This is a genomic window from Actinomadura sp. NBRC 104425, from assembly GCF_030269545.1.
In the GTDB taxonomy this organism is placed as follows: domain Bacteria; phylum Actinomycetota; class Actinomycetes; order Streptosporangiales; family Streptosporangiaceae; genus Spirillospora; species Spirillospora keratinilytica.
In genome coordinates this window covers 1-56,206 of sequence record NZ_BSTN01000003.1, presented here as the reverse complement: position 1 = coordinate 56,206, position 56,206 = coordinate 1, and the positions used below count along the sequence as shown (strand labels likewise).

The window sequence follows — 56,206 nt, the reverse complement described above, 5'->3', positions numbered from 1 at the left end:
GGCACGACGACCGCGACGTGCTGGCGGTCGCGCTCGGCGCCACCCTGTACTGCCCGGGCACCCGCCCGTCCCTGGAGCACGACATCGTCAAGGCGGCCCGGCGCGGCGTGGCGAGCATGGTGGTCTGTCTGGAGGACGCCGTCGCCGACGCCGACGTGCCCATGGCGGAGGCCAACACCGTCCGGGCGTTCCGCGAACTGCACGACCGCGGCGCCGGCGCGGCCGGCGACGAGCCCGGAGACGCCGCACACGGCCGCGGCAACGGGGGCCCGCGCCGCGGCCCCGACATTCCGCTGCTGTTCATCCGGGTGCGGGCCGCCGAGCAGATCGGCGACCTGGTGGACCGGCTGGGCCCCGCCGCGGACCTGGTGAGCGGGTTCGTCCTGCCGAAGTTCACCGCGGCCGCCGGCGGCGCGTTCCTGGACGCGCTGGAGGACACCGCGGCCCGCACCGGGCGGCGGCTGCTGGCCATGCCGGTGATCGAGAGCCGCGAGGCGATCCACCGCGAGACGCGCGCCGACCTGCTGCAGGACGTGGCGCGGCTGCTGGCCAAGCATCGCGACCGGGTGCTGGCGGTGCGGCTGGGCGCCACCGACCTGTCCGCCGCCTACGGGCTGCGCCGCCCTCCGGACCTGACCATCTACGACATCCGCCCGGTCGCCGACGCCATCTCCGACGTCGTCAACATCCTGGGCCGCGCCGACGGCACCGGCTACGTGGTGACCGGCCCGGTGTGGGAGTACTTCTCGGCGGGCGAGCGCATGTTCAAGCCGCAGCTGCGGCAGTCGCCGTTCGAGCGGCAGCGCGCGACCCCGCTGCGCGAGCGGCTCATCACCTCCGACCTGGACGGGCTCATCCGCGAGGTGCACCTGGACAAGGCCAACGGGCTCATCGGCAAGACCGTCATCCACCCCAGCCACGTCGCGGCGGTGCACGCGCTGTCGGTCGTCACCCACGAGGAGTATTGCGACGCCGCCGACATCCTCCAGGTGACCGGGGGCGGCGCCATGGCCAGTGCCTACGCCAACAAGATGAACGAGGCCAAACCGCACCGGGCGTGGGCCGAACGGCTCATGATGCGGGCCCGCGTGTTCGGCGTGGCGGCCGAGGGTGTCACGTTCGTGGAACTGCTGGAAGCGGCGAGCCGCCGGTGACCGCCGGGGGAGAAAGCCCCGGGCGCGTGTGGCCGGGGGAGTGGGTCGCTGCGCGTCTGGGCGTGCGGCTCGTCGACCGGGAGCGGCCGGCCGGGGTGGGGCTGGCCGACCTGGTGGGGCTGGCGGTACGCCGCAACCCGCGCCGCGCGCACCTGCTGGTGTCGTCCGTCCTGGGCAAGCACGTGCCCACCGACCCGCGCCTGGTGTACGGGGCAGGGCTGCTGCTGGGACGCCTCGTCCGTGCCCGCCTGCGGCCCGAGCCGCTGGGCGCCGCACTGCTCGCGGAGGCGCTGGCCCACCAGGACGGGGCCGCCGTCGCGCTGCGGGACGCGCACAAGAAGGGGCCGCATGCGCCCCTGCAGGCCGTGGTGTTCGGATACGCCGAAACGGCCACCGCCCTGGGGCACGCGGTCGCCGACGCCCTGGGCGACGCCTACTACCTGCACTCGACGCGGCGCCCCGTCCCCGGCTTCACCCCCTACGGCGCGTTCGAGGAGGAGCACAGCCACGCCACCAGCCACCTGATCCTGCCGGCGGACCCCCTCGCATTCGGCCGCGACGCCCCCGTCGTGCTGGTCGACGACGAGCTGTCCACCGGCACCACGGCGCTCAACACCATCCGCGCGCTGCACGCCGTGCGGCCCCGGAGGCACTACATCGTCGCCGCGCTGGTCGATCTGCGGGACGACGCCGCGCAGGCGGCAACGCGGGCCCTCGCCGCCGAACTGGGCGCCCGCATCGACACCGTCTCACTGGCCGCAGGCCGCGTCGAACTGCCCGCCGGCATCCTCCCGGAGGGGCAGCGCCTCGTCGCCTCGCTGTCGCACGATGAGCGCCGTACGGGAGGCGCCGCGCACGCCGTGCGCCGCGTCGACATCGGCTGGCCGGACGACCTGCCCGACGGAGGGCGGCACGGCTTCCGGCCCGGCGACGGCAGGCGGCTCGGCAAGGAACTGCCCGCCATGGCCGGCCGCCTGGCGGCCGCCCTGCCCGCCGGGCGGCGCCGCGTGCTGGTGCTCGGCTTCGAGGAGCTGATGTACGCGCCGCTGCGGCTGGCCGAGGCCCTCGCCGACGCCCGGCCCGATCTGCGCGTCCGCTACTCGACCACCACCCGCTCGCCCGTGCTGGCCATCGACGACCCCGGCTACGCCATCCGCACCCGGCTGGTGTTCCCCGCCCACGACGACCCCGCCGACGGCCCCGGCGAACGCTACGCCTACAACGTCGCACGCGGCTTCGACGCGATCGTCCTGGTCGTCGACGACGTCGGCGACACCCCCGCCCTGGCCGCCGGGCTGCTGCCCCGACTGGCCGAGATCGCCGACGTGCTGCTGGTGACCGTCCCCGCCCATCGGAGGCAGAGCAGATGACCCCCGCGCCGCTGCACGGCCCGGACTTCGGCAGCTACCCGGCCGAGGACGTGGCCTGGCTGCTGAAGGACCTGTCCGGCGTCCGCCTGGAGGCCCCCACCGAGGAGCGCGAGGCGGCGATCCAGGCGGGCCGCGCCCACTACGCCGAGTCGCTGCCGGTGGAGTACCAGCCCGGCCCCGAGTACCGGCGGCTGTTCCACCGGGCCCTGGAGGACTCGGCCGAGCGCGTCGCCCACGCCGTCGGGCTGGTCACCGAGCTGGTCCTGGCCGCGCGCGGCCCCGGCGCGGTGCTGGTGTCGCTGGCCCGCGCGGGCACCCCGGTCGGGATCCTGGCGCGGCGCTGGGCGCACTTCGCGCACGGCCTGGACCTGCCGCACTACTCGATCAGCATCGTCCGCGGCCGCGGCATCGACACCGTCGCCCTGCGCCACCTGGCCGAGCACCACGACCCGGCGCGCATCATGTTCGTGGACGGGTGGACGGGCAAGGGCGCCATCCGCCGGGAGCTGACCGCCGCGCTCGACGCGCACGCCGCAGCCACCGGCGTCCGCTTCCCCGCCGACCTGGCCGTGCTCGCCGACCCCGGCCGCTGCACGCCGCTGCACGGCACCCGCGACGACTTCCTCATCCCGTCGGCCTGCCTGAACTCCACCGTCTCCGGCCTGGTCAGCCGGACCGTCCTCAACGACCGGCTGATCGGCCCCGGCGACTACCACGGCGCCAAGTTCTACGCCGAGCTCGCCGCCGACGACGTGTCGGCGGTGTTCCTCGACGCGGTGTGCGCCCGCTTCCCCGACGTCGCCGAACAGGTGGCCGAGGACGCCGCCGAAGAGCTCGCCGCCGACCGCGCGGCCGCCCGCGCCGCCGACTGGTCGGGCTGGAAGGCGGTCCGCCGCATCGGCGCCGACCACGGCGTCGGCGACCTCAACCTCGTCAAGCCGGGCGTGGGGGAGACCACGCGGGTGCTGCTGCGCCGCGTCCCGTGGAAGGTCCTGGCGCGCGCCGGCGCCGGGGCCGAGCTGGAGCACATCCGGCTCCTGGCCGCCGAACGCGGCGTCCCCGTGGTCGAGGTGGACCCGGCGTCCCTCCCGTACGCCTGCGTCGGCCTCATCCACCCCCGCTTCGCGAAGGGACGCGCCCGGTGAGCGGCGTCCTGGTGTGCTCCGACCTGGACCGCACCCTGATCTACTCGGCGGCGGCGCTCGGCCTGCGGGGCCGCGACGCGGACATGCCGCGGCTGCTGTGCGTGGAGCTGTACCGGGCGGCCCCGCTGTCCTACGTCACCGAGACCGCCGCCCGCGACCTGCAGGCGCTGGCGGGCGCGGCCGCCCTCGTCCCCGTGACGACCCGCACGCCGGAGCAGTACGCCCGCGTCCACCTGCTGGACAAGCCGCCCGCGTACGCGATCTGCGCCAACGGCGGCCACATCCTCGTGGACGGCGCGGACGACCCCGACTGGGCCGCCGCCGTGCGGGCCCGCGTCGCCGACGGACGCGCCCCGCTCGCGGAGATCCGCGCCCACCTCGCCGCCGCCGGCGGCGAGTTCGTCCTGAAACGGCGCGTCGCGTCCGACCTGTTCGCCTACCTGGTGGTGGACCGGGCCGCGCTGCCGCCCGGCTGGTTCGACGACCTCACCGGCTGGTGCGCCGCCCGCGGCTGGCGCACCTCCCTGCAGGGCCGCAAGATCTACTGCCTGCCCGAGCCGCTCACCAAGTCCGCCGCGGCCGCCGAGGTCGCCCGCCGCGTCGGCGCAGGCGCGATGCTGGCCGCCGGCGACTCCCTCCTGGACGCCGAACTGCTGGACGCCGCAGACGCCGCGATCCGCCCCGCCCACGGCGAACTCCACGACACCGGCTGGACGGCCCCCCACGCCACCGTGACCGCCGCCCACGGCATCGCCGCAGGCGAGGAGATCGCCGCCTGGCTCCTGGCCCGCGCCACCGGCGACGCCCCTCCGATCCGGCCCTCCGCCCCCTGGCGCGCACTGTGACCGACCACCGTGCACCCCGCCGGGACGAGGGAGGACATCACCCGTCCGGGGGTCGCCGCGGCCGCGGCGAAGGTCCACAATCGCGGTATCCCTCGATGCGTTGAGGCGCGGCGGCCCTTTCAGAGGGCGGCCAGGACGTGATCGGGAGGTCACGCTTAGCTCATGGGCACCCGGCTGGACGGCGACGAGACGACGCTGTGGAAGGCGGCGGCCCGGGTGCTGGACGCCAACTGGACGGGCACGGGCACCGTCCCGTCGCCCGCCCTGTACCCGCACCAGTGGGCCTGGGACTCGGCCTTCATCAGCATGGGCCTGGCCAGGCACCGCCGCGACCGCGCCGAACGCGAACTGCTGTCGCTGTTCCGCGGCCAGTGGGCCACGGGCCTGCTGCCGCACATCGTCTTCAACACCCGGACGCCTCGGCACGCCTACTTCCCCGGGCCCGACCTGTGGCGCAGCGACCTGCAGGACGCCGCGCCCCGGGGCGTCCCCACGTCCGGCCTCACCCACCCCCCGCTGCACGCCCTGGCCGCCCTGCGCCTGCACGAAAGCGCGGGCCCCGCCGACGCCGAACGCAGCCGCGCCTTCCTCGCCCGCCTCTACCCGATGCTCGTCGCCCAGCACCGCCACCTGGCACACTGCCGCGACCTGGGGGCCGAAGGGCTCGTCGCCATCTGCCACCCCTGGGAATCGGGCCTGGACAACAGCCCCGCCTGGGACGGGCCCCTCGGCGCCCTGCAACTGCCGCCCGTCGCCTACGCGCCCGACCACGTCCCCCGCGGCCTGCCCACCGGCGAGGACTACGACCGCTACGTACGGCTCGTCACTCTGCTGCGCGGCGCCGGCTACTGCGACGAATACCTCCGCGACGCCCACCCCTTCGCCGTCGAGGACCCCCTCGTCAACGCCACCTACCTGGCCTCCACCCACGCCCTCGCCGAAATGGCCGAGATCATCGGCGGGGACCCGGTGCCGCACCGCGAGACCGCCCAGCGCGTCCACCGCGCCCTCCTCGACCGGCTCTGGGACGGCGACACCGGCTGCTTCCGCGCCCGCGACCTGCGCGGCGGCCGGCTGCTGCCCGCCGTCACCATCGCCTCGTTCGGCCCGCTGCTCGACCCCGACCTGCCGGCCCCCGTCGTCCGCGCCCTGGTCGACCTGCTGCTGTCGGCCCGCTTCGCCGGCGCCGCCGGATACCCCGTGCCGACCTGCGACATCCAGGCGCCCTCGTTCGACCGCGGCGGCTACTGGCGCGGCCCCACCTGGGTCAACACCAACTGGCTGCTGTGGTACGGCGCCCTCGGCCACGGCCTCACCGTCGTCGCCGACCTGCTCTACGGCGCCACCATGCGGCTGGTGCGCCAGTCCGGCTTCCGCGAATACTTCGACCCGTTCGACGGCACCGGCCGCGGCAGCCACGACTGCAGCTGGTCGGCCGCCCTCATCCTGGACCTGCTGGGCGCCCGCCGCGCACCCCGCGCCGCCTGAGCCGCTGATCGCCTACCGTGGGACCATGCGCCTACGACGCGCGGCCGCGGCCCTGCGCCCGGGCCGCCTGCCCGCCGAGATCCGCGACGCCCTCGCCCTGGAACGCGGCGAACGCCCCCTCGCCTCGGCGGCCACCCGGGGCGGCTCGTACGTCGTCGCCACGTCCGCGGCCCTTCACCTGCCCACCGCCTCCGGCGGCTTCCACCGGCTGCCATGGGAGCGCATCGACCAGGCGTCCTGGCAGGACGGCCACCTTCACGTCCACACCACCGGCGGCGGCCCCGAATACCGCGTCCGGCTGCCCGACCCCGGATCGGTGCCCGAAACCGTCCGCGAACGCGTCACCGCCACCGTCGTGGTCAGCCGACACGCCCGGCTGCCCGGCGGCGGATCCGTCCGCATCGCCGGACGCCGCCCGCCCGGCGGCGGCGACGTGCGCTGGACCCTGGTCTTCGAGGCCGGGCTCGACCCTTCCGACCCGGGCCTGCGCGCCCAGGCCGAGCAGATCCTGGAGGACCTGCGCCGCCAGACGGGCCTGTGACGCCGTCACCGCCGCGTCACTGCCGGCGTCGCTGCGGTGTCATTGCGGGGCGGACGTCTCCTGCCTCGGATCGCGGTAGTCCACCGGCGTCTCCTCGCCGTGGTGCTGCCCCGGCATCCGCTTCTGCGCCGCCCCGGCCAGCTCCCCGGCCTTGCCCTTGGCCGCCCCGGCCAGCTCCTCGCCGCGCGCCCGCAGCAGCCCCGCCGTCTCCTGCACGGTCGGATTCTCCATCAGCCGCCGCGTCATCCGCTTGATCTGCTCGTACCGCTCGCGCCCCGCCCTGGTGCCCAGGACGTAGCCGACCGCGGCACCCGCGATGAACGTCGCTCGGTACTTCATGCCCACCCCCGGTGTACAGGATCGTGTCGCACGGCATACCCGCCCACGGCCGCCCCAGTCTCCCCACCGGATATGCCTGCGCGAACAGGTCCCCGAATGCGCTAACCTAGACGCCGTCGGCCAGGGGAGCCCCTGGAAGGCACTGCGATCCCGCGTAGCTCAATCGGCAGAGCGTCCGGCTGTTAACCGGCAGGTTACTGGTTCGAGTCCAGTCGCGGGAGCTGGGGCACCCTACTCAGTGCGGCTCTTGCCGCACTTTCGCGTTGGGCGCTCCCTTGGTGTTCGCCCGGGGGGCGACCCCCCGGAACCCCCCGGCTGCGGCTCGCGTAGAACGCTCGCCGCGCGGGAGCCGGGGTCACTGCTACTCAGTGCGGCTCTTGCCGCACTTTCGCGTTGGGCGCTCCCTTGGTGTTCGCCCGGGGGGCGACCCCCCGGAACCCCCCGGCTGCGGCTCACGTTGAACGCTCGCCGCCCTCGGCTGATCTCTTCCTGCGGCTTCGCCTCCTTTCGATCGTCGCGGCTTCGCCGCGACTTCGCTCGGGGCGAGCGTCTCTTCATCCCCCTTCGGGGGTTTCTCCGTGGTGGTGGTTGTGTGGGGGTGACTGCTGCTCTCCGGTTTTCTTTCCTCTTTGCGTCCGAAAGCAGCTCACCCTTTCCTGGGGGTGGCGCGTTTCCCGGCGGCGGCTGGTGCCGCCGCTTCGACTTCGCTCGGGTGGTTGTCTCTCCTTCTCCTCTGGTGCCTGCGTGGTCATGGTCGGATGGGGGCTGGTTGCCATCGGATGATCTTTTTGAGGGGTTCGCCCCGTTGCTCGTCGCGGCTTCGCCGCAGCCTGGCTCGGTTACCAGCATGTGGCCATGAATCTCAGTATCTGGGACGGATGGTCGCCCGTGAGCGTCGTGATCGAGGGGACCGCCTTTCGACGAAGCAGCCGGTCTCGAAGGCGACCACGTCGCCGTCCCATCGCCACCCGGGTTGCACACCGTGTTGACCGCTGATCCGGACCTCCGTCCAGCGGCATAGGACAGGGTCCGTGACGAGGCCATGGCGGCACCGCCTGGACGGGACGATCTCGGGGCGATCCGGCGGGGTTCAGGAGTGGATTGCTTTGGGGGTGGTTGGGTGGGTATGCGAATTATGTGGCGTTTTGCGGCGGGGTGGTCTGTGTGCGGGGGGTTGGTGATGAAGGCCAAGCACTGGAACGTCGACATCTTCATCGGGGAGAGCGACGACGACACCGAGACGCGGGCTCGGGCCGTGTTGAACGCGGGGGGCAGCGTCACCGTGACGGGGTACGGGCAGGCGCGGCGCAACCCGATCGACCGGCCGGTGCCCGAGATCGGGGACGAGCTGGCCGCCAGCCGGGCGCTGACCGATCTGGCGGACCGGCTGCGGGGGGTGGCCGGCGAGGACATCGCCAGGATGGCCGGCCCCGCGTACCCCATCACCTAGGCGGCGGGTTCGGGGAGGATCTGCCGGGCGCCGGGGGTGCCCGTGCCGCGCGGGCGCCATTCCCGCGGGTAGCCGACCGATACCTCCTCGAACCGCACGCCGTCGTGCCACATCGTCCGGGGGATGTGCAGGTGGCCGTACACGACGGCGGCCGCGCGGAACCGGACGTGCCAGTCCGCCGTGAGCTCGGTGCCGCACCACAGGGCGAACTCCGGGTACCACAGCACGCGGGTGGGGTCGCGGGTCAACGGCCAGTGGTTGATCAGTACGGTGGGGTGCTCCAGGCCGGTCAGCCGCTTCTCGGTCGCGGCCAGGCGGGCGCGGCACCAGGCGTCCAGGGTGGGGTACGGGTCCGGGTGCAGCAGCTTCTCGTCGGTGCAGACGACCCCCGCCTCGTAGGCCGCCTTGAGGGCCTGCTCCTTGGTGGAGGTGCCCTTCGGGCGGAACGTGTAGTCGTACAGCAGGAACAGCGGCGTGACGAACACCGGGCCGCCCTCGCCCCGCCACAGGGGGTAGGGGTCCTCGGGGGTGGTGACGTCCAGCCCCCGGCACATCTCGACGAGGGCGTGGTAGCGCTCCTCGCCGCGCAGCGTGACGGGGTCGCCCGGCGGCGTCCACAGCTCGTGGTTGCCGGGGGACCAGATGACCTTGGCGAAGCGGTCGCGCAGGGTGGCCAGGGCCCAGCGCACGTCGGCGAAGCGGTCGGCGACGTCGCCCGCGACGATCAGCCAGTCGTCGGGGGACCCGGGACGCAGTCCGTCGACCAGTTCGCGGTTCTCCGGATGCCCCACGTGCACGTCGCTGATCGCGAGCAGTCTGCCGGTCATGGGTTCCATCTCACGGGGTCGCGGCGCGCCGATCAAGCCCCGCCGCTGGCCGTGCGGATCGGGCCGCTGGGCGGACGGGCCGCGGCCACTGGCCGACCGGGCCGGTCCGCTGGCCGAATGCGCCCGCCGAACCGGATGACGCGGCGCGGCGGGTCCGCCTAGATGGCATGCGGGACGGGCGATCCGGGGGCACCTCGCCCAGGCCCCACCCCGAGAGAGGATCCCGAGATGCTCACCACGTTCCTGCTACCGGCGTCGGTCGGCGGCGAGCCGTCCGACGTGCGCCTCGGCCGCGAGATGATCCGCGCATGGCGGCGCGACGGGGTCGTCCAGGTCGCCGTCGACCCCGTCCAGGCCCAGCGCACCGTCACCGCGATCACGGCGGCGCGGCGGTTCTTCTCCATGCCGCTGGAGTACAAGGCGCGGCACGTCAGCCCGCTCAGCTACAGCGGCTACGTCGCCTGCGAGGACGGCGGCGCCGAGGTGTTCACCGTCTGCAAGGACGTGCCGGAGGGGGACATCCGGGTCCGCGAGCGCTGGCCCTGCCACGGCCCGGTGCCGTGGCCCGACCTGGAGTACCGGCTGGCCATGCGGGCGTTCATGGACGAGCTCGGCGGCATCGGCGACCGGCTGCTGCGGCTGGTGGCGCTCGGCCTCGGCCTGCCGTGCGCCGACGGGCTGACCCGGCTGACCGCCGACGGCTGGCACCACATGCGGGCGCTGCGGCTGCCCGCCCGCGCCGGAGGCGGGCCGGTCGCCCACCCGGTGCACGGCCTGCTGGTGATGGCGGCGCTGGACGAGACCGGCGGGCTGTACGTGCGGCGGCCCATGGACGGGCGCGGCGAGGCGTTGTCGTTCGTGCGGCCCGAACCGCACACGCTGGCCGTGTTCCCCGGCGAGGTGATGGGGTTCCTCACCGGGAGCGCGCTGCCGTCCACCTGGCACCGGGTCGCGTCGGCGGAACGGGACCGGTACGCGCTGACCTACTTCCACGAGCCCAGCTTCGAGGCCGAGCTGCGCCCCCTCAAGGGCGGCGGCCGGCTGCACTACGGCACGCACCTGACCAAGACGTTCATGCGCTCCTACCCCGAGCGGGAGGCGACCCGGCGGATCCGCGAGGACGGCCGCCTGGAAGTGCTCGGCCGGCTGCGCGACGCCGCGTCGGTGCCGTGAGGCGGGTTAGCGTGGCGGCATGGACGTCGTCATCGCGGTGGTCGCGGCGCTCACGCTCACGTGGGCGCCGGTGCTGCTGTGGTGGCGGGCCCGGGGACGCCCTGGAGACCTGGGCGGCCCGGCGCAGCGCGCCACCTTCGAGACCCTGCACACCGCCTCGCGCGCGGCGCCCGAGCTGCGCGCGGGGCTGACCGGGCCGGGCGCGCAGAAGGCGGCGCCGCATCTGCGCGCCCTGCTCGGCTCGGCCGCGCTGGCGATCACCGACGGGGAGCGGGTGCTGGCCTGGGACGGGGCGGGCGAGCACCACGCCGAGCAGGCGCTCGACCACGCCTGCGGCACCCTGGACGGCGGGCGGGTGCGGGTGCTCGGCCCGGACGGCGTGGACTGCGGCCGCCTGGACTGCCCGGTGCGGCGCGCCGCGGTGGTGCCGCTGACCACCGACGACCGGGTGGTGGGCACGCTGGCCGTCTACGGGGAGGAGGTGCCCGCCGGGCTGATCCGCGCCGCCGAGGAGGTGGCCCGGTGGGTGGACGCCCAGCTGGAGCTGGCCGAGCTGGACCGGTCGCGGACGCTGCTGATGGAGGCGCAGATGCGGGCGCTGCGGGCGCAGATCTCCCCGCACTTCATCTACAACTCGCTGACCACCATCGCCGCGTTCGTGCGCAGCGACCCCGAGCGGGCCCGCGAGCTGCTGCTGGAGTTCGCCGACTTCACCCGCTACTCCTTCCGGCGGCACGGCGACTTCACCACGCTGGCCGAGGAGCTGCGCTCGATCGACCGGTACCTGCTGCTGCAGCGCGCCCGGTTCGGCGACGACCTGCGGGTGACGCTGCGGATCGCGCAGGAGGTGCTGCCGGTGGCGGTGCCGTTCCTGTGCCTGCAGCCGCTGGTGGAGAACGCCGTCCGGCACGGCCTGCAGGACCGGTCCGGCCCGGGGCGGATCACGATCGTGGCCGAGGACGCCGGGTCGGACTGCGTGATCAGCGTGGAGGACGACGGCGTCGGCATGGACCCCGACTGGCTGCGCCGCGTCCTGGCCGGGGAGCGCGGGACGGGCGGCGACGGGGAGGCGCCGGACTCGGCGGGCATCGGCCTGGCCAACGTCGACGCGCGGCTCCGCCAGGTGTACGGGGACGGCTACGGCCTGGTGGTCGACACCGGCATCGGCGCCGGGACGAAGGTCACGGTGCGGGTGCCCAAGTACGCGCCGGGCGTCACGGCCAGCTGGCAGGGGCAGACCCGGCCGAACCCCGCCGAGGCGGGTTGACAGGGCGTTCTACGATAGCGCCGAGATGTGACGTGCGACACCGGGAGGCTGAGTGCCGGGCGGTCTGCGCGTCCTGGCGGTGGACGACGAGGCGCCCGCCCTGGACGACCTGGTTCATCTGCTCCGGGCCGACCCGCGCATCGGCACCGTGCACACCGCCCGGGACGGTGCGGGCGCGTTGCGCTGCCTCGACCGGGCGCTGGCCGAGGGCCGTGCGGTCGACGCGGTTTTCCTCGACATCCGCATGCCCGGGCTGGACGGCACGGTGCTGGGGCGGGTGCTGGCGCAGTTCGCCCGCGCCCCGCACATCGTGTTCGTCACCGCGTTCGAGGAGCACGCGGTCGACGCGTTCGAGATCAAGGCGACCGACTACATCCTCAAGCCGGTGCGGCCGGAGCGGCTGGCCGAGGCGATCCGCCGCGTCGCGCAGAACGCAGGCCCGGGCGCGCCCGCGGCCGGCGGTGCGCGCGCGCCGCGTCCCGAACCGGAGCCGATGCCGGTCGAGCTGGCGGGGGTGACCAGGTTCGTCGCGCCCGCCGAGGTGCTGTACGTGGAGGCGCAGGGAGACTACGCCCGCCTGCACACCCCGACCGGCAGCCACCTGGTGCGCATCCCCCTGGCGGCGCTGGAGGAGCGGTGGCGGGACGCGGGGTTCGTGCGCGTGCACCGCAGCCACCTGGTGGCGCTGGCGCGTATCGAGGAGCTGCGGCTGGACTCGGGCCGCTGCACGATCCTGGTCGGCGGCACCGAGCTGCCGGTGAGCCGCCGGCACGTGCGCGAGCTGCGCGATCTGCTGGTCCGCAACGCCCGGCGGCCCACATGAGCGGGCCGGACGGGCGCGCCGGCGAGCGCGAGGCGACGACGCCGTCCCGGCCCGCGGCCCGGGCGAATAGCAGCGACGCGCCCGCGCCGGGGCGGACGCGGGTGACCGGGCCGCGCACCCGGGCCTCCCGGCGGCTGCGGCACCCGGTGACGCGGGAGATCGACGAGCAGACCGGGCTCGGCGAGGCGTACATGCGCTCGCTGGTGCAGGCGCAACTGCGGCTCGCGGTGCGGCTGTGCGCGGTGCTGGCCGCCGTGGTCGGCGGGCTCCCCGTGCTGTTCGCGCTGGTGCCGGAGCTGCGCGAGCAGCGGGTGGCGGGCCTGCCGCTGGCGTGGGTGCTGCTGGGCGGGCTGGTCTACCCGTGGTTCGTGGCGTGCGGCTGGTGGTACGTCCGGCAGGCCGAACGCAACGAACGCGACTTCGCCGACCTGGTCGACAACCGCTGGGCCGACCGGAACCGGGGATGAGCACCGCCTACGGCCTGGCCGGGATCGCGGCGGTGGTCGCCGCCACCGTGCTCATCGGCACGCTCGGGCTGCGCATCTCCCGCACCACTTCCGACTTCTACGTGGCGTCCCGCACGGTGACGCCGCTGCGCAACGCCTCGGCGATCGGCGGGGAGTACCTGTCGGCGGCCTCGTTCCTGGGCGCGGCCGGGCTGATCCTGGCGTTCGGCGCCGACATGCTGTGGCTGCCGGTCGGCTGGACCGGCGGCTACCTGGTGCTGCTGATGCTGGTGTCGGCGCCGCTGCGCCGCTCCGGCGCCTACACCCTGCCCGACTTCGCCGAGGCGCGGCTGGAGTCGATGGCGGTGCGCCGCGTCACCAGCGTGCTGGTGGTGCTGATCGGCTGGCTGTACATGATGCCGCAGTTCCAGAGCGCCGGGCTGGTGCTGCGGACGGTGACGGGCGCGCCGCTGTGGGCGGGCCCGGTGCTGATCACCGTCGTCGTCGCGGTGAACGTGCTGGCGGGCGGCATGCGCAGCATCACGCTCGTCCAGGCGTTCCAGTACTGGCTGAAGCTGACCGGGATGGCCGTGCCGCTGGTGTTCCTGCTGCTGGCGTGGCGGTTCGACGGCGCGCCCGGCCTGGACCGCGACACCGCGCCGCGTTTCCCCGAGCGCACCACCGTGACCGTCGGCGCCGCCGTCACCGTCAAGGTGGCCGAGCCGGTCACGGTGACGGCCACCGGGCGGGTGGACGGCCGCACCCACGACGGCGCCGCGGTGACGCTGGCGCCGGGCCCGCACGAGGTCGGCCGGGACACCGCGCTGACGTTCCCGCGCGGCGCCGCCGTGCCGCACGTGGAGGACATCCCCGCGCGCACCGACCGGCAGTGGGCGATGCCGCTGGACGGCCGCGAGCACTCGCTGTACGCGACGTACTCGCTGATCCTCGCCACGTTCCTCGGCACGATGGGCCTGCCGCACGTGCTGGTGCGGTTCTACACCAACCCCGACGGGCGGGCGGCGCGCCGCACCACCGTCATGGTGCTGTCGCTGCTCGGCGCGTTCTACCTGCTGCCCGGCGTGTACGGGGCGCTGGGCCGCCTCTACACGCCCGAGCTGCTCATGACCGGCCGCACCGACGCGGTGGTGCTGACGCTGCCCGGCCGGGTGCTCGGCGGCGCGGCGGGCGACCTGCTGGGCGCGCTGGTGACCGGCGGGGCGGTGGCGGCGTTCCTGTCCACCTCGTCCGGGCTGACGGTGTCGGTGGCGGGGGTGCTCGGGCAGGACATCCTGCGCGGCGGGGTGCGCTCGTTCCGGGCGGCGACGCTGCTGGCGCTGGCCGTGCCGCTGGCGCTGTCGGTCGCGGCGCGGTCCCTGGCGGTGGCGGACGTGGTGGGGCTGGCGTTCGCGGTCGCCGCGTCCACGTTCTGCCCGCTGCTGGTGCTGGGCATCTGGTGGCGGCGGCTGACCGTGGCGGGCGCGCTGGCCGGGCTGGTCACCGGGGGAGCGCTGGCGGGCACCGCGGTGGTCGTCACGGTCGCCGGGGGCGCGCCGGAGGGGCTGGCGGGCGCGCTGCTGGAGCAGCCCGCCGCCTGGACGGTGCCGGTCGCGTTCGCCGTCATGATCGGGGTGTCGCTGGCCACGCCGCGGGGCGTCCCGCCGGACGTGGCGCGCATGATGGTGCGGCTGCACACCCCCGAGTCGCTGAACGTCGACCGCGGCACCTGGCGGCCCAAGCGCGTCTGAGAGCCCGCGCCGCCGACCGGCCGGGAGTGCCGTTCGTCGCGCCAAATCGACCGTTCGCCGACGAGGGCGGACGGGTCGTCGCTCATGAGCGGCAGCTGACCGCACGGCGGCGCGCACCGTCTCGTGCGATCGCCGGACGGCCTCTACCGTGACGTGACCGACGTCACAGCCGAGGAGGAGCAGTGGCCGTAGAGCACCATCCCACGTCCACGGTCTATGAACGCGTCCAACAGGGTCCGGACTTCCAAGAGCTGCGGCGCCGGTTCCGCGCGTTCGCCTTCCCGGCGACCGCCGCGTTCCTGGCCTGGTACCTGCTGTACGTGGTGCTGTCGGGCTGGGCGCGCGACTTCATGGGCACCAAGGTCGTCGGGTTCATCAACATCGCGCTGATCTTCGGTCTGCTGCAGTTCGTGTCGACCTTCCTGATCGCCTGGCAGTACTCCCGGCACGCCGAGCGCACACTCGACCCGCTGGCCGACCGGCTGCGCGGCGAGGTCGAGGCGAGCGCCGGCGCCGCCGCGGCCGCCGGCGGCGGCGCGGGGGAGGAGAACCGATGAGCCACGAGACCCTCGCCGTCATCCTGTTTTTGACGTTCGTCGCCGGAACGCTGGCGATCACCGTCTGGGCCAGCCGCAACACCAAGGACGCCACCGACTTCTACGCGGGCGGACGCTCGTTCTCCGGTGTCCAGAACGGCCTTGCCATCGGCGGCGACTACATGTCGGCCGCCTCGTTCCTCGGCATCGCCGGGCTGATCGCGCTGTACGGCTACGACGGGTTCCTGTACTCGATCGGGTTCCTGGTGGCCTGGCTGGTGGCGCTGCTGCTGGTGGCCGAGCTGCTGCGCAACTCGGGCCGGTTCACCATGGCCGACGTGCTGGCGTTCCGGATGAGCCCGCGGCCGGTGCGCACCGCGGCGGGCGTGTCCACGATCGCGGTGTCGATCTTCTACCTGCTGGCGCAGATGGTGGGCGCGGGCGCGCTGGTGGCGCTGCTGTTCGGTTTCACCAGCGACTTCGCCAAGAACGCCACGATCGTGCTGGTCGGCGCGCTGATGATCATCTATGTCACGGTCGGCGGCATGAAGGGCACCACCTGGGTGCAGATCGTCAAGGCCGTGCTGCTGATGGGCGGCGCCGCCCTGGTCACCCTGCTGGTGCTGGGCAAGTTCGGGTTCAACCTGTCCACGCTGCTGCGCGACGCCGCCGACCAGAGCGGCAAGGGCGAGGCGTTCCTGGAGCCCGGCCTGCGCTACGCCACCGACGCGTCCGGCCTGACCGGCAAGCTCGACCTCATCAGCCTCGGCCTGGCGCTGGTGCTGGGCACCGCGGGCCTGCCGCACATCCTCATCCGCTTCTACACCGTCCCGACCGCCCGGGACGCCCGCAAGTCGGTGCAGTGGGGCATCGGCATCATCGGCGTGTTCTACCTGCTGACGCTGGTGCTGGGCTTCGGCGCCGCCGCGCTGGTGGGCAGCGACGCCATCCGCGAGCAGAATTCGGCGGGCAACACCGCCGCGCCGCAGCTGGCCGAGGAGATCGGCAAGCGGGTGTTGGGCGACGCGGGCGGCACGATCCTGCTGGCGGTCATCGCGGCGGTGGCGTTCGCGACGATCCTGGCGGTGGTGGCCGGGCTGACGCTGGCGTCCTCGTCGTCGTTCGCCCACGACCTGTACGCCCACGTGTTCAAGCGCGGCCAGGTCACCGAGCGGGAGGAGGTGCGGGTCGCCCGCATCGCCGCCCTGGTCATCGGCGCGGTGTCGATCGTGCTGGGCATCTACGCGCAGCGGCTGAACGTGGCGTTCCTGGTGGCGCTGGCGTTCGCGGTCGCCGCGTCCGGCAACCTGCCCGCGCTCCTCTACAGCCTGTTCTGGAAGCGGTTCAACACCTCCGGCGCGGTCGCGGCGATCTACGGCGGGCTGGGCTCGGCGGTGTTCCTGGTGGCGTTCTCGCCGGTGGTGTCCGGCAAGGAGACCGCGCTGTTCACCGACGCCGACTTCGCCTGGTTCCCGCTGGAGAACCCGGGCATCGTGTCCATCCCGTTCGGGTTCCTGTGCGGCTGGCTCGGCACGGTGCTGAGCAAGGAGTACAACAACGCCAAGTACGCCGAGATCGAGGTGCGTGCACTGACCGGGGCGGGCGCGGAAGGCGCCGTACACCACTAGTCGCCCGCCCCTCCAGGCTCCGGGGATGCGCAGCCGGCTCCCCCCCCCCGCCCGAGCACCGGCCCCCGCCCCGCTCCGCCGCCCCGGAGACAGGTCCCGGCCCCGTCCTTACCGCCCCCAAGGACGGGGCCGGGCCCATGCGCGGGGGCGTCCGGGCGATTGGCCCGGCACCCGTGGGTAGGGGACCCGCATGGCGGTCACGGTGGCGCTGGCCGGGGACACCATGCTCGGCCGCGGTGTCGCGGAGCAGCTCGCCGAGACCGGCCCGCACGCGCTGTTCTCGGACGGGGTGCGTGAGGCGTTCGCCGAGGCGGACCTGGCGGTGCTGAACCTGGAGTGCTGCGTGTCAGGGCGCGGCCGGCCGTGGCCCGCGCCCGGCAAGGCGTTCCACTTCCGCGCGCCCCCCGTCGCGGCGGAGGCGCTGGCCGGTCTCGGCGTCGACTGCGTCAACCTCGCCAACAACCACGCGCTGGACTTCGGCGCCGACGCGCTCGCCGACACCCGCGAGCACCTGGCCGCGGCCGGCATCGCCGCGGTCGGGGCCGGCGAGGACGAGGCGCACGCCCGCGCGCCGGTGTTCCTGAAGGTCCGCGACGCACGCATCGCCGTCGTCGGCGTGACCGACCACCCGGCCGACTTCGCCGCGGGCACGCACCGGCCCGGCGTGGCGTACGCCGACCTGACCGCCGGGACGCCGCATTGGCTGCTCGACACGGTCCGCGCGCTGCGCGGGCGGGCCGACGCGGTGCTGGTGACGCCGCACTGGGGGCCGAACATGGCGCCCGGGCCGCTGCGGTACGTGCGGCGCGCGGCCGGCGCGCTGGCCGCGGCGGGCGCCACCCTGGTCGCCGGGACGTCCGCGCACGTCTTCCAGGGCGTCGCGGGCCGGGTGCTGTTCGACCTCGGCGACTTCATCGACGACTACGTGGTCGACCGGCTGCTGCGCAACGACCTGGGGCTGCTGTTCCTGGTGACGCTGGAACGCCGCGCCGAGCGGGCGCCGCTGACGCCCGTGCGGCTGGAGGCGGTGCCGCTGCGGCTGGACTTCGCGCGCACGCGGCTGGCCGCCGGCGCCGACCGCAGGTGGATCGGCGGCCGGTTCACCGAGGCGTGCCGCGAGTTCGGCACCCCGGTCGCCGAGGACGGCGGCCGGCTCGTGGTGCGCATGGACCAAAGCGATGGGGCGGTGCACCGGAAGCGGGGGTGAGCGCGATGGCGATGCTGGTGGGCTGCTCGGGCTGGCAGTACCCGCACTGGCGCGGCGTGCTGTACCCGCCGGGCCTGCCGCAGCGGCTGTGGCTGGAGCGGTACGCCGAATGCTTCGACACGGTGGAGAGCAACGCCGCGTTCTACCGGCTGCCCAAACGCGAGACGTTCGAGAACTGGGCCGCCCGCACGCCCGGCGGTTTCGTCATGGCCGTCAAGGCCAGCCGGTTCCTCACCCACGTCAAACGGCTGCGGGAACCCGCCGAGCCCGTCGCCCGCCTCCTGGCGGCCGCGCAGGGGCTCGGCGGCAGGCTCGGTCCGATCCTGCTGCAGCTCCCCCCGACCCTGCACGCCGACGCCGGCCTGCTCGCCGCGTGCCTGGACCGCTTCCCGGCCGGGGTGCGGGTCGCCGTCGAGCCGCGGCACCCGAGCTGGTGGACCGGTGAGATCCGCGCCGTACTGGAACGCCACGGCGCGGCCCTGTGCTGGGCGGACGTCCTCGGCCGCCCGGTCACTCCGCTGTGGCGCACGGCGGGCTGGGGATACGTGCGGCTGCACGAGGGGGCGGCCGCGCCGTGGCCCGCGTACGGCGACCGGGCCCTGACGTCCTGGATCCGCCGCGCCGCCGGCGCCTGGGAGCCGGGCGCCGACGTCTTCGTCTACTTCAACAACGACCCCGGCGGGGCGGCCGTGCGCAACGCACTGCGCTTCACCGAGCTGGCCCGGCGGGCCGGGGTTCCGGACGCGGTCAGATGATCTTCTTGGCGTTCTTGAGGGTCTGCGCGAGCGACTCCAGGATCGGCGCGCAGCCGGTGTAGGAGAAGACCGGTTCGGGCTGCCAGCCGATGACCTGGTTCGCCTTGACCGCGGGCAGGTCCTTCCAGGACGGCTTGTCCCCCAGGTCCTTGGGCTGCAGGGCCTGGGTACGGCTGTCCAGCATGATCACATCGGCCTGGTACTTGTCGGCGTTCTCCCAGCTCAGGCTCTCGAAGTAGCCCTCCTTGTCGAGCTTGTCCGGAACGATGACGTCCACGCCGAGCTCGCGGTAGTACATCAGGTCGCTGTTCTTGCCGGGGTTGGAGGCGTAGAACAGGTCGGGGCTGGCGGAGGCGGCCAGCACCTTGATGCCCTTGTTGGCCGCCACCGCGTCGCGCACCGCCTGCGCCGCCTTGTCGAACCGGGCCTTGGCCTGGGTGACCTGCGCGCTGTCGGTGTCGGCGCCGAGCGCGGCGGCCAGCTGGCGGAACCGCTCGATCGGCTTGGGCAGCGGCGCCGAGCCGGTGGACACGCCGATGCTGGGCGCCAGCGCGAAGATCTTGTCCTTGCTCTCGGCGGGCACGTAGAACAGCTGGCCGGGCACGAACATGTTGTCGATCAGCAGCTGGGGCCGCAGCGAGGCGTACTTCTCCAGGTTGAACTCGCCGTAGGCGTTGCCGATGATCGTCACCTTGTCCACCGGGACCCGCCCGGCCTGCGGGTCCGGGCTGCCGTCCTTGAGCTTGGTCGGCCCGTACACCCCGACGATCTGCTCGGTGGTGACGCCGAAGTCGTACAGGGCGGCGGCCGAGCCGATGTAGGCGACCACCCGCTGCGGCCGGGACTTCAGCGAGACCTTGGTGCCGCGGTCGTCGGTGAACGTCCAGGCGCCCGAGCCCGACCCGGAGCCGCCCTCGGAGGAGTCGCCGCCCCCGCAGGCGGCCAGCAGCGCGCCGAGGGCGGCCGCGCCGCCCGCGCCGAGCACGGTGCGGCGGGTGAGCAGGTGACGACGGGCGGTGTCAGACATGGTGCATCGTTCTTTCCGTAACTGGGGGGACTGATGTCCGAATTGTGGCTTAGGTTAACCTAACCTAATATCTTGTCCAGAGCCGGGCGCCGTCCCCCACTCTGCCGGAGCAGCGAGTTGTCCCTGACCACCTCCCCGCCCGTCCCCGAGACGCGGGCGCCCGCCGAGGCGCGGCGGATCACGCGCGCCGCCGGGCTGGCGGCGGCCGCGGGCGCACTGCTCGTCATCGTGCTGCTGAGCCTGGCCGTCGGCGCCAAACCGCTGTCGCCCGGCGAAGTGTGGCACGGGCTCGTCGACGAGGCGTCGTCCGGCTACCCGGTCGTCCACCAGATGCGGCTGCCGCGCACACTGCTCGGACTGCTGGTGGGCATGGCGCTGGGCCTGGCCGGGGCCGTCATGCAGTCGCTCACCCGCAACCCGATCGCCGACCCGGGCCTGCTGGGCATCAGCGCGGGCGCGGCCGCCGCGGTGGTGTCGGCCATCTCCTTCCTCGGCATCGTGTCGTTCCTGGGCTTCGTGTGGTTCGCGCTGGCGGGGGCCGGCGCGGTGGCCGTCGTCTTGTACGCGGTGGGCGGCGGACGCAACGCCACGCCCGCCCGGCTCGCCCTCGCCGGGTCCGCCCTCAACGCGGCCCTCTACTCCTACGTCAACGCCGTGCAGCTGCTCGACACCGCCTCGCTCGACCGCATGCGGTTCTGGACGGTCGGGTCGCTGGCCGCGGCGCAGTCCGCCACCGTCGTGCGCGTCGCACCGTTCATCGCCGCCGGGCTGCTGCTGGCGCTCGCGCTGGCGCGCCCCTTGAACGCCCTCAGCATGGGCGACGACGCGGCGCGCGCGCTCGGCACCTCCCCGGGACGCACCCGCGCCGTGGGCATCGTCACCGTGACCCTGCTGTGCGGGGCGGCCACGGCGGCGTGCGGGCCGATCGTGTTCGTCGGCCTCATGGTGCCGCACCTGGTGCGCGCCCTGACCGGCCCCGACCTGCGCTGGCTGCTGCCGTACTGCGCCGTGCTGTCGCCCGCCATCATGCTCGGCGCCGACATCCTCGGACGCGTCCTGGCGCGGCCCTCGGAGGTCCAGGTCGGTATCGTCACCGCCGTGCTGGGAGGACCGGTGTTCCTGCACTTCATCCGCCGCCGCCGGGCGGTGAACTCGTGAGCGCCGGGTGGTACGGCGTCGTCCGGACCGGCGCGGCCGGCGGGCTGTCCCTGCGGTTCCGCATCCGCGCGCTCGTCGTCGCGGCGGCGTGCCTGCTGGCCGCGCTCGCGGTGGCCGTGCTCGCCATCGGCAGCGGCGACTACCCCATGGCCCCGGGCGAGGTGGTGCGCACGCTGCTCGGCGGCGGTGACCCCGCCCAGACGTTCATCGTCCGCGAGCTGCGCCTGCCGCGCGCCGCGGCCGCGCTGGCCGTCGGCGCCGCCCTCGGCCTGGCCGGCGCCATCTTCCAGTCGCTGGTGCGCAACCCGCTGGGCAGCCCCGACATCCTCGGCTTCACCCAGGGCGCGTCCGCCGGCGTGCTCGTCATGATCGCGGTGGCCGGCGGGTCCAGCGTCGCGGTGGCGACCGGGGCGGTCGTCGGCGGCGTCGCCACCGGTGCGGCGATCTACCTGCTGGCCGGACGGCACGGCGCGCACGGCCAGCGGCTGGTGCTCGTCGGCATCGGCGTGGCCGCCATGCTCACCGGCGTCAACGGCTACCTGCTCACCCGGGCGCAGATCACCGAGGCCGCCCGGGCCGTGCTGTGGCTGACCGGCAGCCTCGACGGCCGCGACTGGTCCGACACCGCGCCGCTGCTGGTCGCGCTGGCGGTGCTGGTGCCGGTGGTGCTGGTCGGCTGCGGCCGGCAGATGCGCATGCTGGAACTCGGCGACGACGCCGCGCACGGCCTCGGCGTGCCGGTCCACCGCGTCCGGGCGCTGCTGCTGGCCGCGGCGGTGCTGCTGGCCGCGTTCGCCGCCGCCGCGGCCGGGCCGGTGTCGTTCGTCGCGCTCACCGCGCCGCAGCTGGCGCGGCGCCTGACCCGCACCCCCGGCCCCAACCTGCTGCCGTCGCTGTGCATGGGCGCGGCGCTGCTGGCGGCCGCCGACTTCGCCGGACAGCGCACCTTCCCCGGCCACCAGCTGCCCGTGGGCGTGGTGACCGGGCTCCTGGGCGGCGGCTACCTGGTGTGGCTGCTGGTGACCGAACGCAGGAACGGACGGATATGAGCACTGCTGACCTGCCGGGTGACGACTCGTCGCGCGACGACGCCGGGGCGCGGCTGCGGGGGACGGACCTGACGCTGGCCTACGAGCGGCGCACGATCGCCGAAGGGCTGAGCGTCGCGGTGCCCGACCGCTCGTTCACCGTGATCGTCGGGCCGAACGCGTGCGGCAAGTCGACGCTGCTGCGGGCGCTGGCGCGCATCCTCAAGCCCGCCGCCGGCACCGTCGTGCTGGACGGGCGCAGCATCGCCGACTGGCCCGCCAAGCGCCTGGCCCGCACCCTCGGGCTGCTGCCGCAGTCGTCCGTCGCCCCCGAGGGCATCACCGTCGCCGACCTGGTCGCGCGCGGCCGCTACCCGCACCAGAGCCTGCTGCGGCAGTGGTCGAAGGAGGACGAGCGGGTCATCGCCGAGTCCATGGCCGCCACCGGCGTGGCCGACCTGGCCGACCGCCCCGTCGACGAGCTGTCGGGCGGGCAGCGCCAGCGCGTGTGGATCGCCATGGTGCTGGCCCAGCAGACCCCGCTGCTGCTGCTGGACGAGCCCACCACCTACCTCGACATCGCCCACCAGATCGAGGTGCTCGACCTGTGCGCCCGCCTGCACGAGGAGGGCCGCACCGTCGTCGCCGTCCTGCACGACCTCAACCACGCCGCCCGCTACGCCACCCACCTGATCGCCATGCGCGGCGGGCGCATCATCGCCGAGGGCGCCCCCGGCGACGTGGTCACCGCCGACCTCGTCGAGGAGGTGTTCCGCCTGCCCTGCCGCGTGATCGACGACCCGGAGACCGGCACGCCGCTGGTCGTCCCGGCCGCCCGCCACCGCGTCCGCGTCTGAGGCCCTGCGGCGGCCCGGCGCGGGGGCTCAGGAGGGGCGGTTGTGGCCCGCGTCGGTGTCCATGCGGGCCCAGGCGGCGTCCCACATCCGGTCGCGGTACCGGTCGCAGCGGCGGCGGACCACCACGTAGGCCAGCAGCACCGGCGCGCCGACGCCCAGCGCCGCCGCCGCGCCCGCGTAGACCGCGTCGGTGACCGTCCGGCTGTGCGGCCGCGGCCGCACGGTCGGCCTGCCCTCGCGGTCGACCCAGATCCGCTTGCGGTCGCCGACCGCGGCGCCCTTCCAGCTCGGCAGGGTGCCGGTGCGCGTCCTGCCGTCGGCCGCCCGCGGCCAGACGGCCTGCACCGTCTCGTGGACGTACTGGTCGCCGGACGAGGCGATGCCGCCGGTGGCGACCACCGTCGCCCACACCTGCTGACGCTGCGCGTGCTCGCGCCGCTCGGCCCGCAGCCCCGCGTCGTAGGCCAGGCCGCCGCACCACGCGGCCACCGCAGGCGCGGTGGCGAGCAGCAGGACCAGCAGCGCCAGCGCGATCGCGCGCTGGACGCGGTCGACGCGCCGACGCAGCTCGTTGCGCTCCAAACCGAGCCGCCGGCGGAGCCGCCGCAGCGGCGGCGCCGCACCGCCCGCGCCGAACCCGCGCACTGTCATCACCTCCCCGGGGCGACCACTCCCGGCAAGAGGCTCCGGCCATCGAATCTCAGGATATTCCGGCGCATCATGATCAGCACGACCCCGAGCCGGTGTTTTCCCGGCTTTTCACGAACGCGTCTCGGGCACCGTCTCGGCCACCGCCCGCGCGGCCCCGCCGGACGCCCGGGCCCCGTCCCGCACCGCCAGCGCCAGCACCGCGCCCACCAGGCACAGCACGGCGGTGATCCAGAAGATCTCCTGGTACTCGGTGCGCAGCGCGTCCCGCACCGCCTCCTGGTACTCGGCGAGCCGCCGCGCGAACTCCTGCCGCGACATCAGGAACGGCAGCGGCATCTGCAGGCCGGCGGTCAGCGAGTGGAACCGGTGGAACCCCCAGGCCGACAGCGCCGCGATCCCCAGCAGCATGCCCATCATCCGCGCCACCACCACGGCCGCCGACGCGATGCCGTACCGGGCCGCCGGGACCGTCCGCAGCACCGCCGACGACACCGGCGCGATCACCAGGCCCAGGCCGGCGCCGGTCACCACCAGATCGACGTCCATGCGCGGCAGCGGCCCGTACGCCGCGTCCCGCAGCCCCTCCGGCCACATCGCGATCAGCGCGTACCCCGCGGCTGCGACCGCCATCCCCGCCACCAGCGGCACCCGCTCGCCGAACCGCCATGCCGCCAGCCCGCCCAGGAACGCCGCGACCAGCAGCGCCACCAGGAACCGCGCCAGGATCAGCGCCCCGCCCATCGTGTCCTCGCCCAGCAGCGTCTGCGCCACCAGCTGCACGTCCACCAGCGTCACCATCAGCGCGGCGCCCGACAGCAGGCTCACCCCGAGCGTGGCGAACAGCGGGCCGCGCCGCGTCCCCTCCACGTCGAGCAGCCGGGTGCGCGACCGCACCTCCCACAGCACGAACGCCGCCATGACCGCGACGCCCGCGGCGAGCACGGGAAGCCCCCACGGCGGCAGCGCCGACTCGTCCGGCTCGGGGTTGTAGACGCCCACCACGACCAGCGCCAGCCCCGCCGCCAGCAGCACGCCGCCCACCACGTCGACGCCCGGCCGCCCGCCCGGCCGCCCGGCCGGCACGCAGAAATGCACCGCCGCCATGGCCGCCGCGGCCAGCGGGATGTTGATCCAGAAGATCGCCCGCCAGTCGAACGCGGCCGCCAGCGCCGCCCCGTACAGCGGCCCCACCGCGCTGCCCAGCTCCTGCGCCGAACCCACCACGCCCAGCGCCACCGGGCGCCCGCGCTCCTCCCACAGGTCGGCCGCCAAAGCCATCGTCACCGGCAGCAGCGCGCCGCCCGCCAGGCCCTGCACCAGTCGCCCGGCCGTCAGCGTGACGACCCCGTGGGCCCACTGCGAGCCGTCCGCGCACGCCGTGACCGCCGACCCCGCCGCGAACGCGATCAGGCACAGCTGGATGACCGGCCGCCGCCCGAACCGGTCCGACAGCCGCCCCAGCAGCGGCATGCCCGCCACGTACCCCAGCAGGAACCCGGTGACGACCGGCGTCACCCGCTCCAGCCGGTTGATCGGGATCCCCAGATCCCCGACGACCGTCACCAGGATCGTGGTGACGACGTAGGCGTCCAGCGCGGCCAGCAGCACCACCGCGCCGCCGACCCCGATCGCGATGCGGCGCCGGATCATGCCGGGGCGCTGATCTTGTACGGCGCGTCGAACTCGGTGAACCTGACCGTCACCGCGCCGTCGTTGACGTCACCGCGCACCTTCAGCAGCCGGTGGTCGGCGGTGCTCACCCACACATGGCCCTTGACGTCCCCGTTCAGCCCTGGGATCAGCCCGGCGATGACGTCCTGGGGCAGCGTGCCGCGCACCTTGTAGGCGTCCTTGCCGTCCACCTTCTCGGTCTTCTCCGCCTGCGGCTGCGCCACCGACGTCAGCAGCTTGGCGATGCCCCGCTGCGGGTCCAGCACGGCCGACGGGTCGTACATCGCCGAGGCCAGCTGCTTGGGGAACTTGCGCCACCCGCCCGTCACGCCCTTGACGTAGAACGCATCGCCCACCGCGACGATCTTCATCTCGACCGCCTGCCCGGACTGCTCCAGGTTGATCGTCCCCTCGGCGTCCCCGTCGCGCAGCAACCGCAGGTCCCCGCCCTTGAGGGGCACCCCCGGGTTCCCCTCGGTCGCCACGTTGAACGCCACGCTCCGCAGGTTGCCCATGGCCTGCGCCGCCTGCCGCAACGTCTCCTGCGGCGGCGGCTGCTTCGCGCCCTCGTCGCCTCCGCCGCCCCCGCCCGTGCAGGCCGCCGTCCCCGCGGCCAGCACGACGACCAGAGAGAAGACTCCGCGCTTGACCATAGGCGGACCCTACCGACCGGTCACCACTCCCGTCACTCGGTACCGGGTATGACATCGCGCCCCACCTCAAGGTGGACCCCGGCCTTTCCCGGTGGCCCCCCGCAACGCCCCGCCGCTATCATTGCCGCGGCAAGCCCCTCCGTAATCGGCACTGCACGGAGGAGACCCCGGGGCGGTAGCTCAGCCGGTCAGAGCAGGGGACTCATAATCCTTTGGTCGCGGGTTCGAGTCCCGCCCGCCCCACCAACAACCATCCAGCAAGGCCCGCCGGCAGCCCGCCCGCCGGCCGAAGGCTGCCCGCACCAGGCCCGAGCAGCCGCCTAAACCACCCAACACCCCGCCGACGCCCCCGCCCCGCCCCACTCCGCCACCTGCGCGACCGGGACCGTCCCCAAGAAGCGATGAGCCGGCCAACGCCCGGCCGGGATGAGGGTGACCGCGACCTGCGTCGCTCATCACCCCTGGAGGGATCGCAACCCGCGCCGGGCCTCACACGGTCCACAGGCCGCCGGGCGGGCCGCTTATCACCCGTAGGGGGATCGCGACAGCAGCGGCGCGCCGGACAGGTAGCGCCAGGTCAGGGTTGCTCATCAACCCCTGGAGGGAACGCAACGCCTCTTCTTCATTCAGTTCGGGCCACCGTTTTGTGCGGGTTCGAGTCCCGGCCGTCCTTCCAGCTGGGCTCTGTCGCTCGCCAATGCCGGGGGCGTTGTGTTCTCTGGGGTAATCCTCCCTGTTCTTCCAAATGTTTGTTGATTTGTAGGTTTTGGTGGGGGTGTGGCTTTGAGTTCGCTGTTCGAGGGTGGGGGGCGAGGTTTTTTCGGGGGTGGTGTGGAGAAGGTTTCTGGGCAGCGGGGGTGTGCGGCGGGGTGGAATGTGGGAGGTCATGGGGCTCTGGCAGCGGGGGGTGCTGGGGTGCGCCGTGGTGGTGCTTCTCGCGGGGTGCGGAGGAGAGGAACGGAAGGCTCGCCCGGCGACGACGCCGCTGCCGATGCAGTCGAGTGGGATGGCCGTCGGCGGGGACGTGCAGGCTCAGGCCGTTAATGCCGCCCAGGTGGGGATCAGCGAGGAGCAGGCGCGGCAGATCGCCGAGGCCTGCCGTGCGGCGACCGACCTTCCGCAGGTGGGGGACGACTGCTCGGAGAAGATCCAGACGGTGGTCCGCCGCAGCCGCAACAAGAAGTGCGGAGCCAAGGATCTGTGTCTCGTTGTCAAGTACGCGCCCAAGGCGCGGGAGGGGCAGGTGAACAGGTACGTCGAGCTCATCGATCCGCGGCCGGCCGGTGAGTCGCTGTGCGGGTCCGAGCGGGTCTGCCTGCGGGTCGGGGTGAGCAATCCCGAGGTCTTCAACAAGATCGTCGGGACGGCGCGGCGGCCCAGTGGCCCCTCGACGTCGGGGCCGGTTAGGCCCACGGGGTCGGTCACGGTGAGTTCGCCTCCGGGGCGGCAGACGACCGAACCTGTGCCCACCGCGACTGAGAACGGGCCCACGGAGCCGGACACGTCGCAGCCGGACCAGCCCCAGCCGGACGGAAGCCCCTGATCGGTGGTGGCGGACGAGGGCGGCCCGGGGTTCCGGGGCATCGGTTCGCTGCTGGAGTTCGCCACCAAGGTGCTGGCTCCCGCCGGCATGCTCACCGCGGTGCTGTACTACTTCGGGTACAGGCGTGCGGAGGCGCTGTACGGCTACTTCGGTCTGGACCTCGGCAGCGTCGGGCTGACGACGACCGACTACCTGGTGCGCAGCGCCGGGCCGCTGTTCGTGCCGCTGGCGGTGGTGCTGGTCACCGGGGTCGTCGTGCTCATCCTGCACCATCTGCTGGCCCTCCTGCTCGACCGGCTCGACCTGCGGGGGCGGCGGGTGGCGTGCGGTGTCCTGGCGGGCCTTGCGTTCGTCTCGCTCGCCATCGGCGCGATCGGCCTGCAGCGCCGCGCGGAGATGCTCGCCGGGCCCCTCTTCTCCCCGGTGGCCCTCGCCGCCGGTGCGCTGCTGCTCGACTACGCCGCGGAGAGTTCGCGGATCCGCGCGGCGCTGCCCGGCCGTGTCGCGGCGGTCGTCGACTCCAACGCCAACCTGCGCCGGGGCCTGATCGCCGGACTCCTGCTGGTCGCGGCGTTCTGGGCGACGGCCGGCGTGGCGCAGAGCCGCGGCCTGGCCGAGGCCCAGAAGATCGAGGTGTCGCTGCTGGTCGAGCCGAAGGCGACCGTGTACAGCCGGCAGCGGCTGCAGATCAGCGCGCCGGGCGTGCGCATGGTGCGGCTCAGCGGCGCCAAGGAGTCGGCGTACGCCTTCCGCTACGACGGGCTGCGCCTCCTCGCGCACTCGCGGGGGCGCTGGTTCCTGCTGCCCGTCGGCTGGACGCGGACCAACGGGGCGTCGGTCGTGCTGCTGCCGGAGTCCGGCGACATCAGGGTCGATCTGGCGCCGTGAGGCGGCGCGCGGGTCAGCCGTCCTGCGCGGACGTGCCCTTGATCGCGGCGGCGACGAGTTCGGCGACGTGCTCCACGGTGGCGACGCCGTCGGACATGGACGCGTTGCGGGACGACATGACGGCGATCAGCAGGTCGTGACCGCCGCCGCGCACCCGGCCGATGCTGTTGATCGTCCAAAGGCCCCCGTCGGCCTCGCGCGGCAGCCAGCCGTTCTTCAGGGCGACGCGGTCGCCGCGCCCGGCCGCCGCGCTGACCCCCCACGCCTGCGTCGGCGTCACGTTCATCATCAGGGACAGCAGGTACTTGCGGTTGCGTGCGCTGAGCGGGCCGCGTCCGGTGGACAGCGCGGCCAGGACGCGGAGCCGGTCGGTGGCGCTGGTGACGGTGCTGCCCCAGTAGTCGCCGGGGCCGGGACGCGTGTGCCGCAGGCCGAGCTTCCTGCCGGCGGCGGCCAGGCCGGAGCCGCTGCCGATGCGGTGCCACAGCTCGGTCGTCGCGGCATTGTCGCTGTACTTGATCGCCTTTTCGGCGAGGGCCCGCTCGGTCGCGGTCAGGGCGCGGTGCTCGCGCTGCGCCTTGAGCAGCAGGGCGATGACGATGTCCACCTTGACGGTGCTGGCCGTCACCGGTCGCAGCTTGGTGTTGTAGGCGAAGGCCGCGCGGTCGGCGGCGAGGTCGGTCACCGCCACCGTCACGCTGCCCGACCTGGTTTTCAGGTAGTGGTCGAGCGTCCGTGACAGGCGCTTTCGCTGCGTCTTGCCGAACGAGGAGCGCGGCTTGCGGGACGGCGTCCGCGCACTGGGCGTCGGTGTGGAGGTCTCCGGCGCCGACAGGATGAGCGGTGTCATGGGCGCCGCGACGCGGACCGTCGGCAGGGCCGCGGACGCGGAGGCGCACGCGAGCGTGGCAGCCCCTAGGAGTACGGCCGCCACGGCGCGCAGGACCCGCGCGAAGCGGAACGACCGCGCGTGTCTGGCGCGCCTCACCATGACGGCCGCCCGCGCGACGACAGGTGGGATCTTCCGGGCATGGCGGCATCCTGGCGACGCCATCGTTTCCTCCGCGTAACGGCCGCGGGGAGTTCTCGAAACGGCGGCGTGATGCCGGGGATGTGGCGGGTAGCCCACCGGCATGGGGACGATCGCCAAGGGACTCATCGCGGGCGCCGTCGGCACATGCGCCCTCAATGCCGCCACCTACGTGGACATGGCCGCGCGCGCCCGTCCCGCCAGCAGCACGCCGGAGGAGACGGTGCGGCGGCTGGCCCGCGGCGCCGGCGTCGGCCTCGGCGAGGGCGAGCAGGCCGGCAACCGCGAGGCCGGGCTCGGGCCGCTGCTCGGGTACGCGACCGGGCTCGGCGCCGCCGTGGCCTACGGGCCGCTCGCCCGGCGCCTGCCGTGGCCGGTCGGCGCGGTCGCGCTGACGGTACTGGCCATGGCCGGGTCGATCGGGCCCATGGCCGCGCTGGGCGTCACCGACCCGCGCCGCTGGTCGGCGGCGGACTGGGTGTCGGACCTGGTGCCGCACCTGGCGTACGGGGGCCGCCGCGGCCGCCGCGTTCCGCCGCCTCGGCTGAGACCTTGCGCCCGGCCGCGCGCCTCAGCCCTCCCGGGACGCCGACGGGAAACGCGGCTCGCGCTTCTCGCGCAGGGCCGCCAGCCCCTCCAGCACGTCCGGGCCCATGAACGTGAGCATCTCGTAGGCGGCGGACTGGTCGAAGACGGGCCCCGCCGCCTTGAGCCAGTTGTTCAGGGCGCGCCTGGTCAGCCGGATCGCCTGCTGCGGCCCGGTGGCCAGCGTCCGCGCCACGCGCATCGCCTCGTCCAGCACCTGCTCGCGCGGCACCGCGCGGCTGACCAGGCCGATGCGCTCGGCCTCCGCGCCGTCGACCATTTCGCCGGTGAGCAGGTGGTAGCGGGCCTTGGCCATGCCCGCCAGCAGCGGCCAGACCATCGCCGCGTGGTCCCCGGCGGCGACGCCGAGGCGCACGTGCCCGTCGCCCAGGCGGGCGTCCTCGGCGCACACGGAGATGTCGGCCAGCAGCGCGACGACCAGCCCGGCGCCGACCGCCACCCCGTTGATCGCCGACACGATCGGCTTGGCGCAGTCGACCATGTTGTAGACCAGGTCGCTCATCTCGGTCAGCATGTGCGACACCCGGTCGTGGTCGCCCGCCATGCGTTCGACCATGGCCAGGTCGCCGCCCGCGGAGAACGCCCTGCCCGCGCCGGTCACCACGGCCACCCTGGTCTGCGGGTCGGCGGACACGTCCCGCCACACCCGGGCCATCTCGGTGTGCATCCGCTCGTCGGCCGCGTTGTATTTGTCGGGACGGTCGAGCGTGATGAGCAGCACGCCGTTTTCGTGCCGTTCGAACCGGAGCCGTTCGTAGTCGGACCAGGGCATGGGGTGGCGCTCCTCCCGGGTGTCCACAGGCGAGGCGAACGGCCTGCACGACGCGGCCGCGGGAGCAGATTACCGAACGGCGCTCGGTGAACCTTCCGGGGTGCTCGCCGCGTATTGCCGCTTCGATGGAGAATCGGTGCCGGCCTCGCGTCTCCCATGACGACGCCTGAACCCCCGGACGCATCCGCCGAGCAGTGGGCCCGGTTCCTCGACGCGCTGGAGCGCGCCTGCGGCGAGTGCGGCGGGACGGGCCTGGTGCGCAGCGTGCGGTGGCGCGCCTGGCACGAACGCGCCGGCGAGCTGATCCGCGTGGCGCAGGCCGCGCAGCGCGCCGCGGACCTGTCGCACGCCGCGCAGGCCCCGCCCGCCGAGACCGAGGTGCCCACCGTCGTGCTGGCCATCGAACGGGCCATCGACGAGCACATGCGGACCCGCCCCGACGAACCCGAGCAGCAGCCGTGCCCGGCCTGCCGGGGCACGGGCCGGGTCCTGACCGGGTTCGGCCGGCGGCTGTCGGAGGTCCTGGCGCGGCACGGGTTCGTCCGCCAGGGCGACCCCTGACCCGGTTCCCGCGCTTACCCCCATTTCACCGACGGCCGTCTGTCTCTTTGTAGTCGTTTGGGTATGCAGCGTTACACCTGTTGTGTCCGTGACTCAAGGGAGGCCCGATGCCGCGCCGCACCGTCCGCCGCAGGACCCGTCCGCGAACCGTCCGCCGGACCTGCGCCGCCCTGGCCGCCACGGCGGTCGCGGCCGTCGGCGCGCCTCCCGCCGCCGCCGAGCCCGCCCCGCCGACCGACCCGCTGCCCAGGAAGCTGCGGCCCGCCCTGGCCAAGCCGTCGGCCCAGCCCAGGGGGTGGGCGAAGGGCCTGGTGATCGGCGGCGACCAGGCCGGGCGCCGGCTCGTCGTGCTGGACGCGGGCAGGCGCTCCTGGCAGGGCAAGCGCGCCGTGAAATGGAGCTGGAAGCCGACCGCCGCACGCGGATACCGGGACGTCGCCGGCGCGTGGGGCGGCGCGTCCGACGTGCGGGTGCGGCGCCGGCACGGACGGACCTACGTGGTCACCGCGCAGGGCGCCGGCTTCGCCGGGGCCGTGGAGTACCCGTCCGGCAGGCGCCTATGGGCCGTCGACGCCGGCCGGAGCAGCGGCCTGCACGCCGCCGAGCTGCTGCCGAACGGCAACGTCGCGGTGGCCGCGGCCCGCGGCCACTGGGTGCGCGTCTACGCCGCCTCGCGCGGACGCGCCGCCCGCGCGCACGCCCAGGTCCGCCTCGCCCGCGCGCACGGCCTGCTGTGGGACCCGTCCCGCCGAATCCTGTGGGCCCTCGGCGACAAGCACCTGGTCGCGCTGCGCGTGGGCGGCACGGCGCACCGCCCGACCCTGCGGGCCGTGGGGCGCAGGCGGCTGCCGTCGGCCGGCGGCCACGACCTCGCGCCCGTGTTCGGCAACCGCAACCGGCTGTGGATCACCACCCACCACGGCGTCTACCAGTACGACAAGCGCAGGGGCGTGTTCACCACCCGCTACCGGCTCGCCCCGCGGGTCAACAAGCGCATCGTCAAGTCCGTCGGCGACCACCCCCGGACCGGGCAGGTGCTGCTGACCCGGCCCAAGAAGGGCTGCGCCACCTCCTGGTGCACCGACACCCTGGAGTTCTTCGGGCCGGGGCGCCGGACGGCCACGCGCGTGCTGCGCGGCGCCCAGTTCTACCGGGCCCGCTGGTTCGTGCCCAGGTACCAGTGACCGACCGGGTGCTAGGCGGGCCACTCCGGAGGCCGCTTGTCCAGGAACGCGCGCATGCCCTCCTGCGCCTCCGGGGTCTGGCTGGCGGCGGCCATCACCTCGATGGCGTAGGCGTAGGCGTCCTGCTCGGGACGGCCCAGCTGGGCGTACATGGCCTGCTTGCCCAGGGCCTTGCTGCGCGGGCTGCCCTTGGTGGCCCGCTCCAAGAGCTCGAGGGTCGCCTTGTCCAGCTCGTCGTCCGGGACGACCCGGTTGACCAGGCCCCACTCGCAGGCCGTGCGCGCGTCGATCACGTCGCCGGTGAGCGCCATCTCCATGGCCCGCTTGCGGCCGATGTCGCGGGCGATCGCGACCATCGGGGTGTGGCAGAACCAGCCGCCCTTGCCGCCCGGCGCGGCGAACCCCGCGCTCTCGCCCGCCACGACCAGGTCGCAGCTCGCCACCAGCTGGCAGCCCGCCGCCGTCGCCAGGCCGTGCACCCGCGCCACCACCACCTGCGGCACCGACTGGATCGTGCGCATCAGCTCGGTGCACGTCTGCAGCAGGGAGCGGACGTCGGCGTGGGACGCCCCGGCCATGTCGGCGAAGTCGTGACCGGCGGAGAACACCGGACCGCTCGCCGCCAGCACCACGCCGCGGGCGTCGGTGCCGCCGACCTGCCGGAACGCCTCGGTCAGCGCGAGCAGGAACTCCCGGGACAACGCGTTGCGGCGTTGCGGCCGGTTCATCGTGATCGTCGTGAACGGGCCGTCGCGCTCGACCAGGACATCGCTCATGGTTCCGACGCTACGCCACCGGCCCGAGCTCGGGGAGGCGCCGGCGCGCACCCTGTTGGATGCGCCCCTAGGATCACGGCAGCTTCGCAAGATCGTCCAGGGAGGTGTCGTCATGCTGGTCGCGTTCTCGGTGACCCCGCTCGGCGTCGGGGAGAACGTGGGGGAACTGGTGGCGGAGGCCGTCCGCGTGGTGCGCGAAAGCGGCCTGCCCAACCGCACCGACGCCATGTTCACCACGGTCGAGGGGGAGTGGGACGAGGTGATGGCGGTGGTCAAGGCCGCCACCGACGCCGTCGCCGCCCGCGCCCCCAGGGTCAGCCTGGTGCTCAAGGCCGACCTGCGTCCCGGCGTCACCGGCGCCCTGGACGCCAAGGTCGAGAGCATCGAACGCCACCTCGCCGAGAACCGGGACTGACAGGCCGAGGCCCCCTACCGGCGGCGGACGACCAGGGCGTCCAGCGCCTCGATCTGCGAGCCGCACACCCGCAGCGGGTTGATCTCCAGCGACTCCAGGTCGGGCCCCAGCGCGGCCGCAAGCCGCCCGACGGCGGCGACCACCTCGGCGAGGCGGTCCAGGTCGGCGGCGGGCGAGCCGCGGTGGCCGCGCAGCACGGCCGCGCCGCGCAGCCCGGTCAGCATCGCCCGCGCTCGCGCGGGCGTGACCGGCAGCGGCGACAGCGCGGCGTCGTCCAGCACCTCCACCAGGACGCCGCCGAGCGCCACCGCCAGCAGCAGGCCCCAGTCGGGATCGCGGGTCACGCCGACCAGCAGCTCGGGCGCCTCGGCGCGCATGGGCGCCACCAGCACCCCGTCCAGCCGCGCCCCCGCGGCGGCGGCGCCCCGGGCCGCCGCCATGATCTCGTCGTGCACGGCGGCCGCTTGGTCCGCGGTCACGCCGAGGCGCACGCACCCCAGGTCGGTCTTGTGGGCGATGTCCGGTGAGACGATCTTCATCGCCACCGGCCCGCCGAACTCCGCGGCGGCCCGCTCGGCCTCCTCGGCCGAACGGACGTGCCGGGCCGGGACGACCGGGATCCCGGCGGCCTCGAGCAGGGCCCGCGCGTCCACCTCGGAGAAGGCGTCGCCCTCCGGGAGCGCGACCCGAGGCGCCGGAACGGCGTGCTCCCGGAGGGCCGTCTCCTCCTCGGCGCGGTGCGCCGACCAGCGGGCCAGCCGCGCGATCGCCTCCACGCCGAGCCGCAGCCCGGGGACGACGTGGGCGACCCCGCCGGCGTCCAGAACGGCGCGCGCCCGCGGCCCCACCGGCTGGGTCACCTGGGTCAGGTAGAGGCCGGGCGCCCTGCCCGCGGCCATGCCCGCGCCGATGGCGTCGACGTACCGCTGACCGTAGAAGGGGCCGTCGCCGCGCCACGGCAGGCTGTTGACGGCGACGACGATGCCGACGGACGGGTCGTCGCCGACCGCCGCCACCGCCTCCCGCCAGATCTGCGGGTCCTTGACCGCGGCGCCGGTGACGTCGAGCGGGTTGTGCGCCGCGCCGAAGGCGGGCAGCACCCGCGCCAGCCGCCGCACCGTGCCCTCGGCCGGCTCGGGCAGCCGCAGGCCCGCGCCGTCGGCCAGGTCGGCGATGATGTCGCAGGCGCCGCCGGAGATCGACACGATGCCCGCGCCCGGCCGGTCCAGCGGCCCGGTGTACGCGGCGACGCCCGCCGTGACCAGCATGTCCTCGATCGTGTCCACCCGGATCACGCCGAGCCGCTCGAACACCGCGTCGACCACCCGGTCGTCGCCCACCAGCGCGCCGGTGTGCGAGGCGGCCGCCCGCGCGGCCAGCTCGCTGCGGCCCGCCTTGAGGACCACCAGCGCCTTGCCCGCCCGCGCCGCCCGGCGGGCCGCCGCGGCGAACACCTCCGGTTCGCGGACGGCCTCCATGAACACCGCGATCGCCTTGGTGGCCGGGTCGTCCACCAGGTGGTCGACCAGGTGGCCCACGGTGACCATCGCCTCGTTGCCGACCGTGATGACGTGCGAGAGCCCGACCCCGGCCAGGGCCGCGAAATCGGTCATCGCGCCGCAGCAGGCGCCGGACTGGGAGATCAGCGCGACGTCGCCGGGCGCGCTCGGCGGATCGGCCAGCGCGATCGCCGGCACGCCCGCCGCGACGTTGACGAAGCCGAGCGCGTTGGGGCCCAGCAGGACGACGCCGAGCTCCTCGGCGAGGCCCGCCAGCTCCTCCTGCCGCCGCCGCCCCTCCGCGCCGGTCTCGGCGTACCCGGAGCTGAGCACCGCGACGCCGCGCGCCCCCGCGACCGCCGCGTCCCGCACCGCGTCGGGCGCCGCCTCGGCGGGGACCATGACGAACGCCAGATCGACGGGCCCGCCGATCTCCGCGCACGTGCGGTGGGCGGGCCGTCCGTGCACCTCGGGGCTGCGCCGGTTCACCAGGTAGGTGGTGTCGGCGCGGCCCGCGGCGGTCAGGTTGCCGTACAGCAGCCGGGAGAACGCCGATCTGTCGCTGGCGCCGATGAGCGCGACGGACCGCGGTGCGAGCAGCGTCCGGAGCCGTTCGGGGGTCACCAGGGGCGAGCGAGGCGCCCCGCCGGGCCCTTCTTCCGGCCCGCGCCCGTCTTCCCGCAGCCGCCGAACGGTCCCGGACAAACCGACCTCCGCTCCCGGCCGTCCGCCGCGCCGGAGCAGGCGGCAACGACCGTAATCAATGATAATGAAACATAAGATAATGCTGATCTGACGGTCAAGAACGCCCGGGACGACCTGGGGAGACGCCGGACGGCTCCCGGGCGGCGGGCATGCGAGGGCAGGGCGCAACCGCACGCGGCGATGCCGGACCGGACCGGGCGGTCCGGAAGAGGAGACCCGGGGACGGTGCCCCGGGGCGGGGTCACACGGCGCGGTCGCGCGGGGGAGCGGCCAGGCCGAGGATCTCGCGGGCCGCGCGGACCAGGGACGCGTTGTCGGGCGCGGGCGACCCGTCGGGCAGCAGCAGGCAGTCCTCCAGGCCGATGCGGGTGTCCAGGCCGAGCGCGGCGGCCATGCGCAGCACCGGCCAGGCGCCGCCGTCCTCGCCGTGCAGCAGGACGGGACGGCCGCGCGCGGCGCCCAGCTCCTCCAGCAGCGCGGCGGCCGTGCGCGGCGCGGTGTCGGGGTCGGTGTCGGTCACCTCGGCCAGCACCCGCAGCACGCGGTGCGCGGACGGCCAGGCCAGGAACCGGCGGGCCGCGTCGGTGCCGGAGAACACGCCCGCCTCGATCTCCACGCCGAGGTCGAGCAGCGCGTCGGCGACCAGCTCGGCGCCCTCCTCGTGCCAGTTGACCGAGGCGTGGTCGGGCAGCACCTTCCACGAGCGCACCAGCTCGGCGCGGGCCCGCGGGTCCGGCGCGGCCCACGCGCCCGTGGTGACGCCGACGCGGATGCCCGGCACGGCCGCGCGCACGGCGGTCACCGCCTCGGCGACCGCGTCAGGCTCCAGCGAGTCGGCGCCGTAGGCGTCCTTGGGGTGCAGGTGCACGTCCTCGGCGCCCGCGACCACGGCGCTGCGGACGGCGACGGCGAGCTCGTGCGGGGTCAGCGGCAGGTGGGCGGCGTCGGAGCGGGTGCGGGGACCGTTGGGGCAGACCTGCAGCATGCAATGATCATCGCAGATGGCCGCCCCGCGTGGTGATGAAGGTCACCTGAACCTGACCCGCGGGGAGGGGGTATGCGGTCCGCCGCCGCGCCGTCAACCGCTCCCCGCGGGGGTGATGACGCAGGGGCCGCCGCAGACGTCGACGACCGTGCCGGTCTTGAGGAACACCGCCTTCTGCCGACGCGCGTCGGGCGAGTTGCGCGGATCGGAGTGCGGGTCTCGGCCCTCGGTCGGAGGCGTGTTGGTCGTCGGCGGCGCGGGCGATCCGCTGTCCCACACCACCATCGCCGAGCCCGCGTACGGGGTGGAGCCGATCGCGGGGATGCCCCAGAACGGCACCCGGTCGGGGCTGCGCCCGGGGCGCAGCGCGGGCACGTGCAGCCGCGCACCGATCGTGCGGGCCTCGACCTCGGCCGCCACCGGCGCCACCTGGTGGTCGCCGAACGCCACGTGCATCAGCACCCGGTGCGACGGCGTGCCCGGCAGCGGACGGTCCGTCATGTGCGCGGCGTACCCGTTGGCCTCGCCGCGGTCCCACAGCATCTGCATCAGCGCGATGGCGATCTGCTGGTCGAGCTTGTCGGGGTAGAACACGTCCAGCACGCGGGCGTAGGTGGGGAAGTCGGCGCTGCGGTTGAGCAGGGTGCTGTAGTTCATGGCGGGCACGCCCAGCACGGCGCGCCGCACGTCCGGCGACACGGCGGTCAGCGCGCCGCCCATGATGCCGCCCTGGCTGTTGCCGTCGAACACCACGCCCTTAGCGGCGTCGATCAGCGGCCTGCCGTCGGCGGTGCGGAACGCCTTGTCGCGCAGGAAGCCGCGCGTCATCGCCCGGCCGAGCAGGATCTGGTGGAGCATGCCCTGCTGGAGCCGGTCGGCGACGGTGTCGAAGCGGCTCAGGTCGGCCAGCACGGTGACGACGTTGGGGATGTCCTCGTTGGACATGCCGATCCACTTGGTGGCGCAGAACGCGAAGCCGTGCTCGGCCGCCATCGCCTTGACGTTGCCCGCCGCCACCTCGCTCTCGCCGCCCAGCAGGCCGTGCCCGTACAGGGCGGCCCGCGCGGGCGTGCTGAACGCCGACCGCGGGATCTCGCACTGGAACGGCACCACCTGGGTGTTGCCGGGCAGCCGGGCGGGCAGCCCGTCGCGTCCGTAGTGGAACGACGAGCCGGGCGGGCCGCCGGGCAGGTTCAGGTAGCTGGGGGCGAACAGCACGCCCTTGACCTCGCGTCCGATCCGCTCGTCCACGTCGTCGGCGACCTGCGTGACCAGGAACGGCGGGGAGCCCGTGGAGCCGAGGCCCCGCAGCGCGTCGTCGCGGATGTGCAGCATGCGCTCCGACAGGCCGCGGCGGCTGGCGACGGTGAAGTCCCACGCCAGGTACAGGTCCTCGGTGCCGACGCCGTGGCGCGCCAGGTCCGCCAGGACGCGCCTGGTGGCGCGCTGCCGTTCGCGCAGCGGGTCGCCCGCCGGCAGCGTCCGCCCGAGGATCCGGGCGAACGCCGCGTTGGGCCGGATGACGGCCCCGGAGGCGTCGCGCAGGCCGCGCAGCGCCACCGCGTACCGGTGGCCCTCGCGGAAGTTGCGCGCCGGACGGACGATGAGGGCGCGGCGGTCGTCGCGCGTGGCGTTGGCGTCCAGCTCGGCCCAGTACGGCCAGCGCTCCCCGGTCGCGGTGTCGACGATGACGATCGGGGCGTCGCGGCGCAGCGACGCCCCGATGTCGGTGACGGGCGCCGCGCCGCTGCGGGCCAGGTCCACGCCGGGCACGTGCGCCAGCAGCATGGAACCGGGGGAGAAGCCGTCGGACCGGTTCCACGCGTCCGGGCGGATCGGCACGCCCAGCGAGTTGCGCAGCGTCGTGCGCAGGTGGACGCGGCGGCCGGTGTCGGTGCGGGCGTCGCGCACCGTGTACCAGTCGCTGGGGAACGGCAGCAGGCAGGACGCCGGGTCGATCGGGTCGCACCCGTCGTCGGCGGGTGCCGCCGCGGCCGCGGACGGGGCGGACAGGAGCGCGCCCGCGAGGGCGAGCGCGGCGAGGGTCGCGAGCAGTGCGCGCAAGGCCGGCCTCCCGGAGGCAGTGCACGATCCGCGCGAGCGCCGCCCCCGAGCCGGACGCCGTGCGTCCCCAAGATCAGACCGCAGGAGGGCGGCGCGGTCAATGCCCGTCCCGCCCCGATGGGCGATTTGTTCCGCTCTTGGTAAATCTGGCCGCCCGGCCGTTGCCTCGCGGTTTCAGCCGTGCCCGAGCATGTGCCGGCGGTCGGCGACGCGATCGGGAGACGGCACGTTGCGATCGACGTCACCTCGGGTCGAATGTCCCGTCTGTCGCTGATTTGTCGTTTTGATGGACGGTCCCGTACGCTCCCCTTGTCTTAGGTTTGCCTTACCTATCTGATCGATCGGCAGGGGGGACGGCGGGTGACCGGGATGCGCGGCCGGCGGCTCGCCGTGGTGGCGGCATGCGCGGCGCTGCTGGTGGCCGCGGCGATGGCCAGTCTGGCCGCGGGCAGCCGGGGCATCGCCCCCGGGCACGTCGTCGACGCGCTGCTGCGGCCCGACGGCGGCGAGGAGAGCGCCATCGTGCGGTCGATGCGCCTGCCGCGCACCGTGACCGGCCTGGCCGTCGGTGCGGGGCTGGCCCTGGCCGGGGTGCTGATGCAGGCGCTGACCCGCAACCCGCTGGCCGAGCCGCGCCTGATGGGCGTCACCTCCGGCGCGTCCCTGGGCGTGGTCGTCGCGATCAGCGTGTTCGGGCTGACCACGCTGCCCGCCTACGTGTGGTTCGGCATCGCGGGCGCGGCCGTGTCCGGCACGTTCGTGTACGCGCTGGCGGCCCGCACCCGCGACGGCGCGTCCCCGGTCACGCTGGCGCTGGCGGGCACCGCGCTGGACGCCTCGCTCACCGGCGTGGTGGTCGGCGTCCTCACCGTCAACGCGCAGACCTTCGACACCTACCGCTTCTGGGCTGTGGGCTCGCTGGCCGGACGGCCCGCCGAGGTGGCGCTGTGGGTGCTGCCGTTCGTCGCCGCCGGGGCGGTGCTGGCCTTCGCCGCCGCGCGCGGCCTGGACGCCGTGGCCCTCGGCGACGACGTGGCGCGCGGCCTGGGCCGCGACGTCGGCCGGGTGCGGCTGCTGGCCGCGGTCGCGGCCGTCGTGCTCACCGGCGCCGCCGTCGCCGCGGCCGGGCCCATCGGATTCGTCGGGCTGGCGGTGCCGCACCTGGCGCGCGGCCTGGTCGGCGCCGACCACCGCTGGGTGCTGGCGGTGTCGCTGCTGCTCGGGCCCGCGCTGCTGCTGGTCGCCGACGTGCTCGGCCGGCTGGTCGTCCCGCCCGCCGAGGTCCGCGCCGGCGTCGTCACCGCGCTGCTGGGCGCCCCGTTCCTGATCCTGCTGGTCCGCCGCGGACGGACGGTGACCGCGTGAACCCGGCGAAGACCGCGCATCCGGCGGCGGGGCGGCTGGTCGTCGGCCGCGGGACGGTCGCGTTCGTCGTGCGGCGGCGCTCGGCCGTGGTCGGCGCGGTGCTCGTGGTGCTGACCGCCGTCGCCGCGGTCGTCTCGCTCGGCGTGGGCAGCACGTTCGTCGCGCCGCCGGACGTGCTGCGGGCGCTGGCGGGCGACGGCCCGTTCACCGTCGTCGTGCAGAACCTGCGGCTGCCGCGCATCACCGTCGGTCTCGCGGTCGGGGCGCTGCTCGGCCTGTCCGGCGCGCTGCTGCAGTCGATCAGCCGCAACCCGCTGGCCGGCCCCGACGTCGTCGGCGTCACCCAGGGCGCCGGCCTGGCCGCCACGTTCGCGATGACCGCGGGCCTGGGTACGGTCTGGCTGGGGGCGGGCGCGCTGCTGGGCGGGCTGGCCGCCGCGGCGGCGGTGTTCGTGCTGTCGTTCCGGTACGGGCTGGCCGCGCACCGGTTCGTGCTGTGCGGGATCGCCGTGGCGCTGGCGGTCCGGGCGCTCACCGAAGTGATCATCGTCAGCGGCGACCCGATGGAGGGGCAGCGGGCGCAGGTGTGGCTGGCGGGCAGCCTGGCCGGGCTCGGCTACGCCGAGGCGCGCGTGCTGCTGGTGCCGCTACTGGTGTTGCTTCCCGTGCTGCTGTGGGCGGGACGCGCCATGGACACCACCGCCCTCGACGACGACGTGGCCCGCGGGCTCGGCGTGCGCGTGGTGGGGCGCCGCGTCGCGCTCGGCGCGGTCGCGGTGCTGCTGGCCGCCCTGGCGACCTCGCAGGCGGGTGCCGTCGACTTCGTCGCGCTGGCCGCGCCGCAGCTGGCCCGCCGCCTGGTGCGCGCCGAGCGTCCGCCGCTGGCCTGCGCCGCCCTCACCGGGGCGCTGCTCACCGTCGTGGCCGACCTGGTCGCCCGCACCGCGTTCGCGCCCGTGCAGCTGCCGGTCGGGGTGCTCACCGCGGCCCTCGGCGGCCCCTACCTGCTGTGGCTGCTGGTACGGAGGAAGAAAGCATGACCACCGAGCACGTCCCGCCGTCGTCCGGCCCGGGCCCCGCCGCCGGTGACGCCGACGCCGCCGACGCGGACGCCCGGCCCCCGGTGCGGCTGGAGGCCCGCGGTCTCCGCGTCGGCTACGGCGACCGGCTCGTCATCGAGGACCTGGACCTGGAGCTGCCCGGCGGCGCGTTCACCGTGATCATCGGCCCGAACGCGTGCGGCAAGTCGACGCTGCTGCGCACGCTGGCCCGGCTGCTGGCGCCGCGCGGCGGCGCCGCCCTCATCGACGGCGCCGACGTGCACGCGATGCCGACCCGCGAGCTGGCGCGCCGCCTGGGCGTCCTGCCGCAGAGCCCGGTGACTCCCGAGGGGCTGACCGTGGCCGACCTGGTGGCGCGCGGCCGCCAGCCGCACCAGCGGTGGTTCCGGCAGTGGAGCGCCGCCGACACCGCCGCCGTCGAGCGCGCCCTGCGCCTGACGGGGCTGAGCGACCTGCGCGACCGTCCGGTGGAGGCGCTGTCGGGCGGCCAGCGGCAACGCGTGTGGATCGCCCTGACGCTCGCCCAGGACACCGACGCGCTCCTGCTGGACGAGCCCACCACGTACCTGGACCTGGCGCACCAGATCGAGGTGCTCGACCTGCTGCGCCGCCTGAACCGCGGCGGCACCGGGCGGACGGTGGTGGCGGTGCTGCACGACCTCAACCAGGCGTGCCGGTACGCCGACCACCTGGTGGTCATGAAGGACGGCCGGGTCGTCGCCCAGGGGCCGCCCGGAGAGGTGATGAACGCCGACCGTCTCGAAGAGGTGTTCGGCCTGGGCGGCGTCGTCATCCCGTGCCCGCTGACGGGGGCTCCGTTGGTGGTGCCGGGCGCTCCCGGCTGACCGGGGGCGCGGTGCCGGCCCCGGCGACCGCGAAGGCTGACGCAGAGAAAGTAGGTATGCACGTGAAGTTCCACGGACTCGGCCGGAGGCTGGGCGGGCTGGTCGCCGGTGCCGTGGCGGTCGGCCTGGCGCTGACGGCCTGCGGCGGTGGCGACGCGGAGTCGTCCGGCGCCACCCGCGTCGTCAAGCACGCCATGGGCGAGTCGAAGGTGCCCGACAAGCCCGAGCGCATTGTCGTCCTGGACACCGACAAGCTCGACACCCTCTACAGCCTGGGGCTCACCCCGGTCGGCAGCACGCTGCCGGACCAGGCGGCGGGCATGCCCAAGTACCTCGGCGCCGGGTACGCCAAGGTCAAGGTGGTCGGCACCACCCAGGAGCCGGACATGGAGGCGATCGCCGCGCTGCGGCCCGACCTGATCCTCGGCTCCAAGTTCCGGCAGGAGAAGTTCTACGGCGAGCTGTCCAAGATCGCCCCGACGGTGTTCACCGAGCAGGTCGGCATCACCTGGAAGCAGAACTTCCTGCTGGACGCCGAGGCGGTCGGCAAGAAGGACGAGGGGCGGCAGCGGCTGCAGGCGTACGAGGCACGCGCCAAGGAGCTGGGCCGCAGGCTCGGCGACCCGGCCAAGATCAAGGTCAGCGTTATCCGGTTCATGCCGGACGAGATCCGCCAGTACGGGCCCGACTCCTTCTCCGGGATCGTGCTGCGCGACGTGGGCCTCGGCCGCCCCGAGCCGCAGTTGCTCAAGGACAAGGCCGACAAGCGGTTCGCGCCGCTCAGCCCCGAGCGCATCGCCGAGGCGGACGGCGACATGATCTTCGTCGCGGCCTACGGGGAGAAGGCCGCGCAGGAGCAGGCCAAGGTCACCACCGGGCCGCTGTGGAGCAGGCTCGGCGCGGTCAAGGCCGGACGCGCCGAGGTGGTCGACGACGAGACCTGGATGACCGGCATCGGCGTGACCGCCGCCGGGAAGGTGCTGGACGACCTGCAGAAGTACCTGACGCCGCTTGCGGGCAAGTAGCCGTCCTCAGCGGGTGTCCAGGACGGGCGCCGCCGTCCCCGCGTTGGGGGAGGCGGCGCCCATCGCGTTTTACCAGGGGTCGTGTTCGTCGGGGTAGGGCGGCTGTTGTGTTTCGTCGTCGCGCCGGTGCCTGCCTCGGCTGCCGCCTGGCTCCGGTCGCGGGTAGCCGCCCGTCTGGTGGGGGGAGGTGCGCGGCGCGTACGGGTCGGCCGGGGGTTGCTGCTGCGGCCCGGTGTCGGGGGTGCGCGGGCCATAAGGCTGCGACAGGTACGGGTTCTGCGGAGGCGGGGGCGCGCTGTAGGGGACGGTCGGCCGCGGGGCGGTGTCCGGCGGCCGCGGATGGACGCCCGTCTGGGACCGGCCGGGCGCAACACGGTCCGCCGGGTACGGCGCCACCCCCGGCGGCAGCCCGCCCGCCCTTGCGCCAGGGCCTCCCGCGCTCGGACGGCCTGCGGCGGCCGCGGCTGTGCGGCGGTTCGCCTTCTCGGTGAGCAGCCGCCGCAGCTGGCTCTTGCGCCGCCCGTAGACCAGGTAGATCAGGACGCCGACCGCCATCCAGACCAGGAAGTACGCCCAGGTCTGCACCTTGAGGTTGAGCATCAGCCAGCCGACCGCGCCGATGGCCAGCGTCGCGGTCAGCGGGGCCAGCGGGACGCGGAACGGGCGGTGCAGGTCGGGCCGGTCGCGGCGCAGCGCCAGCACGCCCGCAGGGACGAACAGGAACGCGAACAGCGTCCCGATCACCACCAGCTGCTCCAGCGTCAGCACGTCGATGGTCTGCGACATCACGATCGCCGCGGCGCCGGACACCCACGCGGCCCGGAACGGCACGCCGTAGCGGCGCGTCTCGGCCAGCCCGCGCGGCAGCAGCCCGTCCCGCGACATGGAGAACACCACCCGGGTCAGCGCGATCAGCACCACCAGGATGACGGTGGTCAGGCCGAGCACCGCCCCCACGTCGATGACCTTGCCCATGGCGCCCGCGCCCGCCGCGTCGAACGCGGTGGCGAGCACCGGCCCGGACGGGTCGAGCCGGTCGTAGGAGACCATCCCGACCATGGCGACGGCGACCCCGAGGTACAGCACGACGGCCGTCACCAGGCTGACGATGATGCCGCGCGGGATGCTGCGCGGGGCGTCCCGGGTCTCCTCGGCGGCGGTGGCGATGAGATCGAAACCGATGTAGGCGAAGGCGATGGCGGGCGCGGCGGCCAGCACCCCCCAGATGCCGAACACCCGCGGCGTGCTGCCGGTGGCGGCGCCGAGCACCGCGTCCAGCACGGTCTGGCCGCTGCCGTCGGCGGCGGGCCGGGCGGTCGGCACGAACGGGCTGAGGTTGCCCGGGTCGAAGAACGTCAGCCCGACGCCGATGACCAGGCCGATCACCGCGACCTTGGCCAGCACCATGAACCACAGCGTGCGCAGCCCGAGCCGGCTGCCGGTGGCCAGCACCGCCACCAGCAGCAGCAGGATGCCGAGCGCGAACACGTCGAAGCCCTTGGGCTGGCCGACCAGGTCGGCGAGCCAGGACGGCACCGGGACGGCGAAGTCGCCGAGCGCCTGCGCGGCGAACACCGACCAGGCCCGCGCCACCACCGAGGCGGCCAGCAGCAGCTCCAGCAGCAGCGCCCAGCCGACCACCCAGGCCCATAGCTCGCCGAACGCCACGTAGCTGTAGGAGTAGGCGCTGCCCGCGACCGGCACGACCGACGCCAGCTCGGCGTAGAACAGCGCCGCCAGCAGGCACACCACGCCCGCGATGACGAAGGAGACGATCACGGCCGGTCCGGCCGTGGTGGCGGCCTGCACCCCGGCGATCTTGAAGATGCCCGAGCCGATCATGACGCCCAGGCCCAGCACGATCAGGTCGCGGGTGCGGTAGGCGACGCGCAGCCGGTGCCGGCCGCCGTACAGCTGCCCGGTCGCCTGTTCGACGGGCAGACGCCGGAACATGTTGTTGCGCATGCGGTTGTCCCAGGGTCGTAGTGGTCCCCCCATGGCTGAACCCGCGCCGCTGATCGCGAGCACAAAGCCTGGCGAAGTCACTAAGAGTTCACCAAGTTTGAGGTAAACAGCAATGGTTTCGGGCGTATTGGTGCTGTCTCGTTGCCTTTCGGAGATGAAACGACGTTCGGTAATTACTTCCGGTAAGTCGGGATCTTGAGCTTTGCACCTTATGGCAGCATCCGTGCTGGTGGCGAGGGGTGTCGGATCGGTTGCGATGCGTCCGCCTTGGGCGGGGTATGTTACGGCTGCATGACATGATCGTTGGGGGCGGCCGGGGCTCTGGCGGCCTTCCGTGATCGGTGCGACGGTGGAGCCGAGGTCCCCCCAGGGAGGTCAAGTGTCACCGAGCGCGATGTCCCCGATCCCCGTCCCCCCGGTCCGATCCCGGCGTCGCCCCCGGCGCCCGGGCCGCCTCCGCACGGCGCTCGCCGCGGTCATCGCCGCGACCGTGCCGCTGGCCGTGCCGGGCCCGGCCGCGCTCGCCGCGCCTCCCCTCGCGTCCCCACCCGGCACGACGAGCCCGGTCGCGGCGCCGTCCAAGCAGCCGGTCGCCACCGGCTACGGCGGCGCGGTCTCCACCGTCGACCCCTATGCCAGCCGCGCCGCCATCGAGGTGCTCGAACGCGGCGGCAACGCGGTGGACGCCGCCGTCGCCGCCGCGGCCACCCTCGGCGTCACCGAGCCGTACGTCGCGGCGATCGGCGGTGGCGGCTACCTGACCTACTACGACGCCAAGCGCCGCCGCGTGTACGCGCTGGACGGCCGCGAGACCGCGCCGCAGGCCATGCACGAGCGGTCGTTCGTCGACCCGTCCACCGGCCAGGCCATCCCGTTCGACCAGGCCGTCACCAGCGGGCTGAGCGTCGGCGTGCCCGGCACCGTGGCGCAGTGGGACCTGGCGCTGCGCCGCTTCGGCACCCGCGACCTCGGCACCCTCCTGCGGCCCGCGATCGACGTGGCCGAGCGCGGCTTCGTCGTCGACCAGGAGTTCCACGACCAGACCGCCGTCAACCAGGAGCGGTTCCGCGACATCACGCCCACGCGCGAACTGTTCCTGCCCGGCGGCGAGCCGCCCGCCGTCGGCTCGGTGTTCCGCAACCCCGACCTGGCGCGCACCTACCGCGAACTGGCCAGGCGCGGGCCGGGCTGGCTGTACGGGGGACGGCTCGGCGAGGAGATCGTGCGCACCGTCCGCAAGCCGCCCGTCGAGCCCTCCGCCACCCGCAACGTGCGGCCGGGGCTGATGCGCGAGAGCGACCTGAAGGGCTACCGGTCCACCTGGCGCGAACCCACCCGCGTGTCCTACCGCGGGCTGGACGTGTACGGGATGCCGCCGTCCTCCTCCGGCGGCTCCACCGTCGGCGAGGCCCTCAACATCCTCGGCAACTTCCAGTTCGACGCCAAGGACCCCGTCAAGGCCCTCCACTACTTCCTGGAGGCGTCCAAGCTCGCCTACGCCGACCGCGGCCGGTACGTCGGCGACCCCGACAAGGTCGGCGTGCCGCTCAAGGAACTGCTGTCGAGCGGCTTCGCCCGCGAACGCGCCTGCCTGATCGACCCCGACCGGGCCGCCGCCGCGCCCGTCGCCCCCGGCTCCCCGGACGGCGACTACGCACCCTGCCTCCCACCCGGCCGCGCCACCCGCGCCCTCGCCTACGAGGGGCCGCAGACCACCCACCTGGCCGTCGCCGACAAGTGGGGCAACGTCGTCTCCTACACCATCACCATCGAGCAGTTCGGCGGCAGCGCGCTGACCGTACCCGGCCGCGGCTTCCTGCTCAACAACGAGCTGACCGACTTCACCCTGCAGCCGCCCGCGCAGGGCGCGCCGGCCGACCCGAACCTGCCCGGCCCGGGCAAGCGCCCGCGCAGCAGCATGGCGCCGACGATCGTGCTCAGCGACGGCCGTCCGATGCTGGCCGTCGGCACGCCCGGCGGGTCCACCATCATCACCACCGTTCTGCAGATCCTGCTCAACCGGATCGACCTGGGCATGGGCCTGCCCGCCGCCCTGGCCGCGCCGCGCGCCACCCAGCGCAACACCCCGCAGGTGTTCGCCGAGCAGGCGTTCATCGACCGGTACGGCACGGCGCTGGCCGCGCGCGGGCACCGGCTGGAGCTGTTCGCCGGCCCGCCCGCCGGGACGATCGGCGCCGCCGCCGGGCTGGAGGTGCTGCGTCCCGGCCTGGTGCAGGCCGTCGCCGAACCGGTGCGCCGGGGCGGCGGCAGCGCCATGGTCGTCCGCCCGGCCCGCTAGGCTCCGGCCGGGCCCCTGTCCGGCGCCCGGCCGGGCGCCGGAGACTACGCTCGACGGCTGGGGGAAGGAGTGGTCCATGGCCCAGGCGTACGTTCAGGTGACGACGACCACCGACTCGCGTCAGGAGGCCGCCGACCTGGCCAAGTCCGCGGTCTCCGAACGCCTGGCCGCGTGCGCGCAGCTCGTCGGCCCCATCGCCAGCACCTACTGGTGGGAGGGCGAGATCGAGACGGCCGAGGAGTGGATGGTGGTCTTCAAGACCACCGATGAGCGCTTCGACGAGCTGGCCACCCTCATCACCGAGGTGCACTCCTACGACACCCCGGAGATCATCGCCACCCCCGTGGTCGCGGGCAGCATGGACTACCTGGCCTGGGTGACCGAGCAGACCGAGCCGCCCGAACCCGCCGAGGACGAGGACGAGGCGGAGATCGAGCCCGTCACCGACTGACCCCGCACCTGACCCCGCACCCGTGTGCCACAGTACAAACCAGGGTAAATAAGTCTTCGGTTACTCCGGAGGGGTGCTGTGGACGACGTGGACTACGGTCTGTTCGGACCCGGCTCGGTGACCTGGCGGGTCATGGGCGAGCCGGTGCTGTTCGTCGGAGGGATCCGGGCCCTGCTGCTGCAGGCGCTGCACCCGCGGTCGATGTGGGGCACCGCGCAGAACTCCGAGCTGATGGACCCGCGGGCCGCCTGGGCGCGGCTCGGCCGCACCGTGGAGTTCGTGCGGATCCGCACCTACGGCACCACCGAGGAGGTCGAACGGGTCGGCCGCCGCGTCCGCCGGCTGCACGCCAAGCTCACCGGCGTGGACATACGCACCGGCGAGGTGTTCCGCGTCGACGACCCGGAGAACCTGCTGTGGGTGCACATGGGCGAGGTCGACTCCTACCTCGACGTGGCGCGCCGCGCGGGCGTGCCGCTGAGCCGCGAGGACGCCGACCGGTTCGTCGACGAGCAGCGCCGCGCCGCCGCCGTCGTCGGCCTGGACCCCGCCGACGTGCCCGCCTCCGTCGCGGAGATGAAGGACTACTACGCGGCGATGCGCCCGCACATCTTCGCCTGCAAGGAGGCCCGCCAGGGGCTGGTGCGCATGTTCAACCCGGCCGTGCCCCGCCGGCTCCTGCCGCTCAAGCTGGCCGCGCCCGCCCTGGCGACGCTGGTCGTCGCCACGCTGCCGCGCTGGGCCCGCCGCATGTACGGGCTGCCGGGTCTGCCCACCTCCGACCTGGCCGCCACGATGACGCTCAAGGGGCTGTACCGCACCACGCACGTCGTCCCCGAGCAGTGGCGCTACTCGCCGGACGCCCAGCGCGCGCTGCGGCTGACGCGCGAGTACGAGTCCGCCCAGGACGGCTGGGCCATCGCCTCCTGAGCCCGGACGTCCCCGCGCCCGGGCTCGGGGCCGCGTGCTCGCCGCGGGTCAGCCGCGGCGCATGAGGCGGCCCACCGCGGCCATCAGCTCGGTGGACATCTCGTCGCCCTTGCCCTCCTGGGCGCCCTCGGCCACGCAGTGCCGCACGTGGCCGTCGAGCAGGCCGAGCGCCACCTTGTCCAGGGCCGCCTGGATGGCGCTGATCTGGGTGAGCACGTCGATGCAGTAGCGGTCTTCCTCGACCATGCGCTCGATGCCGCGCACCTGGCCCTCGATGCGGCGCAGGCGGGTCTGCAGCTGGTCCTTGGTGGCGCTGTAGCCGCGCGTGGGGGTCTGGCTGGTGGCCATGGTCGTCCTCGCAATCGACGGGGGCTCGGTCCTCGGGTCCCCTCCGTGGGGCCAACCCCCACGGGGTATGCTATACCCCGGGCCCAAAAGATCGGTCCCGCCCGAATCGGGGCGAGATGTTCCAGGCCGTGATCACCGGCCGTCCGTGCTCGCGGCCCAGCCTGGACAGGGCGGCGGTGCCCAGCGCGAACAGCCGTCCGGCGGCCGGTTCCAGCCCGAGCCAGCGCGCCGTGAGTACCCGCAGGACGTGGCCGTGCGCCACCAGCACCACGTCCCCGCCGCCGTCGCCGTCGAGAAGGGGACGCACCCGCTCGAGGACCGCGTCCACCCGCGTCCCGACCTGCTCGACCGTCTCCCCGGGATGCTCGGCGTCGCCGGGGACGACGCCGTCGTCCCACAGGTACCAGCCCGGACGCCCGCGCCGGATCTGCGCGGTTGTGAGCCCCTCGTAGCCGCCGTAGTCCCACTCCCACAGGCCCGGCTCGACGTCGTCGACGGCGAGCCCCGCCAGCTGCGCCGTGCGCAGTGCGCGCCGGGCCGGGCTGGCCAGCACCTTCGCGACGTGCAGCGACCGCACCAGCGGCGCCACCGAGCGCGCCTGCCGCTCACCGCGTCCGGTCAGCGGCAGGTCGGTGCGCCCGGTGTGCCGCCGGTCGCGGCTCCACTCCGTCTCGCCGTGCCGCAGCAGGATCAGCTCGCCCATGAGCGCCATCATCGCCGGTGCGGCGGTGGCGCCCCTGCGGCGGGGCCGGGGACCGGCTCGAGGCGGCGGCTCAGGACGGCGGCTCAGGACAGGACGGACTCCAGCGGCACGTGCTCCAGGCCGTGGGCCTCGGCGACGGGCCCGTACACCAGCGAGCCGTCGTGCACGTTGAGACCGAGGGCCAGGGCCGGGTCGTCGCGCAGCGCGGCCCGCCAGCCCTTGTCGGCGATGGCGACCGCGTACGGCAGCGTGACATTGGTGAGGGCGTAGGTGGACGTGTTGGGCACCGCCCCGGGCATGTTGGCCACGCAGTAGAACACCGACTCGTGCACCGTGTACGTGGGGTCGGCGTGCGTGGTGGGACGCGAGTCCTCGAAGCAACCGCCCTGGTCGATGGCGATGTCCACCAGCACCGAACCCGGCTTCATCGCCGCCACCAGGTCGTTGGAGATCAGCGTGGGCGCCTTGGCGCCGGGGATGAGCACCGCGCCGATCACCAGGTCGGCGGCGCGCGCCTCCCGCTCGACGGCGTAGGCGCTGGACATCAGGGTGCGGATGCGGCCCTGGTAGATCGCGTCGATGTGGCGCAGCCGGTCCAGGTTGAGGTCCAGCACGGTGACATCGGCGCCCATGCCGACCGCGATCTGCGCGGCGTTCAGCCCGGACACGCCGCCGCCGATCACCAGCACCTTGGCCGGGGCCACGCCCGGCACACCGCCGGGCAGCACGCCGCGGCCGCCGTTGAAGCGCATCAGGTTGTACGCGCCGACCTGCGCCGCCAGCCGCCCGGCCACCTCCGACATCGGGGCCAGCAGCGGCAGCGACCGGTCGGGCAGCTGGACGGTCTCATAGGCGATCGCGGTGGCACCGGCCGAAAGCAGCGCGTCGGTGCACGCGCGGGACGCGGCCAGATGCAGGTAGGTGAACAGCGTCTGGCCGCGGCGGATGCGGTGGTACTCCTCGGCGACGGGCTCCTTGACCTTGAGCACCAGCTCGGCCTCGCCCCACACCTCGTCCGGCCCGTCGAGGATCTTGGCGCCGGCGCCGGTGTACTCCTCGTCCGGGATGGCCGACCCCAGGCCGGCGCCGCGCTCGACGAACACCTCGTGACCGTGGCGGGTCAGTTCGTCGACCCCCGCCGGAGTGATCGCCACCCGGTATTCGTGGTTCTTGACTTCGCGTGGAACGCCGACCTTCACAGTGCCCTCCGTCATCGTCGACCTGGGATACGGCACAAGGGTGCGTGCTGGCCGCACCGCCCTGCCATGGTCACTGTGTACGAGTATCCCCGTAGTTGCTAACAACATGTAAACGGCTTGTTAGGAGTCTGCGCCCGACCGGAACGATCCGCCTCATTGGTCGCAAAAACCACGGCAGTGCAGGTCGGTGCGCGGTTATCTGCGATCTTCCGAGAGGCGGAGCCGGGGCGGACGCCGGGATTCCGACACGGTCGCGGGACACCTGTCAAACAGTCGGTCAGGGCGGCGGAGCGGCGGGGAGGTCAGGCGCGGCCCAGGCGGCGCACCGGGAGCCATTCGTCGGCGATCGCGACGGTGAGCTGTTCCAGCAGCGGGCCGGCCTGCCGGACGCGGCGGTCGGCGTCCGGCTCGATGTCGGCCAGGGCGTACACGGCCTGGATGCGGGCGCGGCGCAGCTGCTCGCCGGTCAGCCCGCGCCGGTCGGCCACCGCCACCACCGGGACGCGGGCGCGGGCGGCGGCGCGGGCCACGCCGACGGTGCTGCGGCCGCGCAGCGTCCGCACGTCCAGCGAGCCCTCCCCGGTGACGACCAGCCGCGCGCCCCGCGCCCGCTCGGCGAAGCCGAGCAGGTCGAGCATGAGCGTGGCGCCGTCCTCCACCCGGGCGCCCAGGAACGCCAGCGCGGCGAACCCGACGCCGCCCGCGGCGCCCGCGCCCGGCCGGTCCCGCACCGCCGAGCGCGACGCCGCCTCGGCCAGGTCGGCCCAGCGCCGCAGGCCCGCGTCCAGCACGCGGAGCTCCTCGCGCCCGACGCCCGCGTGCCGGGCCGCGAGCGCGGCGGCGCCGTTGCGGCCCAGCAGCGGCCCCGCCGGGGCGCCCGCCAGGATCACCTCCACGCCCGACAGGTCGGGCATGCCGCGCAGGTCGAGGGCGTGCAGGGAGCGCAGCGCGGCGCCGCCCGGCGGCAGGTCCTTGCCGAGGGCGTCCAGCAGCCGCCCGCCGAGGCCCTGCACCAGCCCGGCGCCGCCGTCGGCGCACGCGCCGCCGTCGACCCCCAGCACGACGCGCCGGGCGCCCAGCCGCACCGCGTGCGCGACGAGCTGGCCGGTGCCCAGGCTGGTGGCGGTGAGCGGCTGCGGCCTGCCGCCGGGCAGCCGCCGCACCCCCGACGCCTCGGCCAGCTCCACCACGGCGGTGCCGCCGTTGAGCGCCATGCACGCGTTCACCGGGCGTCCCGTCGGCCCGCAGACCTCCAGCTCCACCCGCCGCCAGCCGGACGCGACGGCGGCCGCGGCGGTGCCGTCGCCGCCGTCGGCCACCGGCAGCTCCACCACGGGCACGTCGGGGCGGGCGCGGCGCAGCCCGACGGCCAGGTGGCGGGCCACCTCGGGCGCCGACAGGCAGCCGGCGAAGCGGTCGGGGGCGAGCAGGACATGGCCCGGCGGGGAGGGGTCGGAGGGGGTGTCCGGGGAGACCACAGCCACGCCTTTCACGCCGGGGTTCGGTGGAGCCCTACCTAGTGCTTACGCCATGGGCCACTATTTGACACCCAGAACCTGCTCCACGACGTGCAAACCGAAATAGACGAGGAAGACGATCGACATGGCGGGCAGCAGCCAGCCCGCCTCCCGCCACCGGCCGCGCGCGAGCTTGACCACCGTGTAGGCGACGATCCCGGCGCCGACGCCGTTGGTGATGGAGTAGGTGAAAGGCATGAACACGATGGTGAGGAACGCCGGGATCGCCACGTCCAGGTCGTTCCAGTCCAGCTTGGCGACCTGCGTCATCATCAGCGCCCCGACCAGCACCAGGGCGGGCGCGGCGGCCTGGGACGGCACGGTGGCCGCCAGCGGCGTCAAAAACAGCGTCACCGCGAACAGCGCCCCGGTCGCCAGGTTGGCCAGCCCGGTGCGGGCGCCCTCGCCGACGCCCGCCGCCGACTCCACGTAGACGGTGTTGGCCGACGAGCTGGTCAGGCCGCCGAGCGCCGCCGACAGACCGTCCACCGACAGGATGCGGCCCAGGCGCGGGACCTCGCCGCGCTCGGTGACCAGCCCGGCCTCGTCGCTGATGCCGAGAATGGTGCCCATCGCGTCGAAGAACCCCGACAGCACCAGCGTGAACAGCACGACCAGCGCGGTGACGAACCCGGCGCGGCCGAACCCGCCGAACAGGTCGATCCGCCCCAGCAGCGAGAAGTCGGGCGCGGCGAACAGGCGGTCGGGCATCTGCGGCACGACCAGGCCCCACGCGTCCTTCGGTACGGTGGCGACCGCCTCGATCACGACGGCCAGCACGGTCGCCGCGATGATGCCGATGAGGATGGCGCCGGGCACCTGCCGCACATACAGCACGATCATCACCAGCAGCGCGAACGCGAACACCACCGCGGGCCAGGCGGTCAGCCGCCCGCCGTCGCCCAGCGCCAGCGGCGGGCTGCCGGCCTGCGAGCTGACGAACTCGGCGTCCACCAGCCCGACCAGCGCGATGAACGCGCCGATGCCGACCGCGATGGCGTGCTTGAGCGCCAGCGGGATCGCGTTCATGATCATCTCCCGCACGCCGGTGACGGCCAGCAGGATGATGATCACGCCTTCCAGCACCACCAGGCCCATGGCCTGCGGCCAGGTCATCACCGGCGCGGCCTGGTAGGCCACGACCGCGTTGATGCCGAGGCCCGCGGCCAGCGCCAGCGGCGTGTTGCCGACCAGCCCCATGACCACCGTGGCGATCGCCGCGGACAGCGCGGTCATGGTGGTCAGCTGCGGAATCGACAGGGCGGCGCCGGTGACGTCCTTCGCCCCGCCCAGGATCAGCGGGTTCAGCACGATGATGTAGGCCATCGCGAAGAATGTGGTCACGCCGCCGCGCAGCTCCCGCGGCACGCTGGTCCCGCGCGCCGACAGCTCGAAGAACCGGTCGAGGGCGCCGCGGGGGGCCGGCGGGGTGCCGGACGGCCCGGAGGCGTCGGCGGACGGCCTTTCGGGACCGCCCTTGTTGAGGTGCGACATCTTGCGCGCGCTTTCGAATGCAGGGGAACGGACGATGGGAAGGTGCGAGTCCCCCTGGGGGCGCTCGGAGGACCGCGGGGCACAGGTTAACCGTTCGGTACCGCACCGGTACCGCCCGGCGGGCCCGCGGTTCGTCTCACCGCGCCGGCCGGCCCGCCGGACCGGTCAGCTGCCCCGGTAGGTGCTGTAGCCGTACGGGCTGAGCAGCAGCGGGACGTGGTGGTGCTGCCCGGCGTCGGCGATCGTGAAGATCACGCAGACCTCGGGGTAGAAGCAGGTCTCGCCCCGTCCGGCGAAGTACGGGCCGGTGCCGAAGCGCAGCCGGTACGTGCCGTCCGCCGAACCGGCGTCCGGCGGGGCGGCCCAGCGTCCGTCGCCGTCGGTCTCCGCCTCGGCCAGCGGCCGCCAGGTGTCGCCCTCGTAGCGGTCGAGCCGGACGGGGACCCCGGCCGCGGGACGCCCTCGCGCGGTGTCGAGGACATGCGTGCTCACAGTCATGCCCTCATGTAATACAAGACCCGGTGCGCGGGCGGTGCCCGGCGGCCTCACGGCGGCGGCCCTACAACAGGCCCTTCAACATACGCCGCAAGATACGCCGCAATGAGCGGCAGCGCTGCACGGGCCACGCACTATACCCTGCCCTGGTGCGGGGTCTTCGGGTGACCTTCCGCGGCCGGGAGTCATGAGGCGGTGGTGTTGCGATGGATCGGGAGACACTGGGGCAGCGCATCCGGGCGCTGCGCATCCGGCAGGGCATCAGCCAGGCCCAGCTGGCGTTCCCGGAGCTGTCCGACAGCTACATCTCGCTGATCGAGAGCGACAAGCGGGTCCCCGCGCCCAGCGTCATCGACCTGCTGGCCACCAAGCTGAACTGCTCGCCGACCTATCTGGTCAGCGGCGTCAGCGAGGACGTGGTGGACGAGCTGCGCGTCACCCTCGACTACGCCGAGATCGCGCTGCAGAACGGCGCACCCGCCGAGGCCCGCGCCCGTTTCGCCGAGGTGCTGGCCAACGCCGACGCCGTGGCGCTGCCCGACATGCTGCACCAGGCGCGGTGGGGGCACGCGCTGGCCCTGGAGGCGTCCGGCGACCTGGAGGAGGCCATCGCCGGGCTGCGCGAGCTGACCGAGGAGGCCAACCCCGAGGCCGACCTGGACCACTGGGCCCGCGTGCACGTGGCCCTCAGCCGCTGCCTGCGCGAACGCGGCGACATCAGCGCGAGCGTGCAGGTCGCCGAGGACGCGCTGCGCCGCCTGGCCGCCGGCGGCCACGACGGCACCGACGCGGCGGTGCACCTGGGCGCGACGCTGCTGGCGGCCTTCATCCAGCGCGGCGACCTGGTGCGGGCCCGCCAGCTGGCCGCCCAGATCGTCGAGCGCGCCGAGCGCATCGGCAACCCGCGCGTGCGCATGGAGGCCTGCTGGGAGGCCGCCCACGTCGCCGAGGTGCGCGGCGACTACGAGGAGGGCGTGACGCTGGCCGAGCGGGCGATGCTGCTGGCGGGCGAGGACGAGGACCCGCGCAGCCACAACCGGCTGCGCGTGGCGTACGCCGGCCTGCTGCTGCGCGCCCGCCCGGAGCGGGCGGAGGAGGCCCGCGAGCTGCTCGGCCGGGTCCGCGCGGAGATCAACACCAGCGCCGACGGGGAGATCGACGTGGCGTGGTGCCTGACCGAGCTGGCCCGCGCCGAAACCGCCCTGGGCCGCCCCGCCGAGGCGGTCGCGCTGGCCGAGGAGGCCCTGGAACTGCTCGGGGACGCCCCGCGCCGGGCCACCGCGGGGGCGCTCACCGTGCTCGGCGAGGCCCTGGTGCGGACGGGCCGCCGCGACCGCGCCGTCGAGGTGCTCACCAGCGCGGCCACCCACCTGGAGGAGATGGAGTCGTCCCGGGTCGCCGCCCAGACCTGGTTCGACCTGGCCGAGCTGCTCGCCGAGACGGGCGCCGCCGAGGAGTCGCGCCTGGCCGCCTACCGGCGGGCGCTCGCCTGCGCCGGCGTCTAGCCCCCCGCGCGGCGAGCCGCGCCGAGCCGCGGCGAACACGACGGAACCGCGCGCTCGTTGACCGCGTCCGTGTGTGTTGTCGCGGTCCATCCAGTGGGGGGAGTGCCCGGAGGATGTTCGGTGTGGTGCGTCCGTGCAGGCATGTGCTGTGCGGGGGGCTGTTTGAGGACTGGTTGGCGCATCTGTGCG

The 56,206-nt window shown here is 74.3% G+C and carries 51 protein-coding genes and 2 tRNA genes (1 of these 53 cut by a window edge); 34 read left to right on the top strand and 19 right to left on the bottom strand.

Features of this window, described 5'->3' with window-relative positions; genetic code table 11:
* The 6 genes from QSK22_RS06075 to QSK22_RS06050 all read left to right on the top strand — a co-directional run.
* Positions 1–1,154 carry the 3' portion of an HpcH/HpaI aldolase/citrate lyase family protein gene (locus QSK22_RS06075; protein ID WP_285492986.1) on the top strand. The gene continues 73 nt to the left of window position 1, outside the view, so only the last 1,154 of its 1,227 coding nucleotides appear in the window; the start codon falls outside the window, past its left edge; its stop codon occupies positions 1,152–1,154.
* Positions 1,155–1,216: 62 nt separating this feature from the next.
* Entirely contained in the window at positions 1,217–2,524 is a 1,308-nt protein-coding gene (locus tag QSK22_RS06070) for a phosphoribosyltransferase family protein (RefSeq protein WP_285492985.1), read from the top strand.
* A complete protein-coding gene (locus tag QSK22_RS06065) occupies positions 2,521–3,669 on the top strand; it encodes a cysteine protease StiP family protein (protein ID WP_285492984.1) in 1,149 nt (382 codons plus the stop codon). The genes QSK22_RS06070 and QSK22_RS06065 overlap by 4 nt, the downstream gene beginning before the upstream one ends.
* Positions 3,666–4,514: an HAD family hydrolase gene (locus QSK22_RS06060; protein ID WP_285492983.1), complete on the top strand. Its 849-nt coding sequence runs from the start codon at positions 3,666–3,668 to the stop codon at positions 4,512–4,514. Before QSK22_RS06065 ends, QSK22_RS06060 begins: the two co-directional genes overlap by 4 nt.
* A 162-nt stretch (positions 4,515–4,676) precedes the next feature.
* Positions 4,677–6,002, top strand: a complete 1,326-nt coding sequence (locus QSK22_RS06055; protein ID WP_285492982.1) for an MGH1-like glycoside hydrolase domain-containing protein — start codon at positions 4,677–4,679, stop codon at positions 6,000–6,002.
* Positions 6,003–6,027: 25 nt separating this feature from the next.
* Positions 6,028–6,543 carry a hypothetical protein gene (locus tag QSK22_RS06050; RefSeq protein WP_285492981.1) on the top strand — a complete coding sequence of 172 codons (516 nt, stop codon included), beginning with the start codon at positions 6,028–6,030 and terminating at the stop codon, positions 6,541–6,543.
* 39 nt (positions 6,544–6,582) lie between these two features.
* Here the strand turns inward: QSK22_RS06050 and QSK22_RS06045 are convergent, their stop codons facing one another.
* Entirely contained in the window at positions 6,583–6,882 is a 300-nt protein-coding gene (locus tag QSK22_RS06045) for a YtxH domain-containing protein (RefSeq protein WP_285492980.1), read from the bottom strand.
* 148 nt (positions 6,883–7,030) lie between these two features.
* On the opposite strand from QSK22_RS06045, the gene QSK22_RS06040 reads away from it, so the two are divergent.
* Positions 7,031–7,103, top strand: a tRNA-Asn gene (locus QSK22_RS06040).
* Between the two features lie 959 nt (positions 7,104–8,062).
* Positions 8,063–8,332 carry a DUF1876 domain-containing protein gene (locus QSK22_RS06035; RefSeq protein ID WP_285492979.1) on the top strand — a complete coding sequence of 90 codons (270 nt, stop codon included), beginning with the start codon at positions 8,063–8,065 and terminating at the stop codon, positions 8,330–8,332.
* Here the strand turns inward: QSK22_RS06035 and QSK22_RS06030 are convergent.
* Positions 8,329–9,159 (bottom strand): metallophosphoesterase family protein, encoded by an 831-nt coding sequence (locus QSK22_RS06030; protein WP_285492978.1) that lies wholly within the window; start codon positions 9,157–9,159, stop codon positions 8,329–8,331. The two genes, QSK22_RS06035 and QSK22_RS06030, sit on opposite strands and share 4 nt — an antisense overlap.
* A 228-nt stretch (positions 9,160–9,387) precedes the next feature.
* Between QSK22_RS06030 and QSK22_RS06025 the strand changes: the two genes are divergently transcribed.
* From QSK22_RS06025 to QSK22_RS05985, 9 genes are all read left to right on the top strand, one after another.
* The gene (locus QSK22_RS06025; protein WP_285492977.1) at positions 9,388–10,332 is read left to right on the top strand and encodes a 2-oxoglutarate and iron-dependent oxygenase domain-containing protein; all 945 of its coding nucleotides are present in this window, start codon (positions 9,388–9,390) and stop codon (positions 10,330–10,332) included.
* Between the two features lie 19 nt (positions 10,333–10,351).
* Positions 10,352–11,599: a sensor histidine kinase gene (locus tag QSK22_RS06020; protein WP_285492976.1), complete on the top strand. Its 1,248-nt coding sequence runs from the start codon at positions 10,352–10,354 to the stop codon at positions 11,597–11,599.
* Between the two features lie 52 nt (positions 11,600–11,651).
* Positions 11,652–12,422 carry a LytR/AlgR family response regulator transcription factor gene (locus tag QSK22_RS06015; RefSeq protein ID WP_285492974.1) on the top strand — a complete coding sequence of 257 codons (771 nt, stop codon included), beginning with the start codon at positions 11,652–11,654 and terminating at the stop codon, positions 12,420–12,422.
* Positions 12,419–12,889, top strand: coding sequence for a DUF485 domain-containing protein (locus QSK22_RS06010; protein ID WP_285492973.1), 471 nt, complete (start codon positions 12,419–12,421; stop codon positions 12,887–12,889). Before QSK22_RS06015 ends, QSK22_RS06010 begins: the two co-directional genes overlap by 4 nt.
* On the top strand, positions 12,886–14,616 hold the full coding sequence (locus tag QSK22_RS06005; RefSeq protein WP_285492972.1) for a sodium/solute symporter: 1,731 nt from the start codon (positions 12,886–12,888) through the stop codon (positions 14,614–14,616). The genes QSK22_RS06010 and QSK22_RS06005 overlap by 4 nt, the downstream gene beginning before the upstream one ends.
* 182 nt (positions 14,617–14,798) lie before the next feature.
* A complete protein-coding gene (locus tag QSK22_RS06000) occupies positions 14,799–15,173 on the top strand; it encodes a DUF485 domain-containing protein (RefSeq protein WP_285492970.1) in 375 nt (124 codons plus the stop codon).
* Positions 15,170–16,780, top strand: a complete 1,611-nt coding sequence (locus QSK22_RS05995; protein ID WP_285492969.1) for a monocarboxylic acid transporter — start codon at positions 15,170–15,172, stop codon at positions 16,778–16,780. Before QSK22_RS06000 ends, QSK22_RS05995 begins: the two co-directional genes overlap by 4 nt.
* A 190-nt stretch (positions 16,781–16,970) precedes the next feature.
* Positions 16,971–17,987, top strand: a complete 1,017-nt coding sequence (locus QSK22_RS05990; protein WP_285492968.1) for a CapA family protein — start codon at positions 16,971–16,973, stop codon at positions 17,985–17,987.
* A 5-nt stretch (positions 17,988–17,992) separates the two neighbouring features.
* The gene (locus QSK22_RS05985; RefSeq protein ID WP_285492967.1) at positions 17,993–18,742 is read left to right on the top strand and encodes a DUF72 domain-containing protein; all 750 of its coding nucleotides are present in this window, start codon (positions 17,993–17,995) and stop codon (positions 18,740–18,742) included.
* On the opposite strand, the gene QSK22_RS05980 is transcribed toward QSK22_RS05985, so the two are convergent.
* Positions 18,735–19,769 carry an ABC transporter substrate-binding protein gene (locus QSK22_RS05980; RefSeq protein ID WP_285492966.1) on the bottom strand — a complete coding sequence of 345 codons (1,035 nt, stop codon included), beginning with the start codon at positions 19,767–19,769 and terminating at the stop codon, positions 18,735–18,737. The two genes, QSK22_RS05985 and QSK22_RS05980, sit on opposite strands and share 8 nt — an antisense overlap.
* A 117-nt stretch (positions 19,770–19,886) precedes the next feature.
* Here QSK22_RS05980 and QSK22_RS05975 point away from each other — a divergent pair, with 117 nt between their 5' ends.
* The 3 genes from QSK22_RS05975 to QSK22_RS05965 are packed head-to-tail and all read left to right on the top strand — an operon-like array spanning position 19,887 to position 22,812.
* Positions 19,887–20,927, top strand: coding sequence for a FecCD family ABC transporter permease (locus QSK22_RS05975; protein ID WP_285492965.1), 1,041 nt, complete (start codon positions 19,887–19,889; stop codon positions 20,925–20,927).
* Positions 20,924–21,976 (top strand): FecCD family ABC transporter permease, encoded by a 1,053-nt coding sequence (locus tag QSK22_RS05970; protein ID WP_285492964.1) that lies wholly within the window; start codon positions 20,924–20,926, stop codon positions 21,974–21,976. Before QSK22_RS05975 ends, QSK22_RS05970 begins: the two co-directional genes overlap by 4 nt.
* Positions 21,973–22,812: an ABC transporter ATP-binding protein gene (locus tag QSK22_RS05965; RefSeq protein ID WP_285492963.1), complete on the top strand. Its 840-nt coding sequence runs from the start codon at positions 21,973–21,975 to the stop codon at positions 22,810–22,812. The genes QSK22_RS05970 and QSK22_RS05965 overlap by 4 nt, the downstream gene beginning before the upstream one ends.
* Positions 22,813–22,839: 27 nt before the next feature.
* On the opposite strand, the gene QSK22_RS05960 is transcribed toward QSK22_RS05965, so the two are convergent.
* The 3 genes from QSK22_RS05960 to QSK22_RS05950 all read right to left on the bottom strand — a co-directional run bounded on the left by QSK22_RS05960 (position 22,840) and on the right by QSK22_RS05950 (position 25,787).
* Positions 22,840–23,463, bottom strand: coding sequence for an Rv1733c family protein (locus QSK22_RS05960; protein ID WP_285492962.1), 624 nt, complete (start codon positions 23,461–23,463; stop codon positions 22,840–22,842).
* Positions 23,464–23,571: 108 nt separating this feature from the next.
* The gene (locus QSK22_RS05955) at positions 23,572–25,113 is read right to left on the bottom strand and encodes an MFS transporter (protein WP_285492961.1); all 1,542 of its coding nucleotides are present in this window, start codon (positions 25,111–25,113) and stop codon (positions 23,572–23,574) included.
* A complete protein-coding gene (locus tag QSK22_RS05950) occupies positions 25,110–25,787 on the bottom strand; it encodes an LppX_LprAFG lipoprotein (RefSeq protein ID WP_285492960.1) in 678 nt (225 codons plus the stop codon). The genes QSK22_RS05955 and QSK22_RS05950 overlap by 4 nt, the downstream gene beginning before the upstream one ends.
* Positions 25,788–25,956: 169 nt before the next feature.
* Here QSK22_RS05950 and QSK22_RS05945 point away from each other — a divergent pair.
* From QSK22_RS05945 to QSK22_RS05935, 3 genes are all read left to right on the top strand, one after another.
* A tRNA-Ile gene (locus tag QSK22_RS05945) sits at positions 25,957–26,033 on the top strand.
* A 640-nt stretch (positions 26,034–26,673) separates the two neighbouring features.
* Complete coding sequence (locus tag QSK22_RS05940; RefSeq protein WP_285492959.1) at positions 26,674–27,330, top strand: hypothetical protein; 657 nt, start codon at positions 26,674–26,676, stop codon at positions 27,328–27,330.
* A gap of 3 nt (positions 27,331–27,333) precedes the next feature.
* Complete coding sequence (locus tag QSK22_RS05935; RefSeq protein WP_285492958.1) at positions 27,334–28,218, top strand: hypothetical protein; 885 nt, start codon at positions 27,334–27,336, stop codon at positions 28,216–28,218.
* 13 nt (positions 28,219–28,231) lie between these two features.
* On the opposite strand, the gene QSK22_RS05930 is transcribed toward QSK22_RS05935, so the two are convergent.
* Together QSK22_RS05930 and QSK22_RS05925 are read right to left on the bottom strand one after the other, a co-directional pair.
* A complete protein-coding gene (locus QSK22_RS05930; RefSeq protein WP_285492957.1) occupies positions 28,232–29,068 on the bottom strand; it encodes a serine hydrolase in 837 nt (278 codons plus the stop codon).
* A 751-nt stretch (positions 29,069–29,819) separates the two neighbouring features.
* Positions 29,820–30,626 carry an enoyl-CoA hydratase/isomerase family protein gene (locus tag QSK22_RS05925; protein WP_285492956.1) on the bottom strand — a complete coding sequence of 269 codons (807 nt, stop codon included), beginning with the start codon at positions 30,624–30,626 and terminating at the stop codon, positions 29,820–29,822.
* 156 nt (positions 30,627–30,782) lie between these two features.
* On the opposite strand from QSK22_RS05925, the gene QSK22_RS05920 reads away from it, so the two are divergent.
* Positions 30,783–31,187, top strand: coding sequence for a hypothetical protein (locus QSK22_RS05920; RefSeq protein ID WP_285492955.1), 405 nt, complete (start codon positions 30,783–30,785; stop codon positions 31,185–31,187).
* A 107-nt stretch (positions 31,188–31,294) separates the two neighbouring features.
* Positions 31,295–32,371, top strand: coding sequence for a DUF6528 family protein (locus QSK22_RS05915; protein ID WP_285492954.1), 1,077 nt, complete (start codon positions 31,295–31,297; stop codon positions 32,369–32,371).
* An 11-nt stretch (positions 32,372–32,382) separates the two neighbouring features.
* On the opposite strand, the gene QSK22_RS05910 is transcribed toward QSK22_RS05915, so the two are convergent.
* Entirely contained in the window at positions 32,383–33,147 is a 765-nt protein-coding gene (locus QSK22_RS05910) for an enoyl-CoA hydratase-related protein (protein WP_285492953.1), read from the bottom strand.
* A gap of 112 nt (positions 33,148–33,259) precedes the next feature.
* Here QSK22_RS05910 and QSK22_RS05905 point away from each other — a divergent pair, with 112 nt between their 5' ends.
* Complete coding sequence (locus QSK22_RS05905) at positions 33,260–33,562, top strand: MTH1187 family thiamine-binding protein (RefSeq protein WP_285492952.1); 303 nt, start codon at positions 33,260–33,262, stop codon at positions 33,560–33,562.
* Positions 33,563–33,576: 14 nt separating this feature from the next.
* On the opposite strand, the gene QSK22_RS05900 is transcribed toward QSK22_RS05905, so the two are convergent.
* From QSK22_RS05900 to QSK22_RS05890, 3 genes are all read right to left on the bottom strand, one after another.
* The gene (locus tag QSK22_RS05900) at positions 33,577–35,685 is read right to left on the bottom strand and encodes an acetate--CoA ligase family protein (protein WP_285492951.1); all 2,109 of its coding nucleotides are present in this window, start codon (positions 35,683–35,685) and stop codon (positions 33,577–33,579) included.
* 322 nt (positions 35,686–36,007) lie between these two features.
* Positions 36,008–36,751 carry a 3-keto-5-aminohexanoate cleavage protein gene (locus QSK22_RS05895; RefSeq protein ID WP_285492950.1) on the bottom strand — a complete coding sequence of 248 codons (744 nt, stop codon included), beginning with the start codon at positions 36,749–36,751 and terminating at the stop codon, positions 36,008–36,010.
* Positions 36,752–36,844: 93 nt separating this feature from the next.
* Entirely contained in the window at positions 36,845–38,815 is a 1,971-nt protein-coding gene (locus tag QSK22_RS05890) for a hypothetical protein (protein ID WP_285492949.1), read from the bottom strand.
* A gap of 369 nt (positions 38,816–39,184) precedes the next feature.
* On the opposite strand from QSK22_RS05890, the gene QSK22_RS05885 reads away from it, so the two are divergent.
* From QSK22_RS05885 to QSK22_RS05870, 4 genes are all read left to right on the top strand, one after another.
* Entirely contained in the window at positions 39,185–40,180 is a 996-nt protein-coding gene (locus QSK22_RS05885) for a FecCD family ABC transporter permease (protein ID WP_285493313.1), read from the top strand.
* Positions 40,177–41,220 (top strand): FecCD family ABC transporter permease, encoded by a 1,044-nt coding sequence (locus QSK22_RS05880; RefSeq protein ID WP_285492948.1) that lies wholly within the window; start codon positions 40,177–40,179, stop codon positions 41,218–41,220. Before QSK22_RS05885 ends, QSK22_RS05880 begins: the two co-directional genes overlap by 4 nt.
* Positions 41,217–42,086, top strand: coding sequence for an ABC transporter ATP-binding protein (locus tag QSK22_RS05875; protein WP_285492947.1), 870 nt, complete (start codon positions 41,217–41,219; stop codon positions 42,084–42,086). Before QSK22_RS05880 ends, QSK22_RS05875 begins: the two co-directional genes overlap by 4 nt.
* Before the next feature lie 62 nt (positions 42,087–42,148).
* A complete protein-coding gene (locus QSK22_RS05870; protein ID WP_285492946.1) occupies positions 42,149–43,111 on the top strand; it encodes an ABC transporter substrate-binding protein in 963 nt (320 codons plus the stop codon).
* A 69-nt stretch (positions 43,112–43,180) separates the two neighbouring features.
* On the opposite strand, the gene QSK22_RS05865 is transcribed toward QSK22_RS05870, so the two are convergent.
* Positions 43,181–45,076: an APC family permease gene (locus QSK22_RS05865; RefSeq protein ID WP_285492945.1), complete on the bottom strand. Its 1,896-nt coding sequence runs from the start codon at positions 45,074–45,076 to the stop codon at positions 43,181–43,183.
* A 379-nt stretch (positions 45,077–45,455) separates the two neighbouring features.
* Here QSK22_RS05865 and ggt point away from each other — a divergent pair, with 379 nt between their 5' ends.
* The 3 genes from ggt (at position 45,456) to QSK22_RS05850 (ending at position 48,756) form a co-directional block, all read left to right on the top strand.
* Positions 45,456–47,375: a gamma-glutamyltransferase gene (gene ggt, locus QSK22_RS05860; RefSeq protein ID WP_285492944.1), complete on the top strand. Its 1,920-nt coding sequence runs from the start codon at positions 45,456–45,458 to the stop codon at positions 47,373–47,375.
* A gap of 76 nt (positions 47,376–47,451) precedes the next feature.
* On the top strand, positions 47,452–47,826 hold the full coding sequence (cutA, locus tag QSK22_RS05855) for a divalent-cation tolerance protein CutA (protein WP_285492943.1): 375 nt from the start codon (positions 47,452–47,454) through the stop codon (positions 47,824–47,826).
* 78 nt (positions 47,827–47,904) lie between these two features.
* A complete protein-coding gene (locus tag QSK22_RS05850) occupies positions 47,905–48,756 on the top strand; it encodes an oxygenase MpaB family protein (RefSeq protein WP_285492942.1) in 852 nt (283 codons plus the stop codon).
* A gap of 48 nt (positions 48,757–48,804) precedes the next feature.
* Here QSK22_RS05850 and QSK22_RS05845 read toward each other — a convergent pair whose 3' ends face one another.
* The 6 genes from QSK22_RS05845 to uraH all read right to left on the bottom strand — a co-directional run bounded on the left by QSK22_RS05845 (position 48,805) and on the right by uraH (position 54,515).
* A complete protein-coding gene (locus QSK22_RS05845) occupies positions 48,805–49,104 on the bottom strand; it encodes a metal-sensitive transcriptional regulator (RefSeq protein ID WP_285492941.1) in 300 nt (99 codons plus the stop codon).
* A gap of 70 nt (positions 49,105–49,174) precedes the next feature.
* The gene (locus QSK22_RS05840; protein ID WP_285492940.1) at positions 49,175–49,807 is read right to left on the bottom strand and encodes a histidine phosphatase family protein; all 633 of its coding nucleotides are present in this window, start codon (positions 49,805–49,807) and stop codon (positions 49,175–49,177) included.
* Positions 49,808–49,890: 83 nt separating this feature from the next.
* A complete protein-coding gene (gene ald / locus QSK22_RS05835) occupies positions 49,891–51,006 on the bottom strand; it encodes an alanine dehydrogenase (protein WP_285493312.1) in 1,116 nt (371 codons plus the stop codon).
* A gap of 302 nt (positions 51,007–51,308) precedes the next feature.
* Positions 51,309–52,484 carry a glycerate kinase gene (locus tag QSK22_RS05830; RefSeq protein ID WP_285492939.1) on the bottom strand — a complete coding sequence of 392 codons (1,176 nt, stop codon included), beginning with the start codon at positions 52,482–52,484 and terminating at the stop codon, positions 51,309–51,311.
* A 60-nt stretch (positions 52,485–52,544) separates the two neighbouring features.
* Complete coding sequence (locus QSK22_RS05825; protein ID WP_285492938.1) at positions 52,545–54,017, bottom strand: NCS2 family permease; 1,473 nt, start codon at positions 54,015–54,017, stop codon at positions 52,545–52,547.
* 165 nt (positions 54,018–54,182) lie between these two features.
* Positions 54,183–54,515, bottom strand: coding sequence for a hydroxyisourate hydrolase (gene uraH, locus QSK22_RS05820; protein WP_285492937.1), 333 nt, complete (start codon positions 54,513–54,515; stop codon positions 54,183–54,185).
* Between the two features lie 203 nt (positions 54,516–54,718).
* On the opposite strand from uraH, the gene QSK22_RS05815 reads away from it, so the two are divergent.
* Positions 54,719–56,017, top strand: coding sequence for a helix-turn-helix domain-containing protein (locus QSK22_RS05815; protein WP_285492936.1), 1,299 nt, complete (start codon positions 54,719–54,721; stop codon positions 56,015–56,017).
* Positions 56,018–56,206 lie beyond the last annotated feature (189 nt).

Coding starts and splice junctions, on each gene's coding strand:
- QSK22_RS06065 (WP_285492984.1), top strand. CDS start 2,521: ATGACCCCCGCGCCGCTGCACGGCCCGGACTTCGGCAGCTACCCGGCC.
- QSK22_RS06055 (WP_285492982.1), top strand. CDS start 4,677: ATGGGCACCCGGCTGGACGGCGACGAGACGACGCTGTGGAAGGCGGCG.
- QSK22_RS06050 (WP_285492981.1), top strand. CDS start 6,028: ATGCGCCTACGACGCGCGGCCGCGGCCCTGCGCCCGGGCCGCCTGCCC.
- QSK22_RS06045 (WP_285492980.1), bottom strand. CDS start 6,882: ATGAAGTACCGAGCGACGTTCATCGCGGGTGCCGCGGTCGGCTACGTC.
- QSK22_RS06035 (WP_285492979.1), top strand. CDS start 8,063: ATGAAGGCCAAGCACTGGAACGTCGACATCTTCATCGGGGAGAGCGAC.
- QSK22_RS06030 (WP_285492978.1), bottom strand. CDS start 9,159: ATGACCGGCAGACTGCTCGCGATCAGCGACGTGCACGTGGGGCATCCG.
- QSK22_RS06025 (WP_285492977.1), top strand. CDS start 9,388: ATGCTCACCACGTTCCTGCTACCGGCGTCGGTCGGCGGCGAGCCGTCC.
- QSK22_RS06020 (WP_285492976.1), top strand. CDS start 10,352: ATGGACGTCGTCATCGCGGTGGTCGCGGCGCTCACGCTCACGTGGGCG.
- QSK22_RS06010 (WP_285492973.1), top strand. CDS start 12,419: ATGAGCGGGCCGGACGGGCGCGCCGGCGAGCGCGAGGCGACGACGCCG.
- QSK22_RS06005 (WP_285492972.1), top strand. CDS start 12,886: ATGAGCACCGCCTACGGCCTGGCCGGGATCGCGGCGGTGGTCGCCGCC.
- QSK22_RS05995 (WP_285492969.1), top strand. CDS start 15,170: ATGAGCCACGAGACCCTCGCCGTCATCCTGTTTTTGACGTTCGTCGCC.
- QSK22_RS05990 (WP_285492968.1), top strand. CDS start 16,971: ATGGCGGTCACGGTGGCGCTGGCCGGGGACACCATGCTCGGCCGCGGT.
- QSK22_RS05985 (WP_285492967.1), top strand. CDS start 17,993: ATGGCGATGCTGGTGGGCTGCTCGGGCTGGCAGTACCCGCACTGGCGC.
- QSK22_RS05980 (WP_285492966.1), bottom strand. CDS start 19,769: ATGTCTGACACCGCCCGTCGTCACCTGCTCACCCGCCGCACCGTGCTC.
- QSK22_RS05965 (WP_285492963.1), top strand. CDS start 21,973: ATGAGCACTGCTGACCTGCCGGGTGACGACTCGTCGCGCGACGACGCC.
- QSK22_RS05960 (WP_285492962.1), bottom strand. CDS start 23,463: ATGACAGTGCGCGGGTTCGGCGCGGGCGGTGCGGCGCCGCCGCTGCGG.
- QSK22_RS05955 (WP_285492961.1), bottom strand. CDS start 25,113: ATGATCCGGCGCCGCATCGCGATCGGGGTCGGCGGCGCGGTGGTGCTG.
- QSK22_RS05950 (WP_285492960.1), bottom strand. CDS start 25,787: ATGGTCAAGCGCGGAGTCTTCTCTCTGGTCGTCGTGCTGGCCGCGGGG.
- QSK22_RS05940 (WP_285492959.1), top strand. CDS start 26,674: ATGGGGCTCTGGCAGCGGGGGGTGCTGGGGTGCGCCGTGGTGGTGCTT.
- QSK22_RS05930 (WP_285492957.1), bottom strand. CDS start 29,068: ATGACACCGCTCATCCTGTCGGCGCCGGAGACCTCCACACCGACGCCC.
- QSK22_RS05925 (WP_285492956.1), bottom strand. CDS start 30,626: ATGCCCTGGTCCGACTACGAACGGCTCCGGTTCGAACGGCACGAAAAC.
- QSK22_RS05920 (WP_285492955.1), top strand. CDS start 30,783: ATGACGACGCCTGAACCCCCGGACGCATCCGCCGAGCAGTGGGCCCGG.
- QSK22_RS05915 (WP_285492954.1), top strand. CDS start 31,295: ATGCCGCGCCGCACCGTCCGCCGCAGGACCCGTCCGCGAACCGTCCGC.
- QSK22_RS05910 (WP_285492953.1), bottom strand. CDS start 33,147: ATGAGCGATGTCCTGGTCGAGCGCGACGGCCCGTTCACGACGATCACG.
- QSK22_RS05905 (WP_285492952.1), top strand. CDS start 33,260: ATGCTGGTCGCGTTCTCGGTGACCCCGCTCGGCGTCGGGGAGAACGTG.
- QSK22_RS05895 (WP_285492950.1), bottom strand. CDS start 36,751: ATGCTGCAGGTCTGCCCCAACGGTCCCCGCACCCGCTCCGACGCCGCC.
- QSK22_RS05885 (WP_285493313.1), top strand. CDS start 39,185: ATGCGCGGCCGGCGGCTCGCCGTGGTGGCGGCATGCGCGGCGCTGCTG.
- QSK22_RS05875 (WP_285492947.1), top strand. CDS start 41,217: ATGACCACCGAGCACGTCCCGCCGTCGTCCGGCCCGGGCCCCGCCGCC.
- QSK22_RS05865 (WP_285492945.1), bottom strand. CDS start 45,076: ATGCGCAACAACATGTTCCGGCGTCTGCCCGTCGAACAGGCGACCGGG.
- cutA (WP_285492943.1), top strand. CDS start 47,452: ATGGCCCAGGCGTACGTTCAGGTGACGACGACCACCGACTCGCGTCAG.
- QSK22_RS05845 (WP_285492941.1), bottom strand. CDS start 49,104: ATGGCCACCAGCCAGACCCCCACGCGCGGCTACAGCGCCACCAAGGAC.
- QSK22_RS05840 (WP_285492940.1), bottom strand. CDS start 49,807: ATGGGCGAGCTGATCCTGCTGCGGCACGGCGAGACGGAGTGGAGCCGC.
- QSK22_RS05825 (WP_285492938.1), bottom strand. CDS start 54,017: ATGTCGCACCTCAACAAGGGCGGTCCCGAAAGGCCGTCCGCCGACGCC.
- uraH (WP_285492937.1), bottom strand. CDS start 54,515: ATGACTGTGAGCACGCATGTCCTCGACACCGCGCGAGGGCGTCCCGCG.
- QSK22_RS05815 (WP_285492936.1), top strand. CDS start 54,719: ATGGATCGGGAGACACTGGGGCAGCGCATCCGGGCGCTGCGCATCCGG.